At 68.1% G+C, this 55,394-nt stretch carries 54 protein-coding genes and 1 pseudogene (2 of these 55 running past the window's edge); 31 read left to right on the top strand and 24 right to left on the bottom strand.

Translation table 11 applies throughout. The features are described from left to right. On the bottom strand, window positions 1-358 hold the 5' portion of the coding sequence (locus HWX76_RS28920; RefSeq protein ID WP_044847863.1) for a winged helix DNA-binding protein. The gene continues 155 nt to the left of window position 1, outside the view; only the first 358 of its 513 coding nucleotides appear in the window; the start codon lies at window positions 356-358; the stop codon falls past the left edge of the window. Between the two features lie 149 nt (window positions 359-507). Here HWX76_RS28920 and pxpB point away from each other — a divergent pair, with 149 nt between their 5' ends. The 3 genes from pxpB to pxpA are packed head-to-tail and all read left to right on the top strand — an operon-like array spanning window position 508 to window position 3,048. Beyond that, entirely contained in the window at window positions 508-1,164 is a 657-nt protein-coding gene (gene pxpB, locus HWX76_RS28915; protein WP_050014251.1) for a 5-oxoprolinase subunit PxpB, read from the top strand. Beyond that, window positions 1,161-2,228, top strand: a complete 1,068-nt coding sequence (locus HWX76_RS28910; RefSeq protein WP_050014250.1) for a biotin-dependent carboxyltransferase family protein — start codon at window positions 1,161-1,163, stop codon at window positions 2,226-2,228. The genes pxpB and HWX76_RS28910 overlap by 4 nt, the downstream gene beginning before the upstream one ends. A gap of 55 nt (window positions 2,229-2,283) precedes the next feature. Further along, window positions 2,284-3,048, top strand: a complete 765-nt coding sequence (pxpA, locus tag HWX76_RS28905; RefSeq protein ID WP_050014249.1) for a 5-oxoprolinase subunit PxpA — start codon at window positions 2,284-2,286, stop codon at window positions 3,046-3,048. Window positions 3,049-3,625: 577 nt separating this feature from the next. On the opposite strand, the gene HWX76_RS28900 is transcribed toward pxpA, so the two are convergent. From HWX76_RS28900 to HWX76_RS28870, 7 genes are all read right to left on the bottom strand, one after another. Beyond that, entirely contained in the window at window positions 3,626-4,771 is a 1,146-nt protein-coding gene (locus tag HWX76_RS28900) for a TraB/GumN family protein (RefSeq protein ID WP_050014248.1), read from the bottom strand. Further along, window positions 4,764-5,777, bottom strand: coding sequence for a peptide ABC transporter ATP-binding protein (locus HWX76_RS28895; protein ID WP_050014247.1), 1,014 nt, complete (start codon window positions 5,775-5,777; stop codon window positions 4,764-4,766). The genes HWX76_RS28900 and HWX76_RS28895 overlap by 8 nt, the downstream gene beginning before the upstream one ends. Further along, window positions 5,774-6,772 (bottom strand): ABC transporter ATP-binding protein, encoded by a 999-nt coding sequence (locus HWX76_RS28890; RefSeq protein WP_050014246.1) that lies wholly within the window; start codon window positions 6,770-6,772, stop codon window positions 5,774-5,776. Before HWX76_RS28890 ends, HWX76_RS28895 begins: the two co-directional genes overlap by 4 nt. Before the next feature lies 1 nt (window position 6,773). Beyond that, a complete protein-coding gene (locus HWX76_RS28885; protein ID WP_006489141.1) occupies window positions 6,774-7,691 on the bottom strand; it encodes an ABC transporter permease subunit in 918 nt (305 codons plus the stop codon). A 4-nt stretch (window positions 7,692-7,695) separates the two neighbouring features. Then, window positions 7,696-8,706 (bottom strand): ABC transporter permease subunit, encoded by a 1,011-nt coding sequence (locus tag HWX76_RS28880; RefSeq protein WP_050014245.1) that lies wholly within the window; start codon window positions 8,704-8,706, stop codon window positions 7,696-7,698. 118 nt (window positions 8,707-8,824) lie between these two features. Then, window positions 8,825-10,453, bottom strand: coding sequence for an ABC transporter substrate-binding protein (locus tag HWX76_RS28875; RefSeq protein ID WP_050014244.1), 1,629 nt, complete (start codon window positions 10,451-10,453; stop codon window positions 8,825-8,827). Between the two features lie 344 nt (window positions 10,454-10,797). After that, window positions 10,798-12,105 carry an MFS transporter gene (locus HWX76_RS28870; RefSeq protein WP_050014243.1) on the bottom strand — a complete coding sequence of 436 codons (1,308 nt, stop codon included), beginning with the start codon at window positions 12,103-12,105 and terminating at the stop codon, window positions 10,798-10,800. A gap of 601 nt (window positions 12,106-12,706) precedes the next feature. On the opposite strand from HWX76_RS28870, the gene HWX76_RS28865 reads away from it, so the two are divergent. Together HWX76_RS28865 and HWX76_RS28860 are read left to right on the top strand one after the other, a co-directional pair. Then, the gene (locus HWX76_RS28865; RefSeq protein WP_176016710.1) at window positions 12,707-13,717 is read left to right on the top strand and encodes a DUF6402 family protein; all 1,011 of its coding nucleotides are present in this window, start codon (window positions 12,707-12,709) and stop codon (window positions 13,715-13,717) included. After that, complete coding sequence (locus HWX76_RS28860) at window positions 13,714-14,229, top strand: hypothetical protein (RefSeq protein ID WP_176016709.1); 516 nt, start codon at window positions 13,714-13,716, stop codon at window positions 14,227-14,229. The genes HWX76_RS28865 and HWX76_RS28860 overlap by 4 nt, the downstream gene beginning before the upstream one ends. A gap of 215 nt (window positions 14,230-14,444) precedes the next feature. Here HWX76_RS28860 and HWX76_RS28855 read toward each other — a convergent pair whose 3' ends face one another. The 3 genes from HWX76_RS28855 to HWX76_RS28845 all read right to left on the bottom strand — a co-directional run bounded on the left by HWX76_RS28855 (window position 14,445) and on the right by HWX76_RS28845 (window position 17,193). Beyond that, window positions 14,445-14,756, bottom strand: a complete 312-nt coding sequence (locus HWX76_RS28855) for a high-potential iron-sulfur protein (RefSeq protein WP_021163765.1) — start codon at window positions 14,754-14,756, stop codon at window positions 14,445-14,447. A 168-nt stretch (window positions 14,757-14,924) separates the two neighbouring features. After that, entirely contained in the window at window positions 14,925-16,034 is a 1,110-nt protein-coding gene (locus HWX76_RS28850) for an NAD(P)/FAD-dependent oxidoreductase (RefSeq protein ID WP_050014239.1), read from the bottom strand. A gap of 178 nt (window positions 16,035-16,212) precedes the next feature. Beyond that, window positions 16,213-17,193: an AAA family ATPase gene (locus tag HWX76_RS28845; RefSeq protein ID WP_124556267.1), complete on the bottom strand. Its 981-nt coding sequence runs from the start codon at window positions 17,191-17,193 to the stop codon at window positions 16,213-16,215. Between the two features lie 236 nt (window positions 17,194-17,429). Here HWX76_RS28845 and HWX76_RS28840 point away from each other — a divergent pair, with 236 nt between their 5' ends. From HWX76_RS28840 to HWX76_RS28805, 8 genes are all read left to right on the top strand, one after another. Further along, window positions 17,430-18,146 carry a nitroreductase gene (locus HWX76_RS28840; protein ID WP_176016708.1) on the top strand — a complete coding sequence of 239 codons (717 nt, stop codon included), beginning with the start codon at window positions 17,430-17,432 and terminating at the stop codon, window positions 18,144-18,146. A gap of 147 nt (window positions 18,147-18,293) precedes the next feature. Next, window positions 18,294-18,782, top strand: coding sequence for a hypothetical protein (locus HWX76_RS28835; RefSeq protein WP_050014237.1), 489 nt, complete (start codon window positions 18,294-18,296; stop codon window positions 18,780-18,782). A gap of 5 nt (window positions 18,783-18,787) precedes the next feature. Next, on the top strand, window positions 18,788-19,603 hold the full coding sequence (locus HWX76_RS28830) for an endonuclease/exonuclease/phosphatase family protein (protein WP_089488901.1): 816 nt from the start codon (window positions 18,788-18,790) through the stop codon (window positions 19,601-19,603). A 306-nt stretch (window positions 19,604-19,909) separates the two neighbouring features. Continuing rightward, on the top strand, window positions 19,910-20,680 hold the full coding sequence (locus HWX76_RS28825; RefSeq protein WP_050014236.1) for a ferredoxin--NADP reductase: 771 nt from the start codon (window positions 19,910-19,912) through the stop codon (window positions 20,678-20,680). Between the two features lie 450 nt (window positions 20,681-21,130). Then, window positions 21,131-21,946, top strand: coding sequence for a quorum system sensor histidine kinase RqpS (gene rqpS / locus HWX76_RS28820; RefSeq protein WP_124638319.1), 816 nt, complete (start codon window positions 21,131-21,133; stop codon window positions 21,944-21,946). Window positions 21,947-21,953: 7 nt separating this feature from the next. Further along, on the top strand, window positions 21,954-22,610 hold the full coding sequence (rqpR, locus tag HWX76_RS28815; RefSeq protein ID WP_124638320.1) for a response regulator transcription factor RqpR: 657 nt from the start codon (window positions 21,954-21,956) through the stop codon (window positions 22,608-22,610). Window positions 22,611-22,851: 241 nt separating this feature from the next. After that, complete coding sequence (locus tag HWX76_RS28810; protein ID WP_050014233.1) at window positions 22,852-24,258, top strand: amino acid permease; 1,407 nt, start codon at window positions 22,852-22,854, stop codon at window positions 24,256-24,258. Between the two features lie 252 nt (window positions 24,259-24,510). Then, on the top strand, window positions 24,511-25,536 hold the full coding sequence (locus tag HWX76_RS28805; RefSeq protein ID WP_124631162.1) for an XdhC family protein: 1,026 nt from the start codon (window positions 24,511-24,513) through the stop codon (window positions 25,534-25,536). Between the two features lie 64 nt (window positions 25,537-25,600). Here the strand turns inward: HWX76_RS28805 and HWX76_RS28800 are convergent, their stop codons facing one another. The 6 genes from HWX76_RS28800 to fliE all read right to left on the bottom strand — a co-directional run bounded on the left by HWX76_RS28800 (window position 25,601) and on the right by fliE (window position 29,749). Then, window positions 25,601-26,335 carry a PepSY-associated TM helix domain-containing protein gene (locus HWX76_RS28800; RefSeq protein WP_050014231.1) on the bottom strand — a complete coding sequence of 245 codons (735 nt, stop codon included), beginning with the start codon at window positions 26,333-26,335 and terminating at the stop codon, window positions 25,601-25,603. Between the two features lie 269 nt (window positions 26,336-26,604). Next, window positions 26,605-26,922, bottom strand: a complete 318-nt coding sequence (locus HWX76_RS28795; protein WP_047899277.1) for an EscU/YscU/HrcU family type III secretion system export apparatus switch protein — start codon at window positions 26,920-26,922, stop codon at window positions 26,605-26,607. Continuing rightward, window positions 26,919-28,277, bottom strand: a complete 1,359-nt coding sequence (locus tag HWX76_RS28790) for a flagellar hook-length control protein FliK (protein WP_124631161.1) — start codon at window positions 28,275-28,277, stop codon at window positions 26,919-26,921. The genes HWX76_RS28795 and HWX76_RS28790 overlap by 4 nt, the downstream gene beginning before the upstream one ends. A gap of 133 nt (window positions 28,278-28,410) precedes the next feature. Next, window positions 28,411-28,743, bottom strand: a complete 333-nt coding sequence (locus tag HWX76_RS28785) for a flagellar protein FliT (RefSeq protein WP_050014227.1) — start codon at window positions 28,741-28,743, stop codon at window positions 28,411-28,413. After that, window positions 28,740-29,174 (bottom strand): flagellar export chaperone FliS, encoded by a 435-nt coding sequence (gene fliS, locus HWX76_RS28780; protein ID WP_050014226.1) that lies wholly within the window; start codon window positions 29,172-29,174, stop codon window positions 28,740-28,742. The genes HWX76_RS28785 and fliS overlap by 4 nt, the downstream gene beginning before the upstream one ends. 230 nt (window positions 29,175-29,404) lie before the next feature. After that, a complete protein-coding gene (fliE, locus tag HWX76_RS28775) occupies window positions 29,405-29,749 on the bottom strand; it encodes a flagellar hook-basal body complex protein FliE (RefSeq protein WP_050014225.1) in 345 nt (114 codons plus the stop codon). A gap of 248 nt (window positions 29,750-29,997) precedes the next feature. Here fliE and fliF point away from each other — a divergent pair, with 248 nt between their 5' ends. Genes fliF through HWX76_RS28745 form a run of 6 tightly spaced genes read left to right on the top strand, consistent with a single transcriptional unit; the run spans window position 29,998 to window position 36,814 of the window. Beyond that, entirely contained in the window at window positions 29,998-31,761 is a 1,764-nt protein-coding gene (gene fliF / locus HWX76_RS28770) for a flagellar basal-body MS-ring/collar protein FliF (RefSeq protein WP_050014224.1), read from the top strand. Next, entirely contained in the window at window positions 31,751-32,746 is a 996-nt protein-coding gene (gene fliG, locus HWX76_RS28765) for a flagellar motor switch protein FliG (RefSeq protein ID WP_050014223.1), read from the top strand. Before fliF ends, fliG begins: the two co-directional genes overlap by 11 nt. Further along, on the top strand, window positions 32,739-33,422 hold the full coding sequence (gene fliH / locus HWX76_RS28760) for a flagellar assembly protein FliH (protein WP_050014222.1): 684 nt from the start codon (window positions 32,739-32,741) through the stop codon (window positions 33,420-33,422). The genes fliG and fliH overlap by 8 nt, the downstream gene beginning before the upstream one ends. Beyond that, complete coding sequence (gene fliI / locus HWX76_RS28755) at window positions 33,416-34,948, top strand: flagellar protein export ATPase FliI (RefSeq protein ID WP_050014221.1); 1,533 nt, start codon at window positions 33,416-33,418, stop codon at window positions 34,946-34,948. Before fliH ends, fliI begins: the two co-directional genes overlap by 7 nt. A 5-nt stretch (window positions 34,949-34,953) precedes the next feature. Further along, complete coding sequence (fliJ, locus tag HWX76_RS28750; protein ID WP_050014220.1) at window positions 34,954-35,412, top strand: flagellar export protein FliJ; 459 nt, start codon at window positions 34,954-34,956, stop codon at window positions 35,410-35,412. 31 nt (window positions 35,413-35,443) lie between these two features. Continuing rightward, complete coding sequence (locus tag HWX76_RS28745; RefSeq protein ID WP_176016707.1) at window positions 35,444-36,814, top strand: flagellar hook-length control protein FliK; 1,371 nt, start codon at window positions 35,444-35,446, stop codon at window positions 36,812-36,814. A 33-nt stretch (window positions 36,815-36,847) separates the two neighbouring features. Here the strand turns inward: HWX76_RS28745 and HWX76_RS28740 are convergent, their stop codons facing one another. Next, complete coding sequence (locus HWX76_RS28740; protein WP_089488904.1) at window positions 36,848-38,488, bottom strand: GMC family oxidoreductase N-terminal domain-containing protein; 1,641 nt, start codon at window positions 38,486-38,488, stop codon at window positions 36,848-36,850. A 503-nt stretch (window positions 38,489-38,991) separates the two neighbouring features. Here HWX76_RS28740 and HWX76_RS28735 point away from each other — a divergent pair. Continuing rightward, window positions 38,992-39,498: a hypothetical protein gene (locus HWX76_RS28735; RefSeq protein ID WP_176016706.1), complete on the top strand. Its 507-nt coding sequence runs from the start codon at window positions 38,992-38,994 to the stop codon at window positions 39,496-39,498. Continuing rightward, on the top strand, window positions 39,495-40,937 hold the full coding sequence (locus HWX76_RS28730; RefSeq protein ID WP_124631158.1) for a coniferyl aldehyde dehydrogenase: 1,443 nt from the start codon (window positions 39,495-39,497) through the stop codon (window positions 40,935-40,937). Before HWX76_RS28735 ends, HWX76_RS28730 begins: the two co-directional genes overlap by 4 nt. 77 nt (window positions 40,938-41,014) lie before the next feature. Here the strand turns inward: HWX76_RS28730 and HWX76_RS28725 are convergent, their stop codons facing one another. Beyond that, the gene (locus HWX76_RS28725; RefSeq protein ID WP_126363822.1) at window positions 41,015-42,037 is read right to left on the bottom strand and encodes a serine/threonine protein kinase; all 1,023 of its coding nucleotides are present in this window, start codon (window positions 42,035-42,037) and stop codon (window positions 41,015-41,017) included. Window positions 42,038-42,076: 39 nt separating this feature from the next. Further along, on the bottom strand, window positions 42,077-42,289 hold the full coding sequence (locus HWX76_RS28720) for a hypothetical protein (protein WP_006477514.1): 213 nt from the start codon (window positions 42,287-42,289) through the stop codon (window positions 42,077-42,079). An 806-nt stretch (window positions 42,290-43,095) separates the two neighbouring features. Between HWX76_RS28720 and HWX76_RS28715 the strand changes: the two genes are divergently transcribed. Continuing rightward, window positions 43,096-43,983, top strand: coding sequence for a DMT family transporter (locus HWX76_RS28715; RefSeq protein ID WP_089488945.1), 888 nt, complete (start codon window positions 43,096-43,098; stop codon window positions 43,981-43,983). Between the two features lie 353 nt (window positions 43,984-44,336). Beyond that, window positions 44,337-44,522, top strand: coding sequence for a hypothetical protein (locus HWX76_RS28710; protein WP_006482800.1), 186 nt, complete (start codon window positions 44,337-44,339; stop codon window positions 44,520-44,522). Window positions 44,523-44,627: 105 nt separating this feature from the next. Here the strand turns inward: HWX76_RS28710 and mgrA are convergent, their stop codons facing one another. Then, window positions 44,628-45,671, bottom strand: coding sequence for an L-glyceraldehyde 3-phosphate reductase (mgrA, locus tag HWX76_RS28705; RefSeq protein ID WP_050017943.1), 1,044 nt, complete (start codon window positions 45,669-45,671; stop codon window positions 44,628-44,630). Window positions 45,672-45,864: 193 nt separating this feature from the next. Between mgrA and HWX76_RS28700 the strand changes: the two genes are divergently transcribed. Next, complete coding sequence (locus HWX76_RS28700) at window positions 45,865-46,071, top strand: DUF3185 family protein (RefSeq protein WP_006477510.1); 207 nt, start codon at window positions 45,865-45,867, stop codon at window positions 46,069-46,071. 150 nt (window positions 46,072-46,221) lie between these two features. Here HWX76_RS28700 and HWX76_RS28695 read toward each other — a convergent pair whose 3' ends face one another. Then, window positions 46,222-46,995, bottom strand: coding sequence for a phytanoyl-CoA dioxygenase family protein (locus tag HWX76_RS28695; protein ID WP_050017942.1), 774 nt, complete (start codon window positions 46,993-46,995; stop codon window positions 46,222-46,224). Between the two features lie 352 nt (window positions 46,996-47,347). Between HWX76_RS28695 and HWX76_RS28690 the strand changes: the two genes are divergently transcribed. Then, window positions 47,348-47,689 carry a hypothetical protein gene (locus HWX76_RS28690; protein ID WP_050017941.1) on the top strand — a complete coding sequence of 114 codons (342 nt, stop codon included), beginning with the start codon at window positions 47,348-47,350 and terminating at the stop codon, window positions 47,687-47,689. Window positions 47,690-47,798: 109 nt separating this feature from the next. Here HWX76_RS28690 and metK read toward each other — a convergent pair whose 3' ends face one another. Continuing rightward, window positions 47,799-48,986 carry a methionine adenosyltransferase gene (gene metK / locus HWX76_RS28685; protein ID WP_050017940.1) on the bottom strand — a complete coding sequence of 396 codons (1,188 nt, stop codon included), beginning with the start codon at window positions 48,984-48,986 and terminating at the stop codon, window positions 47,799-47,801. A gap of 265 nt (window positions 48,987-49,251) precedes the next feature. Here metK and lpxL point away from each other — a divergent pair, with 265 nt between their 5' ends. Continuing rightward, window positions 49,252-50,136: a lauroyl acyltransferase LpxL gene (lpxL, locus tag HWX76_RS28680; protein WP_089488908.1), complete on the top strand. Its 885-nt coding sequence runs from the start codon at window positions 49,252-49,254 to the stop codon at window positions 50,134-50,136. 34 nt (window positions 50,137-50,170) lie between these two features. On the opposite strand, the pseudogene HWX76_RS28675 reads toward lpxL, so the two are convergent. Beyond that, a pseudogene (locus tag HWX76_RS28675) lies at window positions 50,171-50,311 on the bottom strand (addiction module antidote protein, HigA family); the annotation flags it as partial. 134 nt (window positions 50,312-50,445) lie between these two features. Here HWX76_RS28675 and dapF point away from each other — a divergent pair. The 5 genes from dapF to HWX76_RS28650 form a co-directional block, all read left to right on the top strand. Beyond that, window positions 50,446-51,390, top strand: a complete 945-nt coding sequence (dapF, locus tag HWX76_RS28670; RefSeq protein ID WP_176016705.1) for a diaminopimelate epimerase — start codon at window positions 50,446-50,448, stop codon at window positions 51,388-51,390. Window positions 51,391-51,427: 37 nt separating this feature from the next. Continuing rightward, window positions 51,428-52,153, top strand: a complete 726-nt coding sequence (locus HWX76_RS28665; RefSeq protein ID WP_050017936.1) for a DUF484 family protein — start codon at window positions 51,428-51,430, stop codon at window positions 52,151-52,153. Window positions 52,154-52,166: 13 nt separating this feature from the next. Next, window positions 52,167-53,087 (top strand): tyrosine recombinase XerC, encoded by a 921-nt coding sequence (xerC, locus tag HWX76_RS28660; RefSeq protein WP_089488909.1) that lies wholly within the window; start codon window positions 52,167-52,169, stop codon window positions 53,085-53,087. Window positions 53,088-53,163: 76 nt separating this feature from the next. Further along, on the top strand, window positions 53,164-54,378 hold the full coding sequence (locus tag HWX76_RS28655) for a class I SAM-dependent rRNA methyltransferase (RefSeq protein WP_050017945.1): 1,215 nt from the start codon (window positions 53,164-53,166) through the stop codon (window positions 54,376-54,378). A gap of 188 nt (window positions 54,379-54,566) precedes the next feature. Beyond that, on the top strand, window positions 54,567-55,394 hold the 5' portion of the coding sequence (locus HWX76_RS28650) for a GTP-binding protein (RefSeq protein WP_176016704.1). The gene runs 255 nt beyond the window's last position; only the first 828 of its 1,083 coding nucleotides appear in the window; the start codon lies at window positions 54,567-54,569; its stop codon lies beyond the right edge, outside the window.

The raw sequence follows: 55,394 nt of genomic DNA, 5'->3' as shown, positions 1-55,394 counted from the left end.
GCTCGCGGCCCGCGTCGGTCGCAAAGAAGAACACTTCCTTGCCGCTCTTCTCGCTTTTCACATAGCCGCGGGCGATCAGTTTTTTCAGCGCATAGGTCGCGACGTGCGTATCCTCGATATTGAGCACGAAGCAGATGTCGGCGAGCTTCTTCTTGCGTTCGCGATGGCTGACGTGATGCAGCAGCGAGACCTCGACCGCCGTCATGTCCTTCGCGCCCGCCGCCGACATGCAGCGCACCATCCAGCGGTTGAACGCGTTGCCGGCCATGATGAGCCCGTATTCGAGTTCCGACAGCTCCGCGCTCGAATCGGAAACGAGGTGTTCGGATGACACGATCTTGGTCGCAGGACGCTTCATGGAAAGGCGGCGCAAGCCGGATGACAGGATGTGCCCGAGTGTACGCCAGAAGCCCCGGCCTACGAGCTAGGCGAAAACGCTTATTGAGAAGTTGTCGATATTTTATTGACAATGTGCGCTAACATTGCCGTCCGAACCGTGCCAGTCCGATGACGCCACCCCGCATTTATCCGCTCGGCGATGCCGCCCTCGTCTGCGAGGTGCCGCCGCCCGCCACGCTCGATTGCCAGCGCCGCGTCTGGGCCGTGGCCGCGGCCGCGCGCGCGTGGCCCGACGTGATCGACGTCGTCCCCGGCATGAACAACCTGACCATCGTGTTCGACCCGCTCGCCGCGACGGCCGACTCGCTCACGCCCGCGCTGCGCGACGCGTGGGAGACGGCCGACGTCGAGCACGCGGACGGCCGCGAGGTCGAGATCCCGGTCGAGTACGGCGGGGCCGCCGGCCCCGACCTGGCCGCCGTCGCCGCGCACACGGGGCTGTCGGCCGACGAGGTCGTCGCACGCCACGCGGCCGGCGCCTACGTCGTGTTCTTCGTCGGATTCCAGCCGGGCTTCGCGTATCTGGGCGGCCTCGACGCGTCGCTGCATACGCCGCGCCGCGCGGCGCCGCGCCTCGAGGTGCCGGCCGGCTCGGTCGGCATCGGCGGCGCGCAGACGGGCATCTACCCGGCCACGTCGCCCGGCGGCTGGCAGCTGATCGGCCACACGTCGCAGCGGCTGTTCGATCCGGCGCGGCCGCAGCCGACGCTGCTGCTGCCCGGCGACCGCGTACGCTTCACCATTGCGGGAGTCGACGCACGATGACCCAGAGCAACGCACCGGGCACCGTCGAGGTCGTGCGGGCCGGCCCGCTGTCGACCGTGCAGGATCTCGGGCGCCGCGGCACGCGCCATCTCGGCGTCGCGCAAGGCGGCGCGCTCGACGGCCTCGCGCTCGAAGTCGGCAACCGGCTCGTCGGCAACCGCCCCGACGCGGCGGCCGTCGAAATCACGATCGGCCCCGCCACGTTCCGCTTCACGCGCGCCACGCGCATCGCGATCACCGGCACCGAGTTCGGCGCGACGCTCGACGGCAAGCCCGTGTATTCGTGGTGGAGCCTGCCGGTCGACGCCGGCCAGACGCTCGTGCTGCCGGCCGCGAAACGCGGGATGCGCGGCTACCTGTGCATCGCGGGCGGCATCGACGTGCTGCCGATGCTCGGCTCGCGCAGCACCGATCTCGCGTCGCGCTTCGGCGGCCTCGGCGGTCGCACGCTGCGCGACGGCGACCGGCTGCCGGTCGGCGCGCCGCCGGCCGGCGCCGGCTGCCTCGCGGCCGACGCGCCCGAATTCGGCGTGAAGGCGCCGGCGTGGTGCGCGTTCGTGCGCGTCGACGAGCCGCCGCGCCGTCACCGCCCCGCGCATGCGCCGTGGGCGATGCCCGTGCGCGTGCTGCCGGGCCCGGACTACGCGTCGTTCGCGGCCGATTCGCAGCAGGCGTTCTGGGACGAGGAATGGCTCGTCACCGCGAACAGCAACCGGATGGGCTATCGCCTCGCCGGCGCCGAGCTGGTGCGCGAGCGGCCGGCCGAGCTGCTGTCGCACGCGGTGCTGCCGGGCACGATCCAGGTGCCGCCGAACGGCCAGCCGATCGTGCTGATGCACGACGCGCAGACCACCGGCGGGTACCCGAAGATCGGCACGGTGATCCGCGCCGACCTGTGGAAGCTCGCGCAGGCGCGGCTCAACCTGCCGATCCGCTTCGTGCGCACGACGCCCGACGCCGCGCGCGCCGCCCTCGTCGCGGAACGGGCGTACCTGCGCCAGATCGACGTCGCGATCGAGATGCGCGAGGAAGCGCGCCGCCGCGCGCAATCGCGCGCGGCGTGACAATGGCGGAAGCGGTAACGAAAGACGCGCCACGCAACCAGTGGACGAGGAACATATGGAAATCGATCTGAATGCCGATCTCGGCGAAGGATGCGGATCGGACGAGGCGCTGCTCGACCTCGTCACGTCGGCGAACATCGCATGCGGCTGGCATGCAGGCGGCGCGAATGCGATGCGCGACTGCGTGCGCTGGGCCGTGCAGAAAGGCGTGTCGATCGGCGCGCACCCGAGCTTTCACGATCCGGAGAATTTCGGCCGCAAGGAAATGCAGCTGCCGGCCGGCGACATCTATGCGGGCGTGCTGTACCAGCTCGGCGCGCTGTCGGCGATCGCGCAGGCCGAGGGCGGGCGCATCGCGCACGTGAAACCGCACGGCGCGCTGTACAACCAGGCCGCGCGCGACCCGCTGATCGCCGACGCGGTGGTGTCCGCGATCCACGACTTCGATCCGTCGCTCGCGGTGTTCGGGCTCGCGAACAGCGTATTCGTCGCGGCCGCGCGGCATGCGGGGCTCGCCGCGGTGGAGGAAGTGTTCGCCGATCGGGGCTACCGCGCGGACGGCTCGCTGGTGCCGCGCAGCCAGCCCGGCGCGTTGATCGACGATGAGGATGCGGTGCTCGCGCGCACGCTCGACATGGTGCGCAACCGGCAGGTGCGCGCGCTGAGCGGCGAATGGGTGCCGCTCAATGCGCAGACCGTCTGCCTGCATGGCGACGGGCCGCATGCGCTGGCGTTCGCGAAGCGGATCCGCGCGGCGCTCGAGGCCGCCGGCGTCGACGTGGTGGCGCCCGGAGCGGTGCAGGCCGACGAAGGCGCGTAACTGCCCGTTCGACGCACTCGACGCATTCGCGACGTTGCCCGCTCACCGCACGTTTTCATCGCACCAAAGAAAAAAGCGCCCTCGTGGCGCTTTTACGTTGATGCAATCGCTGCGGCTTCGCCGTCTGTCGATTCATCCCCCGAAACCGTCTTTCGACGGTGACCGGAAAAATATTCCGGATTAAAAAACGTCCGCCGCCGCCCGATCACTGCCTTCCCCGGTCAGACGACGGAACGTCGCTTATGTGCAAGTCGACCTGCATGCCTATGTTGTTCGACGACGATTGGCCCCGCCGTGCATGCAGACTCTCCGCGGCCGGCACGTGCTTCACGTGCCGGCGACGCTCACCCCGCGCTTTATTTCTGCTACCCCGTAGAACTTATCTATTCTTTTCATTTTTTCAACTTGTGGGATGAAGAATAGATATCGGCCGATCGGGATGTCAATCGTTTTAAACGCTATTTTCCGATGATTCGAGGGTTTTCCTTATCGACCGACGCCCCGCGCGCAAGCGCCTCGCGCGGGGCGCGCGACGTCGATCAAACAGGGGAAGATCGGTGCGGACAGCCGGGCGCGATCAGTTCGCGTCGACCCGGTATCCTTGCTGGCGCAACAATTCGAGCACGCCGCGCGAGCCGCCCAGATGCAGCGCGCCGATCGCGACGAACAACGGTCGGTTCGGCGCGGCGATTGCCGTCATCCGTGCAACGAAGCGCCGGTTGCGCTCGTACACGATCTTGTTGTCGAGCGACGCCGACAACGCCTTCGAACGCGCGAGCCGCTCGCTCTTCGCGACGGCCCACGCGGCGATCGCATCGGCGTCGCCAATTCGCCACAGTCGATGCAGCGCCTTGATGTCATCGGCGTTCTGCGCGGGCGTCTGCACCATGTCCTGCGCGAGCATCTCGCGCTGCTCGGCGAGCGTCAGCCCGGTGAATGCGCGCATCTGTTCGGCGAGCGTCTCGAGCCCGATCACGCGGCCGCCCTTGCGCTTCAGGAACACGTTCTGCAGTTGCGCCTCGGTGCCGTATTCGGTCTGCAGGCCGGCCGACAGCGAATCGTAGGTCTCGACGACGAGCGCCGCGAGCCACGGCCGCATCTTGCGGATCTCGGCGAGCGCGGCCGGGTTGCCGCGCAGGCGCGCCGCGAGCCGCTGCCACAGCGGCTCGGGCAGCAGGCGCTGCAGGCATGGGTAGCGGCACACGCCGTACTTCGACACGTCGTCCTGCGATTCGAGCAGATCGTCGGGCGACAGCTCGAGCGCGAGCGTCGGCGACGCGGCGAGCGCCGCGAGGATCTGCGGCCGGAACGGCTGCGCGCTCGGGTAATCGGACGGGTCGCCCGTGTGCAGCGTGCCGAGCACGTAGAGCGTGACCTTGCCGCGGGTCGCGACGTAGAACGGCATGCGCGCCGGCTGCACGCGCACGGTGCCGCGCGACACCGTGCCATCGGACACGGCCGGCGCATGGAAGCCCGGCAGGCTCATGCCGGGCCGCGGCACCTGCGACGGATGAATCGGCGAGGTCGCCGGCGCACGCCCTTCGGCGCGCGCCGGTTCGACGGGGACCATGACGCTGGCCGCCACGCACGCGCCGGCCAGCGCCGCGCCCGTGACGGTACGCACGCTCCAGCGCCGCGCATCGCGGTACGCACGCATCGCGCGCGCGCCGCCTGCTCCCGCACGGCGCACGCCGGACACGCGCGCCGCCAACGCTTCAGGCATTCTCCTCCCCGACCTCCTCGGCGCGATGGCAGGCCACGCGCCGGCCGTCGACTTCGCGCAATGGCGGCTCCTCGACGCGGCACCGCTCGATCGCGTACGGGCAGCGCTGGTGAAACGAGCAACCCGACGGCGGATTGAGCGGCGACGGCAACTCGCCCTGCAGCTTGATCTGCACGCGGCGATCTTCCTCGAAGATCGCCGGCGTCGCCGACATCAGCGCCCGCGTGTACGGATGACGCGGCCGTGCGTAGATCGTCGCCTTGTCGCCGAGCTCGGCGACGCTGCCGAAGTACATCACCATCACGTCGTCCGCGACATGCTCGACCACCGACAGGTTGTGCGAGATGAACACGTAGCTCGTCTTGAACTGCTCTTGCAGATCCATGAACAGGTTCAGGATCTGCGCCTGGATCGACACGTCGAGCGCGGACACCGGCTCGTCGGCGACGACGATGCGCGGATCGAGGATCATCGCGCGCGCGATCGCGACCCGCTGGCGCTGGCCGCCCGAGAACATGTGCGGATAGCGTTTCGCGTGCTCGGGCCGCAGGCCGACCGTGCGCATGATCTGCGCGATGCGCGCGGCGCGCTCGGCGGCCGTCAGGTTCGCGTTGATCTCGAGCGGCTCCGCGAGCGTCTGCTCGACGGTCTTGCGCGGATTCAGCGACGCGAACGGGTTCTGGAACACCATCTGCACGCGGCGGCGCAGGTCGGCGACCGTCTCGCGGTTCGCGCCGGCGACGTTCTTGCCGTCGATCACGAGGCTGCCGGCGGTGGGCGTCTCGATCATCGTCAGCTGGCGCGCGAGCGTCGACTTCCCGCAGCCCGACTCGCCGACGACGGCGAGCGTCTTGCCGCGCTTCAGCGAGAACGACACGCCGTTCAGCGCCTTCACCGTGCCCTGCCCGAACATCCCGCGCTTCACCGTGTAGTGTTTCGCGAGGCCATCGGCCACCAGGACGTCCTCGTCGTGCGACGCGTGGCGCGTATCTTGGACTGCGTTCATCGTGCGCCTCCCGTCACGTCGAGGTTGGAAAGATTGAGCGGCTTGATGCAGCGCGCGCGCATCGCATCGTTGCCCGACACCAGCGCGTCGAGCGCCGGCCGCGCCTTGCGGCAATCGTCGACGACGTACTTGCAGCGCGGCGCGAACAGGCACCCGGACGGGCGATCATCGCGGCCCGGCACCATGCCCGGCAATGCGGCAAGGCGACGCGCCCCCTGATTGTGCTCGGGAATCGCCGCGAGCAGCGCTTCGGTGTACGGATGATGCGGCGCGCGGAAGATGTCGGGCACGCGGTTGGTCTCGATGATCTCGCCCGCGTACATCACCGCGACGCGATGCGCGACCTCCGACACCACGGCCAGATCGTGCGAGATCAGCACGAGCGCCATCCCGCGCTCCTTCTGCAGCTTCACGAGCAGATCCATGATCTGCGCCTGGATCGTCACGTCGAGCGCGGTGGTCGGCTCGTCGGCGATCAGCAGCTTCGGGTTGCACGCGACGGCCATCGCGATCATCACGCGCTGGTTCATCCCGCCCGACATCTGGTGCGGAAACGATGCGATGCGATTCTTCGCATCGGGAATGCCGACCTGGTCGAGCAGCTCCAGCGCGCGCCGGTGCAGCGCGTCGCCGCGCAGCCCTTCGTGCAGCTTCAGCACTTCCTTGATCTGGTAGCCGACCGTGTAGCTCGGGTTCAGGCTCGTCAGCGCGTCCTGGAACACCATCGCGATGTCCTTGCCGACGATCTTGCGGCGCGCCTTCGGCGATGCCTTCAAGAGATCGACGCCGTTGAACGTGACCTCGTCGGCCGTCACCTTGCCGGGCGCGTCGATCAGGCCCATCAGCGCCATCATCGTCACGCTCTTGCCCGAGCCCGATTCGCCGACGACGCCCACCACCTCGCCCGGCGCGACCGACAGGTTGATCCGGTCGACCGCGGGCAGGCCGTTGAAGTTCACCGCGAGATTGCGGATGGTCAGAAGATTGTGGCTCATATCAGGCCATCCGTTTCAGTTTGGGATCGAGTGCGTCGCGCAGCCCGTCGCCGAGCAGGTTGATCGCGAGCACCGAAATCAGGATCGACAGGCCGGGCATCGTCACGATCCACCACGCGTTGTCGATGTAGTCGCGCGCGGAGGCGAGCATCGCGCCCCACTCGGCGGTCGGCGGCTGCACGCCGAGGCCGAGGAAGCCGAGCGCGGCCGCGTCGAGGATGGCCGACGAGAAGCCGAGCGTCGCCTGCACGATCAGCGGCGCCGTGCAGTTCGGCAGCACCTGCGAGAACATCAGGCGCAGCGTGCCGGCACCGGCCACGCGCGACGCGGTCACGTACTCTTTCTGCAGCTCGCCGAGCGCCGACGCGCGCGTGAGGCGCACGTAGGCCGGCAGCGCGACGATCGCGATCGCGAACATCGTGTTGGTGAGGCCCGGGCCGATGATCGCGACGACCGCGACCGCGAGCAGCAGCGACGGCAGCGCGAGCAGCACGTCCATGATGCGCATCACCGGCGTGTCGGCCCACTTCTGGAAGAACGCGGCGACGAGCCCGAGCACGATGCCGGGGATCAGCGCGAGCACGACCGATACGAAGCCGATCCAGAACGACATCCGCGCGCCGAACATCAGCCGCGAAAGGATGTCGCGGCCCGCTTCGTCGGTGCCGAGGATGAATTGCCAGTTGCCGCCGGCGAGCCACGCGGGCGGAATCTTCACGTAGTCGCGGTATTGCTCGACCGGGCTGTGCGGCGCGATCAGCGGCGCGAGCAAGGCGACTGCGATCAGCACGATCACGACGATGCCCGCGCCGACGGCGCCGCGGTTGCGCGAGAAGTTGGCCCAGAACTCGCGCAGCGCGAGCGCACGGCCGCCGGCCGGCGCGGATTCGGTCGGCAGGGTATTTTGCAGATTGCTCATGGAATTACCTCGTGTGGCGGATGCGCGGATTCAGCACGCCGTACAGCAGGTCGACGACCAGGTTCACGACGATCACGAGCGTCGCGATCAACAGGATGCCGCCCTGGACGACCGGATAGTCGCGGCGGCCGATCGCATCGATCAGCCACTTGCCGACGCCGGGCCACGAAAAGAGCGTCTCGGTCAGCACGGCGCCAGCAAGCAGCGTGCCGATCTGCAGGCCGATCACGGTGACGACCGGGATCAGCGCATTGCGCAGCGCATGCACGACGACCACGCGCACGGGCGACAGCCCTTTCGCGCGGGCGGTGCGGATGTAGTCCTCGCGCAGCACTTCGAGCATCGACGAGCGCGTCATCCGCGCGATCACCGCAAGCGGGATCGTGCCGAGCACGATCGCGGGCAGGATCAGGTGGCTGACCGCCGACTTGAACGAACCTTCGTCCGGCGCGAGCAGCGCGTCGATCAGCATGAAGCCGGTCGGGTGCGGGAAATCGTATTCGACCGCGATGCGCCCCGACACGGGCGTCCAGCCGAGATACGACGAGAACACCATGATGAGGATCAGCCCCCACCAGAAGATCGGCATCGAATAGCCGGTGAGCGCGGTGCCCATCACGCCGTGGTCGACGACCGAGCCGCGCCGCAGCGCGGCGATCACGCCGGCCGGCAGCCCGACCGCGAGCGCGAACACGAGCGCGCACAGCGACAGTTCGACGGTCGCCGGGAAGCGCGCGAAGAATTCGCCCGCGACGCTCGTGTTGGTGATGATCGACATGCCGAGGTCGCCATGCAGCGCCCGGCCGATGTAGTGGATGTACTGCAGGGGCAGCGGCTGGTCGAGCCCGAGGCGTTTCATCGCCTCTGCGTGCATCGCGGGATCGACGCCGCGCTCGCCCATCATCACTTCGATGGGGTCGCCCGGTATCAGGTGAATCAGCGCAAACGCCAGGATGGTGATGCCGATGAAAGTCGGGATCACCATCCCCACGCGGCGCAACACGAATCTGAACATGATGCGTCTCGTATTTTCTTGTGGGAAATGTGCGACCGGCGACGAAGGGCTTTTGGCCCCTCGCCGCCGGATGATTTCAAGCCGGTTTTCTCAATGACGACAGCTTACGCCAGCCCGGTTACTTCACGCTGACACCGTCGAAACGCGCATAGCCGAGCGGTTCGATACGCATGTCGACCACGTTCTTGCGCACCGGCTGGTAAACGGTCGAGTTCGCGATCGGCGAGAACGGCAGCTGTTGCGCAAAGATCTGCTGCGCCTGCGTGTAGAGCTTCGTGCGCGCGTCCTGCCCCGTCGTCGTGCGGCCCTTCTGCACCAGTTCGTCGAACGGCTTGTAGCACCAGTGCGAGAAGTTGTTGCCCTTGATCGCCTCGCAGCCGAGCAGCGTGCCGAGCCAGTTGTCGGGGTCGCCGTTGTCGCCCGTCCAGCCGATCAGCATCGTATCCTGCTCGCCCGAGTGCGCGCGCTTGATGTACTCGCCCCATTCATACGTGACGATCTTCGCCTTCACGCCGATCTTCGCCCAGTCGGCCTGGATCATCTCGGCCATCAGGCGGGCGTTCGGGTTGTACGCGCGCTGCACCGGCATCGCCCACAGCGTGATCTCGAAACCGTTCGGGAAGCCTGCCTTCGCGAGCAGCGCCTTCGCCTTCGCGGTGTCATAGGCGGCCATCTTCAGGTTCTTGTCGTACGACCATTGGGTCGGCGGCATCGGCGCGGTCGCGGCCTGGCCGGCGCCCTGGTACACGGACTCGAGGATCGCCTTCTTGTTGATCGCCATGTCGAGCGCCTGACGCACCTCGAGCTTGTCGACCGGCTTGTGCTCGACGTTGTACGCGAGGTAGCCGAGGTTGAAGCCGGCCTGCGACGGCATGTCGACGTTCGAATCGGCCTTCAGCGTCGCGATGTCGGCCGGGCGCGGATAGCTCATCACCTGGCATTCGTTGCGCTTGAGCTTCTGCACGCGCACGCCCGGATCCGGCGTGATCGAGAAGATCAGCTTCGACAGCTTCACTTCGCCCTTCTTCCAGTAATCAGGATTGCCGTCGAAGCGGATCGTCGCATCCTTCGTATAGCTGCGGAAGATGAACGGGCCCGTGCCGACCGGCTTCTGGTTGATGTCGGCGGCCTTGCCGGCCTTCATCAGCTGATCGCCGTATTCGGCCGACAGGATCGACGCGAATTCCATCGCCATGTTCTGGATGAACGGCGCGTTCGGCTCGGCCAGCGTGAACTTCACGGTGTACGGATCGACCTTCTCGATCTTCGTGATCAGCTTGTCGAGGCCCATGTCGGTGAAGTACGGGAACGACACCGGGTACGCCTTGCGGAACGCATTGTTCGGGTCGAGCATGCGCTGGAACGAGAACAGCACGTCGTCCGCGTTGAATTCACGCGTCGGCTTGAAGAAGTCGGTCGTGTGGAACTTCACGCCGTGGCGCAGGTGGAACGTGTACACCTTGCCGTCGGACGACACGTCCCACTTCTCGGCGAGGCCGGGCTCGACCTTCGTGCCGCCGCGCTCGAATTCGACGAGGCGGTTGTAGACGGTGAACGTGGCGGCGGTGAAATCGACGCCGGTCGTAAATTGCGCGGAATCGAAACCCGCCGGGCTGCCTTCTGAGCAGTAGACGAGCGTTTTGTTCGGGATCTGTGCGAATGCAGAGCCCGCGACGCCGAGCGATGCCGCTGCCACGCCTGCCATGGCGGTAACACGCAGGGTGTGCAACAGACGGTTGTATTCCATGTTTCCTCCAGGTCTCCAGATCGGAACCGGTCCCGCCAGGGTCCGGCGTACGCGGATATTACTTGAGCTAACGATGCGGCAACAAGCTGGAGAAAAAACTCTTCTAGATGTCCGGCGGGTTTTTGCCGATTTTTAGTGGGGGTAAAAAATGCGACAACGCGCGCGAGCGACAATTTCGTTCATTTCGCGGCTTGTTTCGTTCGACGACTAAACAATTCGGGTGCGAACACGAAGGGGCGACGCACCGTTTCCCCGCGTTCTGCAGCACATCATTGCGTTTTACGAAACGATGCGATGACCGTCGTCAAATCGTCAAATCGTCATGTCGTCAAATCGTCATGTCGTCACGCCGGCGCGTCGAGGTCGGCGTTGCGCGCGGGCACGAACGCGACCGCGACGATCGACAGCGCGATGCCCGCCATCACGTAATAGGTCGGCGCGAGCGGCGTGCCGGTCACCTTGATCAGCCACGTGACGATGAACTGGCCGAAGCCGCCGAACAGCATCACCGCGACGTTGTACGCGATCGACAGCCCGGTCGAGCGCACGTTGGCCGGGAACAGCTCGGCGATCATCGCGCCGAACGGCCCGTAGTAGCCCGCGAGCGTCACCGACAGCACGGCCTGCACCGCGATCAGCCGCCCGATGCTCGGCGCCGCGTCGAGCCACGCGAACAGCGGATACATCAGCGCGAGCGTCAGCGCCAGCGACCACAGCGACAGCCCCTTGCGGCCGATGCGGTCCGACCACGCGCCGGCGATCGGCGACAGCACCATCAGCAGCAGGTTGCCGACGATCACCGCGTAGAACGATTCCGCATAGGGCAACTTCAGCTGCTTCACCGCGAAGGTCGGCAGATAGCTGATCAGCACGTAGATCGTCACGGTGAGCGCGATCACCGAGCCGAGCCCGCACAGCACCTCGCGCGGGTGGCGCGTGAACACTTCGCCGAGCGTCGCGCGGCGCGCGCTCTGCTGCGCATGCAGGAATGCTTCGGAATCCGCGAGATGACGGCGGATGTAGAAACCGATCGGGCCGATCACGAGCCCGAGGACGAACGGCACGCGCCAGCCCCAGCTGCGCAGCGCGTCGTGCGACAGCCCGCGCGTGACGGCCGCGCCGACGAGCGCGCCGATCAGCAGCGCGCCCGCCTGGCTCGCCATCTGCCAGCTGCCGTAGAAACCGCGTTTCGAGAACGGCGCCGCTTCGATCAGCAGGGCCGTCGCGCTGCCGAATTCGCCGCCCGCGGAAAAGCCCTGCAGCAGGCGGCCGAGCACGATCAGCAGCGGGCCGCCGATGCCGATCGCCGCATAGGGCGGCGCGATCGCGAGCAGGAAAATGCCGGCCGTCATCAGCAGGATCACCAGCGACAGCGCGGCCTTGCGGCCCGCACGGTCCGCGTACAGCCCGAACACGATGCCGCCGATCGGGCGCATGAAGAACGCGACGCCGAACGTCGCGGTGGTGAGCAGCAGCGACGAGTATTCGCTCGAGGTGGGGAAGAACAGCTCGGCGATCACGACCGTCATGAAGCCGAACACCGTGAAGTCGTACCACTCGAGCGCATTGCCGATCACGGCGGCCACGACGGCTCGCCGGTTCAGCGCACGCTCGGGCCGGGTCAATTTCGTTGAATTCGCAATCGTCGCCATGCGTGCCTCGTCCTCATGAATTCGCCGTGTCGGGCGGTTCGGCGCGCGGGATGCCGCGGCGCGCTGGTGTGCAGCGAGTGTAGAAAGTGACGGAACCGTTTTCAAGCAATAAAAAACGCCCGCCACCGAACGACAGCGAGCGTGTTGCGGTTTTCGCCGCATTGCGGCATCGCACGATCGAGCGGACATGCTCCGTCGAGAACACGCCAGCCGTGCAACGGATTCCCACCCATTCGCGTGGTGTCAGTCGTGCGCGGAGACAACGCTTTCGTCCTTGTCTGATTTCCCGCGCCATTCCTTTCCATTAACTTTCGCCCGATGCAATTCCACGCGCCGGATCACACGATGTTCGACATGTATCGGAACGTTGGCCGGTCACAACAATTTTGCTCGGGCACCATCATGGACAACGACAAAATTCCTTATTACAAGGCTAACAGGCTGCTATGGAAATGGGCTCGATGCGAAGGCATCGAAGGCTGTGAAATCGCCCACGACGCCAAGCTATCGATGAACAAGGCGCCACCGCCGTTGCCCGCTGCTCCCAAGCCCCCCCAAACCAGCCCGGCAGCCCGTCAAGCGCCTGACTCGCGCAGATCGCGTGGACAACACACTGAACGCCCTCATGGCCGCTGCCGAGGCCCTGGGGCGATTCAAAAAATGGCTTGATACGCCGCAAGAACCGGCACGCTCCGCGCCTGCGCCACCTGCAGAGCACGAAAAGGACCCGACGATCGCGCCACTGGACATCCAGGAAATCCCCGGGGCAATGCGGAGACTGTTCATGCCGGTATCGGCGAGGTTGATGGAGCGATGGTTTGCCGGAGCGTTGAACTATTCGCCGACCGACAGGGACGAGGCACTATGCATCAATCAGGAGGGCCAACCCTATCCCCCCGACATGTACGACATGAAATCCGTCAAGCTCGAATGGGTTCTCAAATACCCTCGTGCACAGGCGCAATACAACGCGCTACAACAACGTGAACGGCTCACTACGCCACGGGCTGTCGAATCACTTCGCCGGTGCTTGTCCCGTGTCAGAATGACCGATACGACGATCGACGCGCTGGCGCTTTGCAATGGAAACCTGGCGGAATTGCACAAACGCTTCCAGTTTCAGTTCGCCGGCGTTGAAAGTACGTTTGGCCAAAAGCTCGACGAATTCATCCTCCAACGGCTGACCAACAGCGGATTACCGGATGATCTGACGGGGGCGCTGGGGTCGTTCAACATCTATGCGGCCGTCGCCTATGCCGAATTCGACCGCGACGCGCGTCACGCAACGATCACGTCGATCTATCTTTACGTACGCGACAACTATACGTTTTCCGACCGGACCGGCGAACAGTCGCAATATCTCGGACACTGGAACCACAAGCGCGTCGTCCTCGTGCCGGCGACCGGTGCAGCCGGAAGTGCCGGCATTCGCTGGCTGGACTATCCCGTCGTCGCCGAAGGCAAGCGGTCCCGGGGCAACATCTACTATCCGGTCAGAAACAAGTCGTTTCGCGAGTGGCAGCTACGGCACCGGCGCGGCGGTGACTTCGTCATCTTCTCGGACTATCGCTGCGTAACCCTCCCCGAACCCATCGAGATCGAGTTTTCATGAGTGCCGCCGCAGAATCCATTGGTATCGGTACGCTTGTTCTGATATTCGCGAGCGTTTCCATCGTGATTGCATCGATCGCAATGATTCGCGCGCTACGCTTCATCTGGTCGGGTCAAGCCGGCCAAACGCAGCGAGCCAGCCGAATGGTCTTCGCATCGGTCCGGCGCGTCGTCATCACACTCGCGGTCCTCATGGTGCTTGGCATGGCGTGGCGATACTGGCTTGACGCACGATTGCGACGCGCCTGCAGTCCCCGCGATCAAGTGACCGAGTACGCGCCTGACGGCCGCTACGTCGCGCAATACTGCTACTTCCGAGACACGATCATTCTGAGGCTGTACAGCAACGACGTCACGCGGCTGCTTGCCGAGCGAACCTACCGGGATACCTCCGGGACGTTGGTCAGCCTGACCTGGACAAAGGACGCATTGATCTATCCCAAGGGCGACAACCTCGAGACGATCGGGCTTCCGCCTTCCCTTTACGATCGACTCGCCGCACAGCTTCCGTAAGACATGCGTGACACGTCGAAGCGATAGCCGATCCAGCCACATCCCGTATTGCTGGGCAGAACGCCTCCGAAGCAGTATCGAAGTGCCTTGCGCTGCGTAACCGCGTCCCGCACGCGGGAACCGTTTTCAAGCAATAAAAAACGCCCGCCATCGTTGGAAGGCGAGCGTGTTGCGGTGTTCGCCGCATTGCGGCATCGCACGATGCCGCACGGGCCTCAACCCATCTTCGAGAACGCGCTGCACCAGCCCTTCGCCGACACCTGCTTGCCGGGGAACGCGCCGCACGGGCCCGACGCCGAGCCCTTCTTGCCTTGATACAGCATGCAGGCCGCGCAATCCTGGCCCGCCGCGTATTTCGGGTACTTCGTCTTGTCGACCTTCGTGGCATCGGCCTTGTAGCCGAGCGCCACCGCGGTCGGATCGGTTTCCGACAGCATCGGCGCATCGGCCAGCGCTTCGCGCGACAGCGCCAGCGCGGACACGGCGCCGATGCTCGTAATCAGGAAACTCCGACGGGATGTTTTCATGGGGGACTCGCTCCAACGTTATCGGTTTGAAAGCCGTTCTGGCGACGGCGTCCAACAGAATAACCGCCAAGCGAATAAATGTGCGCGCCGAAATGCCGGAGATAAGGGATTTCACACGGGCTTCACACGGGCTTCCCGCGGCCGGCCCGCGCGGAGGCGGGCCGTGCGTCACGCGCGCGACACCATGTCGCCGACGCGCTGCGCGAGCGCGAGCGACGCGGTGAGCCCCGGCGACTCGATGCCGAACAGGTTCACGAGCCCGCGCACGCCGTGTTGAGCGGCGCCCTGCACGATGAAGTCGGCCGGCGGCTCGCCGGGCCCGGCGACCTTCGGCCGGATGCCCGCGTACGCCGGCTGCAGCGCGTCGTCGGGCAGGCCCGGCCAGAATGCGCGGATCGACGCGTAGAACGCACCCGCGCGCGCCGGATCGACTTCGTAGCGCAGCGCATCGCACCACTCGACGTCCGGGCCGAAGCGCGCCTGCCCGCCGAGATCGAACGTCAGGTGCACGCCGAGCCCCGCACGATCGGGCATCGGGTAGATCAGGTGCGAGAACGGCGCACGGCCCGACAGGCTGAAATAATTGCCGCGCGCGAGATAGAGCGGCGGCACCCAGCGCGGATCGAGGCCGCGCGTGCGGTGCGCGAGCGCCTGCGCGCCGAGCCCCGCGCTGTTGATCACGCACGACGCGTCGATCTCGGTCGGCGCGGCGCCGCCGGTACGCACGCTGAAGCGCCCGCCGCGCAGCACGTCGATCGACTCGACCGGAGATTGCAGCGCGCACACGGCGCCGTCGCGCTCCGCATCGCCGAGCAGCGCGAGCATCAGCTGGTGGCTGTCGACAATGCCGGTCGACGGCGAGAACAGCGCCTCCACGCATTCGAGCGCGGGCTCGAGCGTCTGCGCCTCGGCGCGCGTGAGCGGCAGCAGGTCGAGCACGCCGTTTTCGGCCGCGCGCGCGCCGATCGCCTTCAACTGCTTCACCTGCGCGGCGCTCGTCGCGACGATCAGCTTGCCCGTGCGCCGGTGCGGCACGTGATGCGTGTCGCAGAATTCGTACAGCAGGTCGCGCCCGTGCACGCACGACGTCGCCTTCAGCGACCCGCGCGGATAGTAGAGCCCCGCGTGAATCACCTCGCTGTTGCGCGAACTCGTGCCCGTGCCGATCGCGTCGGCCGCCTCGAGCACGATCGTTTCACGCCCGCGCGCGGCCAGCTCGCGCGCAATCGCCAGACCGACGACACCCGCGCCGATCACGACACAATCCGTCTGCTCCATGGCTTTTCGCGCTGCTCGCGCGTCGAAGGGAGAGAAGAGAATTGTACGTCCCGGTTCGCCCGCTTGCCGAACACGTGCGCATCGCGTCGCGACGATACGGATGGTGGTGTGGACAACGATGTGGCCGGGCGCACAACGCACGCCCCGCGCACACCGCAGCCGGGCGCGCGGGACGGCGTCAGAAGCCGATCGGCCGGCGCTTCGCCGCGCCTTCGTCCGCGCGGATGTCGGTCGGCCCGATCGCGTCGCGGCCGTCGAGCCGCGCGGCGCCGAACGCGTGCAGCAGCGCGCGGCGCATCGTGCGCGGCGGCGTCGCGGCCAGCACGTCGAGCGCATCGTCGCCGAGCGTCTCCGGGAAGCGCCGCCCCCACGCATGCGACGTGCGGATCTCGTCGTAGATCGTCTGCGCGATCCGGCGCGCGCCGGCCGCATCGGGCGCCGCGATCTCGTACACGTTCATCCGGTTGAGCAACGGCTCCGGAATCGCCTGCGCGTCGTTCGCGGTCGCGATCCAGATCACGTTGCCCGCGTTGATCGGCACTTCCGCGAATTCGTCGACGAACGCGCGCGCGGTGTCGTGCTCGAGCAACGCATACAGCGCGCCGAGCGGATCGTATTGCGCATCGCTGCCGGCCTTGTCGATCTCGTCGACCGCGATCACCGGGTTCGCGTAGCTGCCGTTCACGAGCGCGTCGAACACCTTGCCCGGCTTCGCGTTCTTCCATTGCGACGACGCGCCCGACAGGATCCAGCCGGCCGTCAGCGAACTCATCGGCACGTAGTGGTACGCGGTGCCGAGCAACTGCGCGAGCGCCTTCGCGAAATGCGTCTTGCCGATCCCGGGCGGCCCGAGCAGCAGGATCGGCATCAGTTCTAGCCGATCCTCCGTTTCGAGACACAGCGCGATCTGCTTGCGCACGTCGTCGAGCGGCTCGCCGAAATTCGGCAGCGCTTCGCCGAGCGCGTCGAACGACGGCATCCGGTTCGGCTTCACGCAGAAGCGCAGATTCCCCGTCTTGAGCATCCGCTCGTAGGTCGAGCGCAGTGCGTCGCTCGCGCTCTCGTTCAGGTCGCTCAGCGCCGTCTCGACCTGCTCGAGGTCGTACACCGTGCTGAAGGACGCCACCGCCAGTTCCTGTTTCACCATCGCCGTCGTCATACCCACCTCGCTGCACTTGCCGTCACACACTCATCAGACCCTTACGATTTTCAGTGTAACGATCCCGCATCGCCGTGCAAGCAAGCAGCCGGGGGAGTCTGCTGCTAACAGCGCGCGCCCGCTGCACGGCCGCGCGCCGCGGCGTATGATCGAACGTTCACGACCCTCGCGGCGGGCGCGCCGCTCGCACACTGCCCCGCACTTCGCCTGACGCCGCGCCGCCCGAAGGTATGCCGATGCCCGTCCCCGCTGCTTCCCCGCGCGTCGATGCCGACGCGATCCGTTCCGTCGATGCCGTCGACGCCGCGCTCAAGTCGCGCCGCGCGGTCCGCGCGTTCCTGCCGACGCCTGTGCCGCGCGACACGATCGAGGCGATCCTCGAAGCCGCGAGCCGCGCGCCGTCGGGCACCAACATCCAGCCGTGGCGCGTGTACGTCGCGACGGGCGCCACGCGCGACGCGCTCACCGCCGCCTACGACGACCCCGCGCGCGACGAGAAATACGTCGCCGAATACGACTACTACCCGCGCGAATGGGTGTCGCCGTATATCGACCGGCGCCGCAAGGTCGGCTGGGACCTGTACGGCCTGTTGAACATCCGCCGCGACGAGAAGGCGCGCATGCATGCGCAGCACGCGCGCAATTTCCGTTTCTTCGATGCGCCGGTCGCGCTGTTCTTCACGCTGGACCGGGTCATGACGCACGGCGCATGGCTGGACTGCGGGATGTTCCTGCAAGGCGTGATGACGGCCGCGCGTGCCCGCGGCCTCGATACGTGCCCGCAGGCGGCGTTCGTGCCGTTTCACCGGATCGTCGCCGAACACCTCGACATTCCTGCGAACGAGCAGTTCGTCTGCGGGATGTCGCTCGGCCATGCGGACCCGGACGCGATCGAGAACCGGCTCGTCACCGAGCGCGCGAGCGTCGCCGAGTTCACGCGCTTTTTCGCTTGAAAATGCATGACGCGGCCCTACCTGCCGAGCAGGACCGCATCGTGCTGCGAACCTGGCGCGGCACGTCCCGTCACATCGCGACCGAAATCGATCGGGCGTAAGATGTGCGTCCGTTCCCCGCTTTTCCCGAGTTTCCGGAGACGTTTCATGCTGAAACACGGCCTGGCCGTCCTGCTTGCGAGCGTCGTGCTCGCCGCCCATGCGCAGAGCCCCGCGCCGGCCGTCGTCGCATGGGAAATCCAGGTGGTGCGCGACGGTCAGACGATCGACACGTTCCAGCAAAACACCACCGTGGGCCAGTCCCGCACCGATACCCATCGCTATCCGTCGTCCGTGCCGGTCGGCTGCGGCAATGCCGCGCGCGTCGTGCCGACCGAGCGCGCGCGCTCGGTGACGGTCGCGCCGCTCGCCGTCGACGTCAGCGCGAATACCGTGTCGCTCGGGCTCGACGTGCAGGAAACGCTCGACGACGAAAACGCGACGCGTAGCGATCCGTGCGTGCCGGCGTCGCCGCGGCAAATCGTCGCGAGCCACCCCGGCCTGGCGGTCGGCGGCGACGCCTGGACCGACTGGACGCTCGTCGAGCAGCATCCGCATCTCGTGTACCGCGTGCGCGCGCACGTCGCGAAGGACTGAACGTCATGTCCGCCGACGCCCTCTCCTTGCCGTTCGCCGAGCCCCACGCCGCGCCCGACGAAATCACCGCCGTCAGCTGGAACCTGCACAAAGGGCGCTCGCCGCTCGGCTTCACCGCGTGGAACGCGATGCGCGACTGGATGCAGTCGACCCACGCCGACGTGTATTTCCTGCAGGAAGCGATGGCGCGCCGCATGCCGCGCCCGATGCTCGCACCGGGCTTCGGCGCGCCGATGGACGACACGGTCGACGACGTGTGGCATTGCCAGGCCACCGAGATCGCGCAAGCGCTCGACTGGCAGATCGCGCTCGGGCCGAACGTGTTCAAGCCGTCGTGGCGGCACGGCAACGCGATCCTGTCGCCGCATCCGCTCGACCTCGGCGGCCGCTGGGACATCTCCGCGCACCGCTTCGAGCGGCGCGGGCTGCTGGTCGCGCGCGCGACGCTCGCGGGCGCGCGGCCGGTGACGCTGCTGTGCGCGCACCTCGCGCTCACGCGCGCCGCGCGGCTGCGCCAGATGCACTGGATCGCGCACTGGATCGAGCGCAACGCGGGCGACGGCCCGCTGATGCTCGCCGGCGACTTCAACGACTGGCGCAACGATTCGGTCGCGCTGTTCGGCGAGATCGGGCTGTCCGAGGTCGCGACGCTGCTCGGCGAATCGGGCCGCACGTTCCCCGCGTTCTCGCCGGCGCTCGCGCTCGACAAGATGTTCGTGCGCGGCCTGACGCCGCTCGAATGGCGCGCGCCGTCCGGCGAGGCCGCGTGGCTGTCGGACCACCTGCCGTACATTGCGCGCCTGCGCCTCGATCCGCAGTAACGCGCGCGGCCGGCGGCGCCCCGGTCACGGCGCCGCCGGCGCGCGCCGCATGCGCCGCGAATCACGCGGCCGACCAGCGAAAGCATGTTGAAAGGATATGTTGCGCCAAATCCGCGCAGCCGCGGGGGTCAAGCCCGCGATCCGCGTCGACAGGGTAAAATAACCAGTTCCTCAAACGTCTGTCATCGAGAAGGCGCGTGTCCGACGCGCCAGCCGGCCGATCCGCGATCGGGCCGTCGCACTCGGTTTTTGCCCATTTTTTGGGCCCGTTACACGCGTTCGCCACGCGCGTCCGTTTTCAAAGCCATGAGCAAATACGACACCGCCACCGTCCAATCCGTCCATCACTGGACCGACACGCTTTTCAGCTTCACCTGCACCCGTGAGGCGAGCCTGCGCTTCAACAACGGCGAATTCACGATGGTCGGCCTCGAAGTCGACGGCAAGCCGCTCGCGCGCGCCTACTCGATCGTCAGCCCGAACTACGAAGAGCATCTCGAATTCTTCAGCATCAAGGTGCAGGACGGCCCGCTGACGTCGCGCCTGCAACACCTGAAGGTGGGCGACACGGTGCTGATCGGCAAGAAGCCCACGGGCACGCTGGTCGCCGACAACCTGCTGCCGGGCAAGACGCTGTGGATGCTGTCGACGGGCACGGGCCTCGCGCCGTTCATGTCGATCATCCGCGATCCGGACATCTACGACCGCTTCGACAAGGTGATCCTGACCCACACGTGCCGCCTGAAGGGCGAGCTCGCGTACATGGACTACATCAAGCACGACCTGCCGGGCCACGAGTACCTGGGCGACATCATCAAGGAAAAGCTCGTCTACTACCCGACGGTCACGCGCGAAGCGTTCGACAACGAGGGCCGGATCACCGACCTGATCGCGACGGGCAAGCTGTTCACGGATCTCGGCGTGCCGGCGTTCTCGCCGGAAAACGACCGCGTGATGCTGTGCGGCAGCACCGCGATGCTGAAGGACACGACCGAGCTGCTGAAGCAGGCCGGCCTCGTCGAAGGCAAGAACAGCGCACCGGGTCATTACGTGATCGAGCGCGCGTTCGTGGACTGATCGATCCCCTTCGGGCCTGTTCCCGCCAATAACGGGAACAGGCCCTCATTGCGCGTCATCAAGAACCGGAGCGAAAGCGCCGGTTTTTTTTCGTCCGCACTTGGCGAATTCGTAACAAACTGGGACCATTCCATCTCAAATAGTTACATTTGGATACGTCATCCCCGGGTGCTCGGGTGTCAGTGTTTTTCCTACAACACCTTCATTCCGATTATTCACATTTACCCTTAAATGTCCGCCTGACATGACCTTTTCAGAAATTTTGAGATATTATTCGGCGCGCGTGGTTGCCGTTTGGATGAGCTTGAAAGGGTCGGATGCAAGTGTTACAAGACGTAACTTTTGTTACTTCGGCATGGGGCGATTCTCCGGCGGCGACCGTCATCGAAACGGCAGCCAGCCCACGCAGCCAGCCGGTGTCTGAACCGCTTTCTGACAGCAGGGAGAGTCATGGATACGTCGCTTAACGCGCCCTCGGGCGCCCACGCCCCGTTCCCGTCGCGGCAGCGCATGCCTGGCCGCGCTGCTGCTCCGTCGACGGCCGACGCCGCGTCGAAACGCGACGCGTCCGCCGCACGGATCGCGGCACTTTCCGCCCAGCTTCTCGCCGCCGACGAAGCGGCCCGCCGCCATCTGGCCGGCGAGCTGCACGACGGGCTCGGCGCCGAATTGACCGCCGCCCGCTTCGCGCTCGCAAACGTTCAAACGTGGCTGCCGGCCGATGCGCCGGAAGGCTGCTTGCGCGCGCTGGCGCTGGCGCAGCAGGCGCTCGACGCCGCGACCGACGCGAATCGCCGGCTCATCGACGAGCGCGACACGCCGGCGCTGGACGCCGGCATGGTCGGCGCGCTGGCGTCGTGGATCGACACCCATGCGGCCCGCACGGGCCTGCGCACGAGCTTCGTGTGCGCGGCCGACGCCCGCCTGACGCAGCTCGCCGGCGCAAGCGCGCTCGCGGTGTTCCGCGTCGCGCAGGAAGCGTTGTCGAACGTCGCGAAACATGCCCGCGCGACGTCGGTCGACGTCCGGATCGCCACCGACGGCACGCACCTGTCGCTCAGTGTCGCCGACGATGGGACCGGTTTCGCCCAGCGCCGCCGCAGCGGCTACGGCCTGGCCGGCATGCGCGCCCGGTGCGAGGCGTTCGGCGGCAGCTTCGAGGCGGCCACGCCGGCCACCGGCCGCGGCACGCGCGTCACCGCACGCTTCGCGTGGGATTCGCTGCTCGCGGTGCCGGTCGCGGCACGCCGCACGTCGCTTTCGTGAGGTCGCGATGAGCCTGAACATCCTGCTCGTGGACGATCACGCGATCGTCCGGCAAGGGATCCGCCAGTTGCTGATCGACCGCGGCATCGCGCGCGACGTGACCGAGGCCGAGACCGGCGGCGACGCGATGGCCGCCGTCGACAAGCAGGAATTCGACGTGATCCTGCTCGACATCTCGCTGCCCGACGCGAACGGCATCGAGGTGCTCAAGCGCCTCAAGCGCAAGCTCACGCGTGCACCGGTGCTGATGTTCTCGATGTACCGCGAGGACCAGTACGCGGTACGCGCGCTGAAGGCCGGCGCGGCTGGCTACCTGTCGAAGACGGTCAACGCCGCGCAGATGATCGGCGCGATCCAGCAGGTCGCGGCCGGCCGCAAGTACGTGAGCCCCGCGATGGCCGAGGCGCTCGCCGAATACGTGTCGTTCGAGAACGAACCGCTGCCGCACGAGAAGCTGTCCGATCGCGAATACCAGACGCTCTGCATGCTCGCGTCCGGCAAGCGGCTCACCGATATCGCGAACACGCTGTCGCTGTCGGTGAAGACGGTCAGCGTGTACCGGTCGCGGCTGCTCGAGAAGATGCGGCTGTCGAACAACGCGGAACTCACGTTCTACGTGATGAGCAATCGGCTCGTCGACATGGCGCCCACGGCCGGCGCCTGATCGCCCGGCCAGCCCCGCATTCGTCCGATCCGGCGACGCGGCGAACGCCGCGCCGCGCCGCGCTCGATCGCGCCCGCTTCGCCTCCGTTTCACCCCGTGTCGCGCGCAAACGCTTGTTTTTTCGGACGATTCCGCGACGCGCCGCTGCACCGCAACGGGGCTTGCACGCCAAATCGGCTAAAATTATCGGTTTTCACTCAGTCGGCGCGCCGTGCCCGCGCGTGCTGGCGATTCATCCGCAATGTCTCTCTTCCGCAAGAAAAACGTCGATCGCATGATCGCCGGCGCGCAAGCCGCCGGGCTCAAGAAAGCGCTCGGCGCGATCGACCTCACGTTCCTCGGCATCGGCGCGATCATCGGCACCGGTATTTTCGTGCTGACCGGCACCGGCGCCGTTCAGGCCGGCCCCGCGCTGATGCTGTCGTTCGTGATCGCCGCGATCGCGTGCGGCCTGGCCGCGTTGTCGTATGCGGAGTTCGCGTCGTCGATCCCCGTCGCCGGCTCGATCTACACGTATTCGTACGCGACGCTCGGCGAGCTCGTCGCGTGGATCATCGGCTGGGATCTGATGCTCGAGTACGGCCTCGCGTCGTCGGCCGTGTCGGTCGGCTGGTCGGGCTATCTGCAATCGCTGCTGCAGGGCTTCGGGCTGTCGCTGCCGACCGTGCTGACGGCCGCGCCCGGCGCGGTGCCCGGCGTCACCACGTGGTTCAACCTGCCCGCGTTCCTCGTGATGATCGTGATCACGACGCTGCTGTCGATCGGCATCCGCGAATCGACCCGCATCAACAACATCATGGTGTTCATCAAGGTGTCGGTCGTGCTGCTCGTGATCGCGGTCGGCCTGTTCCACGTGACGCCCGCGAACTGGAAGCCGTTCATGCCGCACGGCTGGAACGGCGTGTTCGGCGCGGCCGCCGTGATGTTCTTCGCGTTCATCGGCTTCGACGCGGTGTCGTCGGCGGCCGAGGAAGTGAAGAACCCGAAGCGCGATCTGCCGATCGGCATCATCGCGTCGCTCGCGGTGTGCGCGGTGCTGTACGTGACGGTCGCCGCGGTCGCGACCGGCATCGTGCCGTCGGCCCAGTACGCGAACATCTCGCACCCGATCTCGTATGCGCTGCAGGTTGCCGGCGAGAAGTGGGTCGCGGGCTTCATCGATCTCGGCGCGGTGCTCGGCATGCTGACCGTGATCCTCGTGATGAGCTACGGCCAGACGCGCGTGATCTTCGCGATGTCGCGCGACGGGCTGCTGCCGGCCGCGTTGTCGCGCGTGCATCCGCGTTTCGCGACGCCGTTCCTGACCACCTGGCTGGTCGGCCTGTTCTTCGGGCTGATCGCCGCGCTCGTGCCGCTCAACGTGCTCGCCGAGCTGATCAACATCGGCACGCTCGCGGCGTTCTCGATGGTGTCGATCGCCGTGCTCGTGCTGCGCCGCACGCACCCCGAGCTGCCGCGCGCGTTCCGCTGCCCGGGCGTGCCCGTGGTGCCGATCCTCGCGGTCGCGGCGTGCCTGTTCCTGATGCTGAACCTGCAGCCGGTCACGTGGGCCGCGTTCGGCATCTGGCTCGTGATCGGCCTCGTGATCTACTTCCTGTACTCGCGGCACCATTCGAAGCTCGCGCACGGTCACCCCGACGCGCACTGAGCGCCGTCATGGCGGCGCCTCCGCGGCGCGCCATGACGAACCCACGCGGGCCCGTCGCGGCCCCGCACACCTTCTTTCCCCGAACCCTCCGCCAGCGCGCGATCACTGTCCGATCGTCGCGATCTCTTGCCCGATCGTCCGGATTTGCCGGCACGGCCCGCGCGCCGCCTGCACACGCGCGCCGAGCGGTTCATAATCGCGCCATCGAACGACGGCGCCGCGCGGCGGCCCGTCCTGCAACAGGAAAACACGATGGAAAGCGTCGATCTCGATGTACTGAAATCCAGCGCGCGCTGGCTCGAAGAAGGGCGCCGCGTGCTGCTCGTGACGGTCGTGAAGACATGGGGCTCGTCGCCGCGCCCCGAAGGCGCGATGCTCGCGGTGCGCGAGGACGGCCTGGTGGTCGGCTCCGTGTCCGGCGGATGCATCGAGGACGACCTGATCGCCCGCGTGCATGCGAGCGGCATCGCGGCCGATGCGCGCCCGGAAGCGCTCAAGTACGGCGTGACGGCCGAGGAAGCGCACCGCTTCGGGCTGCCGTGCGGCGGCACGATCCAGCTCGTGCTCGAACCGCTCACGCGCGACAGCGGGATCGCGGCGCTGTGCGCGGAAGTCGAGGCCGGCCGCCTTGTCACGCGCACGATGACGCTCGCGACCGGTCGCGCGTCGCTGTCGCCCGCGCAGGCGGCTGACGGGCTCGCGTTCGACGGCGAACGGCTCGTGACGATCCATGGGCCGCGCTACCGGATGCTCGTGATCGGCGCCGGCCAGTTGTCGCGCTATCTGTGCCAGATCTCGGTCGGGCTCGACTATCAGGTGACGGTCTGCGATCCGCGCGACGAATACACGGATGCGTGGGACGTGCCGGGCACGCGCGTCGTCCACACGATGCCCGACGATACGGTGCTCGACATGAAGCTCGATGCGCGTTCGGCCGTGATCGCGCTCACGCACGACCCGAAGCTCGACGATCTCGCGCTGATGGAGGCGCTGAAGACGCCCGCGTTCTACGTGGGCGCGCTCGGCTCGCGGCGCAACAACGCGGCGCGGCGGGAGCGGCTGCGCGAATTCGACCTGAGCGAAGGGGAACTGGCCCGGCTGCACGGGCCGGCCGGCATCTACATCGGCAGCCGGACGCCGCCGGAAATCGCGATCTCGATCCTCGCGGAAATCACCGCCGCGAAGAACAACGTGTCGCTGCCGACGATCCTGCAGGTCGAAGGCGCGAAGGCCGCGCGCGAAATCGCGGCGAACAGCGGCGCGGCCTGCAGGCTCTGATCCGCGCCGGCGGGCGGCCGCGCGCGCCGGGCGCTGGCCCCGGCCAGCGCGGCGGTCGGCAAGATCAGGTCAGGCCGGCGGCCAGCGCGGCGGCGACCGAACCGACCACCAGCACGACGCCGACCGTGCGGCGCTTGTTCAGCTCGGTCCACAGCAGCACGCCCGTCAACGACAGCAGGATCAACGAGCCCGCGATCGTATCCATCAGCAGCACCCAGCCGAGATTCATCCCGACGCCGCGATGCAGGTTGTTCAGCGTCGTCAGGAACGTGTTGCCCGTGCGCTTCACCGACACGTAGCCGTTGCCCACCCAGTATTCGCCCTGCAGGTTCTGGTGCGGCCCGAACACGCCGAATTGCCAGTGCTCGGGCTGCATCACGCGCTTGTCGCCCCACGCGACGGCCTGCGCGGGCTCCTTGCGCATGCGGCCCGGCTTGCCGTCGAAATGCAGCTCCTGCTGGAGCCACTTCATCATCGCGGCGGGCGTCTTCGGCACCGGATCCGGCAGCGCGATCTGCATCTCCTCGACCTGCGGCTCGCCGGTCGAGATCTTCAGCGGCGGCGCGCGGTGGTTCAGCACCACGCCCGTCACGCCGAACAGCAGCCCGAGCACCGCGCCCCACAGCCCGACCCAGCCGTGCACCTTGCGCAGCCACTTGATGAAGGTCGCGCGGCGCGAGCGCCGGCGGCGCGCGGCCAGCTCGTCGTCGTTCAGCGGGCGGCCCGCCGGGTGCAGCACGGTGACGCCGGCGCGCGGCAGGCCCGTCTTGGGCGGGTCGATCGTTTCGGGCGCGTTCACGCGAAGGTATCCATTCGTTCAAAACGACGGGCGGCGCGCAGGGAATGCGCGCCGCCCGGGCAACATGAAAATGAGAATGGATATCATTACATAAATCGGAAGGCGGCTCAATCGGGTGCGCGTACGGAGCGGCAGGTTCGATGCGCGCGCGAATGCGCAAGAAGGCATGCGTCGCGACACGATGGCGATCGATAGACGCAAAATGTCGGCGGAACCATCCCGCTGACCACGGACTGCCATCCGCAAGAAGCCGCCCGACGGCAGGCCGTTCAGCGCAACGGCGGCAACGGAAAACGCGGCGCGGCGCCATCCGGCGCAGGCTCGGTGCGATCGAGCGCGTACAGCCACGCGAGCAGGTCGGCGACCGCCTGATAGAGCTGCGGCGGAATCCGGTCGTCGAGATCGACCTGCATCAGCAGCGACACCATCTCCGGCGCCGTGTGCACGTACAGCCCCGCATCGTGCGCGCGCGCGACGATCATCTCGGCGAGCACGCCATAGCCCTTCGCGACCACGCGCGGCGCCGCATCGCCGCCTTTCGGGTCGTAGACGAGCGCGGCCGCGCGCTTGCGGGACGTCATACTCATCGCAGCGCCTCGTCATCGTCGCCCGGCACCCGCACATCGGGGCCGCCGGCCGCACCGCGCGCATACGCGGCGGCGGCGGCCTGGGCGGCGAACAGGTCGAAGCCGTCCGGCCCGTCGTCGACCGCGCGGATCGACAGCCCGCCCACCTTGAGCCCCGAGCCTTCGAGCCGCTGCCGCAGCGCGGCTTCGTGGCGCGTGAGACGGTCGGCGCCCGTCTGGTTCGCGCGCAGCCGGGCGACGAGCTGCGCGCCGTTCAGCACCAGTTCGGCATCGACCGTGCCGAGCGACGGCAGCGTCAACGTGAGGCGCGTGCGCCACGCGATGCCGTCGCCCGTGTCGTCGCCGCCGCCGCGCGGCGCGCGGTGGCCCGGCTCGTCGGGTTCGATCGTCCAGTCGAGCCGCGCACCGGGCCACGCCTCGCCGGTCCAGCGAAACTGGTCGGTCGCGAGCGCATCGAGCTGCTGCCGAACGAGCGGCACGGCGGCCGGATGCACGGTCGCGAGCGGCTGCGCCTGCGGATCGGACGATGCGGCGGCCAGCTCGGCGCGCGCGGGCGTCCAGCGCGTATCGGCGTGCGCAGCCAGCGGATCGGCGGTATCGGGCGGCAACGACGTGCCCGGCCGGGCTGCTGCCGGTGCGGCCTGCGCGGGGTCGCGCGCCGATGCGCCGCCCTGGGCCGACGGTGGCGCGCTGGCCCGCGCGGCGGCCGGCAGCGGCGGGCGCTGCGCGAGCAGTTCGTCGAGCACGTCGGTCGAGTCGTGCGGGACGACTGTCGGGTCGGCCGGCGCGAGCGCGGTCGCGAGGCGTGCCTGCGGCTCGCGCATCAGCGCCGCGAGCGGACGCTGGCCGGCCAGCCACTGCGCGAGATGGGATTCGTAGAAGAGGCCGCTTTCGCTCACGGTCTGCGCCAACGCCGCACGCAACGCCGCGACCGGCGGCGGCGCGGCCGCTTCGCGCGTCGCCGCGGCGGACGACGCTTGAGCGGAAGCCGGCGTGGAAGCCCCGGTGGGTGCGGACGCAGCCGGCGCGGGCGTCGGCGCGGGCACCGGCGTATCGATGAGCAGCACGGCCGGATCGGCGAGCAGCGGCAGCCGGCCGACGATCGCCGGCGTCGCATCGCCGCCCGAGCGCGAGATCGCGTCGAGCACGCGTCCGACATCGGACAGCGCGGTCTGCGTGGAAGCCGGCGGCGCGGCGGGCGGGCTGCCGGCCGGCGGCGGGGACGACGCGCCGGCGCCCGGCGTGCCGACCTGCGCGGTCGCGCCGCCGCCGGCGGACGCCGCGACGGTGCCGGTCAGCAGGCTGTCGAGGCGGCTCGCCAGCAGCGCGGCCGCAACGGAGTCGATACCGGTCATGATCGGGGCCTGCTCAGCTCAGCCAACGGGTTGCGAATCCGCGCGCGGCACGCCGGCGCCGCCCACGGGAACAGCGCGCGCCGCGTGCGGCGCCGGGTCCGGGCGCCTCGCGCCGGTCGCCCGGCGCACGGCCCTACCCGCGCGCGCGATAAAGATCGGTCAATACCTGGGTCGAGCGCCGCGCCTCGAACAGCGCGGACAGCCGCGCGACGTCCGGGCTCGCGAGATCGCGGATCGCGGCGTCGTCGGCCAGGATGCGGCGGATCAGGTCGAGCTTGCGGCCGAGATCCGATTCGTCGAGCACGACGGCCGGATCGGCCTGCTTCAACCCGTCGACGAGTTGCATGAATTCGGCCTGCAACTCCGGCAACGCGTTCCAGTCGGCGCCGCGCGCGGCGCACAGCATCCGGCCCGACACGGCGGCGAGCGCCTCGTAACGCGCGAAGTATTCGGCCTTGTGATTCATCGTGATGCTTCCGCTACCTGTTGCGCGGCCATCCGCGCGACTTCCGGGGCGATGCCCGTCCATGCTTCCTCGAGCGTCGCGAGCAAGCCGTCGACCTCGATCAGCATCGCGTCGCTCGCCTGCGCGTTCGCTTCCAGCAGGCGCCGGCCGATATAGGTGTACAGCGCATTGAGCCGTTCGGCGATCTCGCCGCCCGCGTCGCGGTTCAGCGACGCCTGCAGGCCGCTCTCGACGATCCGGATCGCCTTGCCGATCGCTTCGCCGCGCCCGGCGACGTTGTCCTGCTGCAAATGCATGCGCGCCAGCGCGATCGCCTGCCGCGCGCCCTGGTACAGCATCGCGATCAGCCGGTGCGGGGAAGCGCCCATCACCCCGGTCTCGACGCCGACACGCGCGTACGCACTGGCTCCAGCGTGTCCTGGGGAAAACATGCGCTTCTCCTTGTTATTTGCGTTGGCTGGTCGGGAGCCGCCGCCGTGCGTCGCACGGTGCGGCCTTCACCGCAGTTATCGGAAGGGATTTGAAAAGCTTTAGGTGCGCGGGGGCCGCCGATGCCGGCTCGCCGGCCCCGTTCCGCAAGCCTGGAGCCATTCCTGGATGCCCGCCGCCGGTTAGCCGTCCCCGAATGCCCGCCCGCGGATGCCCATCGCCTGATGGCCCCTCACACCGCCATCTGCATGATGTCGTTGTAAGCGCTCACTAGCTTGTTGCGGACCTGGAGCCCGAACTGGAAGCCGATGTTGGCTTTCTGCATGTCGACCATCACGTCGTTCAGCGAGATGTTCGGCGCGCCGACCTCGAACGCCTTCGCCTCGCCGAGCGCGTGCTGCTGGTCGCCGCTGATCTTGTCGAGCGACGCCTTCATCGCGCTCGCGAACGTGCCGGCCGTCGCCGCGCCCGAGCCGGCCAGCGCCGCCGTCGGGCTCGCGACGCCGCCGGACGCCTGCGCGGCCATCGACTGCATCTGTTGCAACACCGAACCGATTCCGCTGACGTTCGCAGTCATGCTGCCCCCAAACCTAGAGAAGAGACCCGGACGCACCGGGCGACCCGCCGGCGCCGCACGACGCGCACCATGCCGGATCGCGAAAAAGGATAGCAGCGCGGCGCGCGTCAAAGCCGCGAAAGTACGGGGGAAACCCCGCTCTTTTCGGTCGATCGGAGTGCGCCGCGGGTCACGATAATCGCATCGTGTCATTGTCCGCCCGCTCGTCCGAGCGAGCTCAGTCGTCCCGCTCCGGAGAAACTCGACGCATGGATTCGCAGGCCAACTCGCTGATCAACCCAGACGCCCGCGCGGGCCTCAGCCCGGCGCCAGGCGCCGCCGCGGCCGCCGCGTTGCCGGGCGCGGGCGGCGCAGGCGCGGACTTCGGGCTGGGCGGCTTCGCCGAACGCATCCCCGGCATCTCGCGGATGAAGGGCAACCCGAAGCTGCCGTTCGTGATCGCCGTCGCGTTCGCGATCGCCGCGATCACCGCGCTCGTGCTGTGGAGCCGCGCGCCCGACTACCGCGTGCTGTACAGCAACCTGTCGGACCGCGACGGCGGCGCGATCATCGCCGCGCTCCAGCAGGCAAACGTTCCCTACAAGTTCGCCGATGCCGGCGGCGCGATCCTCGTGCCGTCGGGCCAGGTGCACGAAACGCGCCTGAAGCTCGCCGCGATGGGGCTGCCGAAGGGCGGCTCGGTCGGCTTCGAGCTGATGGACAACCAGAAATTCGGCATCAGCCAGTTCGCCGAGCAGATCAACTACCAGCGCGCGCTCGAAGGCGAGCTGCAGCGCACCATCGAATCGATCAACGCCGTGCGCGGCGCGCGCGTGCACCTCGCGATCCCGAAGCCGTCGGTGTTCGTGCGCGACAAGGAAGCGCCGAGCGCGTCGGTGTTCGTCGACCTCTACCCGGGCCGCGTGCTCGACGAGGGCCAGGTGCAGGCGATCACGCGGATGGTGTCGTCCGGCGTGCCCGACATGCCGGCCAAGAACGTGACGATCGTCGACCAGGACGGCAACCTGCTGACCCAGACCGCGTCCGCGTCCGGCCTCGACGCGAGCCAGCTCAAGTACGTGCAGCAGGTCGAGCACAACACGCAGAAGCGCATCGACGCGATCCTCGCGCCGATCTTCGGCGCCGGCAACGCGCGCTCGCAGGTCAGCGCCGATCTCGATTTCTCGAAGATCGAGCAGACGTCGGAAAGCTACGGCCCGAACGGCAATCCGCAGCAATCCGCGATCCGCAGCCAGCAGACCAGCAGCGCGACCGAACTCGCGCAGGGCGGCGCGTCGGGCGTGCCGGGCGCGCTGTCGAACACGCCGCCGCAGCCGGCCTCCGCGCCGATCGTCGCGGGCAACGGCCAGAACGGGCCGCAGACCACGCCGGTCAGCGACCGCAAGGACCAGACGACCAACTACGAGCTCGACAAGACGATCCGCCATACCGAACAGCCGATGGGCAGCGTGAAGCGGCTGTCGGTCGCGGTCGTCGTCAACTACCAGCCGGTCGCCGACGCGAAGGGCCACGTGACGATGCAGCCGCTGCCGCCCGCGAAGCTCGCGCAGGTCGAACAGCTCGTGAAGGATGCGATGGGCTACGACGCGAAGCGCGGCGACTCGGTCAACGTCGTGAACAGCGCGTTCTCGACCGTGAGCGACCCGTACGCCGACCTGCCGTGGTGGCGCCAACCCGACGTGATCGCGATGGCGAAGGAAGCCGCGAAGTGGCTCGGCATCGCAGCGGCCGCGGCGGCGCTCTACTTCATGTTCGTGCGCCCGGCGATGCGCCGCGCGTTCCCGCCGCCCGAGCCGGCCGCGCCGGCGCTCGCCGCGCCGGAAGACACGGTCGCGCTCGACGGCCTGCCCGCGCTGGAGAAGCCAGCCGACGAAGCCGATCCGCTGCTGCTCGGCTTCGAAAACGAGAAGAACCGCTACGAACGCAACCTCGACTACGCGCGCACGATCGCCCGCCAGGATCCGAAGATCGTCGCCACCGTCGTGAAGAACTGGGTGTCCGATGAACGCTGAAGGCTTGACCAAGAGCGCGCTGCTGCTGATGTCGATCGGCGAGGAAGAGGCGGCGCAGGTATTCAAGTTCCTCGCGCCGCGCGAGGTCCAGAAGATCGGCGTGGCGATGGCCGCGCTGAAGAACGTCACGCGCGAGCAGGTCGAGGACGTGCTGCAGGAATTCGTGAAGGAAGCCGAGCAGCACACCGCGCTGTCGCTCGATTCCAACGAGTACATCCGCTCGGTGCTGACGAAGGCGCTCGGCGAGGACAAGGCCGGCGTGCTGATCGACCGCATCCTGCAGGGCAGCGACACGAGCGGCATCGAGGGCCTCAAATGGATGGATTCGGCCGCGGTGGCCGAACTGATCAAGAACGAGCATCCGCAGATCATCGCGACGATCCTCGTGCACCTCGACCGCGACCAGGCGTCCGAAATCGCCTCGTGCTTCACCGAACGGCTGCGTAACGACGTGCTGCTGCGGATCGCGACGCTCGACGGCATCCAGCCGGCCGCGCTGCGCGAGCTCGACGACGTGCTGACGGGCCTGCTGTCCGGCAGCGACAACCTGAAGCGCAGCCCGATGGGCGGCATCCGCACCGCGGCCGAGATCCTGAACTTCATGACCAGCGTGCACGAGGAAGGCGTGCTCGAAAGCGTGCGCCAGTACGACGCCGATCTCGCGCAGAAGATCATCGACCAGATGTTCGTGTTCGAGAACCTGCTCGACCTCGAGGATCGCGCGATCCAGATGATCCTGAAGGAAGTCGAGTCGGAAACGCTGATCATCGCGCTGAAGGGCGCACCGCCCGCGCTGCGTCAGAAGTTCCTCGCGAACATGTCGCAGCGCGCGGCCGAACTGCTCGCCGAGGATCTCGACGCACGCGGCCCGGTACGCGTGTCCGACGTCGAGACGCAGCAGCGCCGCATCCTGCAGATCGTGCGCAACCTGGCCGAGAGCGGCGCGATCGCGATCGGCGGCAAGGCGGAAGACGCGTATGTCTGATTCGGCGAGCGATCGCGTGGGCACCCTCACCGCATACCAGCGGTGGGAGATGGCGTCGTTCGACCCGCCGCCGCCCCCGCCGCCGCCCGACGACGCGGCGGCCGCTGCGGCCGCGCTCGCCGAGGAATTGCAGCGCGTGCGCGACGCCGCGCACGCCGAAGGCCATGCGGCCGGCCACGTCGAAGGCCAGGCGCGCGGCTATCAGGCCGGTTTCGAGCAGGGCCGCGAACAGGGCTTCGAGGCCGGCCAGGCCGACGCACGCGAACAGGCCGCGCAGCTCGCGGCGCTCGCCGCGTCGTTCCGCGAAGCCGTGGCGACCGTCGAACACGATCTCGCGTCCGACCTCGCGCAGCTCGCGCTCGACATCGCGCAGCAGGTCGTGCGCCAGCACGTGAAGCACGACCCGGCCGCACTGGTCGCCGCCGTGCGCGACGTGCTCGCGGCCGAACCCGCCCTGTCCGGCGCGCCGCATCTCGCGGTCAATCCGGCCGACCTGCCCGTCGTCGAAGCGTATCTGCAGGACGATCTCGACACGCTCGGCTGGAACGTGCGCACCGACGCGTCGATCGAGCGCGGCGGCTGCCGCGCGCACGCCGCGACCGGCGAGGTCGACGCGACGCTGCCCACGCGCTGGCAGCGCGTCGCCGCCGCAATCGGCAAGGTGAGCACGTGGTGACGCGCTCACCCGACGCGCTCGCGCACGACGGCATGACGCCGCTCGAACGCGAGCTCGCGCTCGCGTCGTTCGGGCCGGCGGCCGCGCACGATGCCACGCCGCACCCCGCGTCCGCCAGCGTCGCCGCCGCCCCGCGCGCGCCGCACAACCCGCATCTCGCGCACTGGCGCACGCACCTGAACGGGCTCGCCGCGCGCAGCCACCACGCGCTGCCGCTGCGCCCGTGCGGACGCCTCACGCGCGCGGCCGGCCTCGTGCTCGAGGCGATCGGGCTGCGCCTGTCGGTCGGCGCCGAATGCACGATCGAACTGCCGCCCGGCAGCACGCTGCCGCACGCGGAAGCCGAAGTCGTCGGCTTCGCCGGCGACCGCCTGTTCCTGATGCCGACCACCGACGTCGCAGGCGTCTTGCCCGGCGCACGCGTGTGGCCGCGCGAAAGCGCGCCCGTCGCCGATCCGCTCGCGGGCGCGAAGCGGCTGCCGGTCGGCTGGGAGATGCTCGGGCGCGTCGTCGACGCGTCGGGCCGCCCGCTCGACGGCCTCGGCCCGCTCGCGTCGAAAGTCGATGCGCCGCTGTCGGCGCCGTCGATCAACCCGCTCGATCGCGAACCGATCCACCACGTGCTCGACGTCGGCGTGCGCGCGATCAATGCGCTGCTCACCGTCGGCCGCGGCCAGCGGATGGGCCTGTTCGCGGGCTCCGGCGTCGGCAAGTCGGTGCTGCTCGGCACGATGGCGCGCTACACGAGCGCGGAAGTGATCGTGATCGGGCTGATCGGCGAACGCGGCCGCGAAGTGAAGGAATTCATCGAACAGATCCTCGGCGAGGACGGGCTCGCGCGCTCGGTCGTCGTCGCGGCGCCGGCCGACGTGTCGCCGCTGCTGCGGATGCAGGGCGCCGCGTACGCGACGTCGCTCGCCGAGTATTTCCGCGACCAGGGCAAGCACGTGCTGCTGCTGATGGATTCGCTGACGCGCTACGCGATGGCGCAGCGCGAGATCGCGCTGGCGATCGGCGAGCCGCCCGCGACCAAGGGGTATCCGCCGTCGGTGTTCGCGAAGCTGCCCGCGCTCGTCGAGCGCACCGGCAACGGGCCCGAAGGCGGCGGCTCGATCACCGCGTTCTACACGGTGCTGACCGAAGGCGACGACCAGCAGGACCCGATCGCCGATTCGGCGCGCGCGATCCTCGACGGCCACATCGTGCTGTCGCGCGCGCTCGCCGAGGCCGGCCACTATCCCGCGATCGACATCGAAGCGTCGATCAGCCGCGCGATGACCGCGCTGATCGACGAAACGCATCTCGACCACGTGCGGCAGTTCAAGCAGATGCTGTCGCGCTACCAGCGCAACCGCGACCTGATCGCGGTCGGCGCGTACGCCCCCGGCCGCGACGCGCAGCTCGACCGCGCGATCGCGCTCTACCCGCGCATCGAGGCGTTCCTGCAGCAAGGCTTTCGCGAATGCGCGCCGTTCGCATCGAGCCTCACTGCGCTCGATGCGCTGTTCGACGCTTACGGAGGCTGATCCCGATGGCCCACGGCTTTCCCCTTCAGTTGCTGCTCGACCGTGCGCAGGACGACCTCGACTCGGCCGCGAAGCAGCTCGGCACCGCGCAGCGCGACCGCACCGCGGCGGCCGAACAGCTCGACGCGCTGCTGCGCTATCGCGACGAATATCACGCGCGCTTCGCGCAATCCGCGCAAAGCGGGATGCCGGCCGGCAACTGGCGCAATTTCCAGGCGTTCATCGACACGCTCGATGCCGCGATCGCGCAGCAGCGCAGCGTGCTCGCCGCGGCCGACGTCCGCATCGACGAGGCGCGCCCGAACTGGCAGCAGAAGAAACGTACCGTCGGCTCGTATGAAATCCTGCAGGCGCGCGGCGTCGCGCAGGAAGCACAGCGCGACGCCCGGCGCGAACAGCGCGACGCCGACGAACACGCCGCGAAGATCCTGCGCATGCGGGCCGACGCGGCCCGTTCGTCGTAACCGACCACCGCATTCGAACGAGAGAACCGTCATGCCTCCCCTGCCCCTGCTCGGCGCGCTGCTCGACACCGCCGGCGCCGCACTCAAGGCCGCCCGCGGCTCGGGTTCGTCCGCCGCCAACGATGCGTCGGCCGCCACGAGCGCCGCGCCGTTCGCGCAGACGCTCAAGCAAAGCGTCGCCACGCGCGGCGATACGGCCAACGCCGGCACGCCGGACGCGTCGACCCAACAGGCTGCGTCGAAGCCGGCCGCCGGCGCGAAACCGTCCGGCACGGATGACGACAAGGCGACCGACGACACGACCGCGAACGCCGCCGTCAACCCCGACGCCGCCGCGCTTGCGGCCGCCGCGGCCGTGCAGGCGCAATTGCAGGCGCGCCCGGACACCGCGACGCCGGCCGACGCGGCGACCGCCGCGGCCGTTGCCGCCGCGGCCACGACGCAAAAGACGGCCGTGTCCGGCCAGCCGGACGCCACGGCGACGCTCGCCGATCATGCAGCCCAGGACGCGGCCACCCAACCGACCGACCCGGCATCGAGCCGCGACGCGCTGCAAGCGGCGCTCGCCAAGCTGACGGGCGGCGCGGGCGCGATCGCGATGCCGGCGACCGGCGCGACCGCCGCCGCCACGCCGACGACGCCGGCCGCAACCGCATCGAACGCCGCCGCACCGCTGACGCCGAAAGTGCCGACCTTCGACCGCACGCTCGCCGACGCGAAAGGCGCGCTCGCCACGCAACCGACGCCGACCCAGATCACCGCGCAGACACTGCAGGCCGACGCGAACGCGCAGTCCGGCGTCCAGCACGCGCTCGCGGCGGCCAGCAACGCGACGGACCCGGCCGCCAGCGCGACGCTCGCGGCCGGCGCAACGGCTGCCGCAGCCGCGCAGGCGAACCTGCAACTGTCGCCGGCAGCCGGCGCGATCGCCGCCGCCAACGCGCACGTGCTCGCGCCGCACGTCGGCACGGCCGACTGGACGGATGCGCTGAGCCAGAAGGTGGTGTTCCTGTCGAATGCGCACCAGCAGAGCGCCGAGCTGACGCTCAACCCGCCCGATCTCGGGCCGCTGCAGGTCGTGCTGCGCGTCGCGGACAACCATGCGCACGCACTGTTCGTGTCGCAGCACGCGCAGGTGCGCGACGCGGTCGAAGCCGCGCTGCCGAAGCTGCGCGAAGCGATGGAAGCGGGCGGGCTCGGGCTCGGCAGCGCGACCGTCAGCGACGGCGGTTTCGCTTCGCAGCAACAGCAGCAAAACCCGCAGCAGACCTTCGCCGGCGGCCAGTCGCCGCGACGCGGGAACGGCGGACCGTCAGCCGTCGATGCACCCGTCGACGCCGCGCAATCCGCACCGGTCGCCGCGCGCGCGAGCCGCGCCGGCCTCGTCGATACGTTTGCCTGAGCATGGGCCGCTGCTGCCGTGCGCGCGCCGCGTTCAGCGGCCGTGCACCGCGGCAGCCGCCTCGCCGCGCGGGACGCCGCCCTTGCGCGCGGCGACGATGAAGTCCGCCGCGCGTTCGCCGATCATCACCGACGGCGCATTCGTGTTCCCGCCGACCAGCGTCGGCATCACCGACGCATCCACTACCCGCAGCCCGTCGACGCCGCGCACGCGCAGTTGCGGATCGACGACCGCGCGCACATCCGAGCCCATCCGGCAGGTGCCGACCGGGTGATAGATCGTGTCCGCATGCGCGACGATCGTCGCGCGCAGCTCCGCTTCGCTCTGGTCCGGCCGCGTGTACAGCTCGCGCCCGCCGTGCGACGCGAGCGGCGCCTGCGACAGGATGCGGCGCATCGCGTGCGTACCGCGCACCAGCAGGTCGAGGTCGCGTGAATCGCTGAAGAAGCGCGGATCGATCAGCGGCGCGTCGCGCGCATCGCCGCTCGCGAGCGCGACCGTGCCGCGGCTGAACGGCCGCAGCGCGCACACGTGCAGCGAATAGCCGAAACCCCAGTGCATCTTGCGGTTGTGATCGTCGACGAGCGCCGTGCAGAAATGCAGTTGCAGGTCGGGCCGCGCGAGCGACGGATCGCTCTTGATGAAGCCGCCGGCCTCCGCGACGTTGCTCGTCATCATCCCGGTGCGGCTCGAGAAATAGCGCACGAGCGCGGGCGTCATCTTCGCGATCCCGCGCACGCACACGCCGACCAGTTCCGACGAATTCACGCGGGTGTTGATGATGAAGTCGATGTGGTCGATCAGGTTCGCGCCGACGTCCGGCGCATCCTGCACGACCGCGATCCCGTGCCGACGCAACTGATCGGCCGGGCCGATCCCCGAACACATCAGCAGTTGCGGCGAATTGAACGCGCCGGCCGACAGGACCACTTCCGCGCGCGCGCCGAGCGTCTCGACCCGCCCGTTGCGCGACACGACGACGCCGACCGCGCGCTTGCCGTCGAAGCCGACGCGCAGCACCGTCGCATCGGGGACCACGTGCAGGTTCGGCCGGTTGCGGCCGTAAATGTACGCACGCGCCACGCTGCAGCGCGAGCCGTCGCGATGCGTGACCTGATAGAAGCCGACGCCTTCCTGCGTCGCCCCGTTGAAGTCGTCGTTCAGCGGATAGCCGGCCGCGTGCGCGGCCTGGATGAATCGTTCGGAGAACGGATTGCGAAAGCGCAGATCCGATACCGACAGCGGCCCGTCCGCGCCGTGCCATGCGTCCGCGCCGCGTTCGTTGCCTTCCGCGCGGCGGAAATACGGCAGCACGTCCTGCCAACCCCAGCCCGTCGCGCCGAGCTGCGCCCACTCGTCGTAGTCGGTCGGGTGGCCGCGCGTGTAGATCATCGCGTTGATCGCGCTCGAGCCGCCCATCCCGCGCCCGCGCGGCTGATAACCGCGCCGCCCGCCGAGGCCCGGCTGCGGCACCGTTTCGTAGCCGTAGTTGGTGCCGAGCTTGAACGGCACCAGCGCCGCGATGCCGACCGGCATGTTGACGAGCAGGTTGCGCTCCGTATGCGAGCCGGCCTCGATCAGCGCGATCGTCGCATCGGGGCAGGCATCGGCGAGACGGCCGGCGAGGCTCGCGCCGCCCGAGCCGCCGCCGACGATGATGTAGTCGTATTGCATGTCACGTCTCCGTCGTGTCATGGAAGGCGCCCGGCACCGCCGCGCGACCGCGTCTCCTCTGGAGGGTCTGTTTGCAGATGGAACACGCATGCGAATGCCCGAAATCGCCCGTAGGGCAAGGAGCGAGGAGCGCCGTTTGGCCGAGCCAAACAAGCGACGAGCGACGCCGCCATACGGGCGATTTCGGGCATTCCCGTTACATGATTTTTTAATTTGGGGTTGCCATGAGAACGGCCGCTCGCCGCGTTGCACTCCTTGCGAATACGTCAGTATTCGCGGCGTCGCGCGCCTCGCGAGCGGCCGTTCTCATGGCAACGCATGCGTGTTCCATCTGCAAACAGACCCTCGGGGCATTGTAGGAATGGCCGTCCCGTGCGCGGCGCGCCGATTCAAGAGCGATTCCTCTAAACGCCCGCGTGAACTAAATTTAAGATGTATCGAGTCGCGTCGCGCGATGCACCGGCCACGAGAAGCCGATTCGTCGCGAAACGGGAGGAACGACGATGCAGCGCCAACGCCTGCCGGCCGCGTGCCGACCGGGTGATCCGGCGGTCACGCGCGCGGTCCGCATTTCATTTCAAACGGCGGCCCGCGCGACGATGCACGGCGCCATGCGCGCAGTCGGTCGAAATCGAACGGCACGTGTCGTCGCCGACCGTTTGGACGGTGTGTCGCCGCCGCCGAACGATCCGCGGCGAGCCACCGCCGCGGATCTGTCGCGCTGCGCCGCCGCGGTACACCGGCAGACGATCGCGAGACGGCATCGCGTGCCCGCGCGTCACCGTATCGGCTCGTATGCGCATGCCGTGCGGCACGACGTTCGGACGCGGACACCGTCGCGCGGATACGACGCTTGCCGCGTGCTGAAACCGGTTTTCGAGCACCCGTCGCATCCGGCCCCGCGCCGGGCGACACGCATCACCCGATCCGCGTCGCCGCGCGCGCCGAGCGTGCGCGTGCGGCGTGACGGCCGGCCGATCAGCCAGGCCCAACTGGAGGAGACGACATGAAGAACGACCTGCCCGAACTGGCCCCGCAAGCACTGCCGTCGGTCGATGCGCTGACGTCGCTGCTGCACGACCAGCGCGCGGCGTACCTGCGCGCACCGTACCCGGCATGGGACACGCGCGCGCAGCACCTGCGCGCGCTGCGCACGATGCTGATCGATCACGCGGATGCGCTCGCCGACGCAATCAGCGCCGATTTCGGCCATCGCGCGAAGCAGGAAGTGCTGCTGTCGGAAATCTGGATGGCGAAGGAAGAGATCGACGATGCGCTGACGCACGGCAAGCGCTGGATGAAGCCGATCCGCAAGCCGATGAACAAGTGGCTGCGCCCGGCGCGCGCGAAGGTGATTCCGCAACCGCTCGGCGTGGTCGGCATCGTCGTGCCGTGGAACTACCCGGTGCTGCTCGCCGCGGGCCCGCTGATCTGCGCGCTCGCCGCCGGCAACCGCGCGATCATCAAGATGTCCGAACTGACGCCGCGCACGTCGGCGCTGTTCGAGCAACTGATCGGCAAGACCTTCACGCGCGACCACGTCGCGGTCGTGAACGGCGACGCGGAAGTCGGCGCCGCGTTCAGCGCACTGCCGTTCGACCATCTGCTGTTCACCGGCTCGACGCAGGTCGGCCGCCACGTGATGCGCGCGGCCGCCGACAACCTCACGCCCGTCACGCTGGAACTCGGCGGCAAGTCGCCGGCGATCGTCGGCCCGAATGCGCGCTTCGACGCGGCCGTCGACGCGATCGTCGCCGGCAAGACGCTGAACGCCGGCCAGACCTGCATCGCGCCCGACTACGTGCTGCTGCCGCGCGGCATGGAAGGCGCGTTCATCGAACGCGCGCGGGCCCGCTTCGCGAAGCTGTATCCGGACCTGTCGACCAACGGCGACTACACGACGATCGTGTCGCCGCGTCACTACGCACGCCTGCAGCAACTGGCAAGCGATGCGCAGGCCGCCGGCGCGCAGCTGCATCCGCTGTCCGACGCGCAGTCCGATCCGGTGTCGCGCCGCTTCGTGCCGTGCGCGGTCACGCAGGTGCCGGCCGCGTCGCCACTGATGCAGGAGGAAATCTTCGGGCCGCTGCTGCCGCTCGTGCCGTACGAACGGCTCGACGAAGCGATTGCGTACGTCAATGCGCGCCCGCGTCCGCTCGCGCTATACCTGTTCGACGAGGATGGCGGCACGATCGACCGCGTGATGCGCGAAACGGTCTCGGGCGGCGTGTCGATCAACGAAACGCTGATGCACATCGCGTGCGGCAGCTTGCCGTTCGGCGGCGTCGGCGCGAGCGGCATGGGCGCATATCACGGCTACGACGGCTTCGTGACGTTCTCGAAGATGAAGCCGGTGCTCACGCAGGCGCGGCTGAACGCGCGCAACCTGCTCGCACCGCCGTACGGCAAGCGCTTCGCCGCGCTGATCAAGCTGATGCTGAAGTTCTGAGAGGGCGGGCCGCGTCGCGCCGCGGCCCCGGCGAAGCTGCCGCGCGGCATGGATGCCGCGCATGCAGCCGCCACACGTCACACGGGCCAGAGCGGCCCTTCCTGCATCGCGCCGATCTGCTCGCGCAGTTCGAGCACGCGCGCTTCCCAGTAACGATGCGTGTTGAACCACGGGAAGGCGGCCGGAAACGCGGGATCGTCCCAGCGCCGCGCGAGCCACGCCGCATAGTGGATCAGCCGCAGCGTGCGCAGCGCTTCGACCAGATGCAGCTCGCGCGGCTCGAATTCGCAGAAATCCTCGTAGCCGGCGAGCAGGTCGGCCAGCGCGCGCGATGCGCCTTCGCGATCGCCCGGCAGCAGCAGCCACAGATCCTGCACGGCCGGCGCCATCCGGCTGTCGTCGAAGTCGACGAAATGCGGGCCGGCATCGGTCCACAGTACGTTGCTCGGATGACAGTCGCCGTGCGTGCGCAGCAGGCGGATCTCTCCGGCGCGCTCGAACGCGGCCTCGACGCCTTCGAGCGCGAGCTTGACCGCGGTCTCGTACGCCGGTCTTACATCATCCGGAATGAAATCGTGCGCGAGCAGGTAGTCGCGCGGCTCGTAGCCGAACGTGGCGATGTCGAGCACGGGACGCGCGACATACGGCTGCGTCGCGCCGACCGCATGAATGCGGCCGATGAAGCGGCCGAGCCATTCGAGCGTGTCGCTGCGGTCGAGATCGGGTGCGCGGCCGCCGCGCCGCTCGAAGATCGAGAATCGGAAGCCGTCGAACGCGTGCAGCGTGCGGCCGTCGAAGGCACGCGCGGGCACCGCCGGAATCTCGCGCGCGGCGAGTTCGGCGACGAACGCATGCTCTTCGAGGATCGCGTCGTCGGACCAGCGCGCCGGGCGATAGAACTTCGCGACGACCGGCGGGCCGTCTTCGATGCCGACCTGGTAGACGCGGTTTTCGTAGCTGTTGAGGGCGAGCAGGCGCCCGTCGGTGCGCAGGCCGGCCGGCATCAACACGCTGTCGAGCGCGTCGAGCACGCACTCGGGCGTGAGGCCGGCGAACGGCGGGCTGGCGGGGGAAGCGGGAGCGGAAGTGGCGTCTGTCATGCCCCGCATTGTGCCGCCAGCCGGACCGAAAGACGAGCCTTAGTGAAGCGCCGCGCCGGCCGGCAGAACGGATTCGCCGGTGTCGATCAGGTCCTCGAGAAAGAAAGGCTCGGTGTTGAGTTCTTTCGACTCACCCGGCACGCCCGCGTACCAGGTCACCATGGCCATGTCGCCCAGGATGCGCTGGACGATGCCGCGCGCGCCCTTCGGCACCGCGATATGGGTAGTGCAGACGATCGACCCGATATGCATGATGGTTCCCCACTCTTGAATCTTGAAACCCGGCCCGCTGGCGAGCCGGCAAATGCACGATCCGCGCCGCTCTCGGCGGAGCGTTGCGCGTGATCCCATTGTTCACGGTTTATCGAAGCGCGAAAAGAAGAAGAAGCAGGCGAAGTGCCGCGAATTCGTCGAATGTCTCCAATCAACCACTGCGTCGGGCACGTACTTGCCCGCCCGGTTACCCCCATCATACCCTGTCGAATGTGACTGCCCACCGAAACCGCCCGGCGCCGCCGCGCGCGCATGTTGACGCAACGCGCGTGCCGCTTCGCTTCGCCGCTGCGGAATCATCGGAACACTTCGCGCGGCCGACCGGAATCACGTCGCGCGCATCGCATGCCGATCGCTATCCACCGTTCGTCGAACGCTTGCGCGCGCACCGGCATCGGCCTGCATCGGCGCGACATGTCGCTCGCGATATGCAGCCGCCGACAGCAGTTGCGTTCGATGGCTGCCTTGCGGTACCTTAACCTTTCATTCGCGTTCAACCGCACTCCGACACGATGTATCCGCTCACGTCCGCCCTCGCAAAATCCCGGCCGCAGTTCGACTCGCGGCCGCGGGCGTGCGCGCATCCGTCGGTCCTTCCTCCCCCTGTCGCACCGCCGCTCGTCTGCGCCGCGCCGCCCCCTTCGGCGGCACGCGCCGGCTGACTCGCCGGCATCCGTTTTCGTCTTCCATTCGCCCCGTTGGTCACAGGTACGTGCGTCATGACGCACGACGTGTTGCCGCGCGCGCGAATGGAACGTTTCGATCCGTTCGACAGGTGGATTCACATGGTTTCGTTCAAACGCGCGCTCGCCGCGCATGGCGCGACGTCGCTCTTCGTACTGCTGTGGAGCAGCGGCGCGATCTTCGCCGAACTCGGTCTGCGTCACGCGTCCGCGTTCGCCTTTCTCACCGCCCGCTTCGCGCTCGCATCGCTCGTGCTGCTCGCGCTGGCGTTCATGCGCAAACGCTGGCTGCCGCCGCGCGGCGAGCGGCGCATGGCCGCGCTGACCGGCTTGCTGATGATGGGCGGCTATTCGATCTTCTACCTGCTCGCGCTCGAGCGCGGCATCGCGCCCGGCGTGCTCGCGACGATCCTCGGCGTGCAGCCGATCCTCACGCTCGCGATCGTCGAGCGTCGCTGGCAACCGGTGCGCATCGCGGGACTCGCGCTATCGCTCGCCGGCCTCGCGCTCGTCGTCGGCCGCGGCGTGAGCGGCGGGACGGGCGGCCTGTCGGCTGCCGGCGTCGCGTGCGCGCTCACGGCGCTCGTCGCGCTGACCGTCGGCTCGCTGCTGCAAAAGCGCGTCCGCGCGGCGCCCGCCGACGTGCTGCCGCTGCAGAATGCGATCGGCCTCGCGCTGTGCGTCGCGATCGTGCCGTTCCGGCCGGTGTCGTTCGATATGAGCTGGGCGTTCGTCGTGCCGCTGCTGTGGCTCGGCATCGTGATTTCGGTGATCGCGCAACTGCTGTTCTACCGGTTGATGCAGCGCGGCGATCTCGTCAACGTGACGAGCCTGTTCTATCTCGTGCCCGTCGTCACCACGCTGATGGACGCCGCGTGGCTCGGCAACCGGCCCGAGCCGCTCGCGCTTGCCGGCATGGGCGCGATCATCGCGGGGCTCGCGCTCGTGTTCCGCGCGCCGGCCGGCCGCCCGCAACCCGACCGCGCGTGAGCGGGCGGGCCGCCGCGCCCGCGGGTGCGGCGGCCCGCATCGGACACATACGACGATTCCGCGAAAATCGAAAGGAACGGGAAAGATACGCGCAAGGCGTTCGTCTTGTTTGCGCGAAAACCGCGGGATTCCCGCGGCTTTCCGCTGATTTTTAATGGTTCGGATAGCGAAAAACGCCGCCGGTTGCCTATACTCGAATTGACCGGCCTGCGTACGACGGGCCGGACCCACTAGAAACACCCGGCATGGGACCGGGGTGAGCGCACGCGTGCCGTTTCGGGCCGATATCCCGCAGGGATGGAGCCGCCAGGCAAGCACTGAAGCGCCCACTTCGGCCGACACTGGAGACACGCATGACGACCTATTTCACGATCGGCGACTTCATTCTGTTGATTCCGATGGCGCTGGCCGGAGCGCTATTTCTCGGCGCGGTGCCATGCGCCACGCAATTCCGTCACAACCTGCTGCGCGTACTCGGCGTCATTCTCGGCGTCGGCGTCGCTGTGTTGCTCGTTGAAGGCCTGCCTGCGCTGATCTAGCGCCATCGGCGCGTGACGTGCGTCGCTGCCCCGCAGCGACGCGACGGACTGCCTGCGCGTGACCGATACGGCACGCGATGTTTCGCATCCCGTATCGACTTTCGATCAGATCGCCTGATCCGTGGAGGGCTTTTCCCACAGATTGATGCCGCCTTCCGTCGCGTAACGATCGATCTCCGTGAGTTCCTCAGCGGAGAATTCGAGGTTCTTCAACGCACCGACGTTCTCGCGCACCTGCTCGGCCCGGCTCGCACCGATCAGCGCGGACGTCACGCGGCCGTTACGCAGCACCCACGCCAGCGCCATCTGTGCAAGGCTCTGGCCGCGCCGTTCGGCGATCGCGTTGAGCTTGCGCACATGCTCGAGGTTGTCCGCGCTCAGGTGATCCTGCTTCAGCGAGCCGCCGCCCGGCTTGTTCACGCGCGCGTCGGCCGGCACGCCGTTCAGGTACTTCGACGTGAGCAGGCCCTGCGCGAGCGGCGTGAACGCGATGCTGCCCGCGCCGACGTCGTCGAGCGTACCGAGCAGATCCTCTTCGATCCAGCGGTTCAGCAGGTTGTACGACGGCTGGTGAATCAGCAGCGGCACCTTGTATTGCGCGAGCAGCGCGGCCATCTCGCGCGTCTTCGCGGCCGAGTACGACGAAATGCCGATATACAGCGCCTTGCCCTGCTGCACCGCCGATGCGAGCGCGCCGGCGGTTTCCTCGAGCGGCGTATGCGCGTCGAAACGGTGCGAGTAGAAGATGTCGACGTAGTCGAGCCCCATCCGCTGCAGGCTCTGGTCGAGGCTCGCCAGCACGTACTTGCGCGATCCGCCGCCGCTGCCGTACGGCCCCGGCCACATGTCCCAGCCGGCCTTCGTCGAGATCAGCAGCTCGTCGCGATACGGCCGGAAATCCTCCTTCAGCAGTCGGCCAAAGTTGGTTTCGGCGCTCCCGTACGGCGGCCCGTAGTTGTTCGCGAGGTCGAAGTGGTTGATGCCGAGGTCGAACGCGGTGCGCAGGATCTCGCGCTGCGTCGAGATCGGCGTCGAATCGCCGAAGTTGTGCCACAGACCGAGCGACAGGGCGGGCAGTTGGAGCCCGGATTTGCCGCAGGTGCGGTATTGCATGCCGGCATAACGTTCGGAAGCTGCTTCGTAGGCCATGAGTCTGTTCCGTCAGGACATCGGGGGAAGGGACGCGCGCCGGCCGCGCCCATGGCGCGACGGCGGCGAAGAAGTCATACGACGACTATGGTAGCGAAAGCGGCCGGATCGTGCACGGCGGCACGACGATGGACGCGACCGCGGCGCTCGCCTACACTGCGGCGTCTCGAATCACCGTTTCAGCGAGGTTGGTATGTCCCGGGTCATCTCGGTTGCACTGCTCGTCGGCGGCGTCGTGCTGCTGTATTTCGGCGGCCAGTCGTTCCATTCGATCAACGACAACGTGTCGCGCTTCTTCACCGGCTCGCCGGCGACGAAGACGATCCTGCTGATCGTCGGCGGCGCCGTCGCGTCGTTCGTCGGCCTGATCGGCCTCGCGATGCCGGGCGGCAAGCGCTGAGCGCGCCGCCGCGCGACATACGAACGGCCCGCGTCGCACGGCTCGGGCCGCGTCAAACGAAACGGGCGGCCAGGCCGCCCGTTGCTTCAAACGCCCGCGATGCGCCGCATCGCGTGACCGCCGCGGTGTCGCCGCCCGTCCGATCCGAACCTAGAACGGCACTTCCGGCTTCGACGCCGAGCGTGTGCCGGGCAGCGGCCGGTTGCTCGCGCCGTGATACGTGTACACGAGCGAGAACTTCACCTGGTCGGAACGGTTCTGCCCGGCCGAATGCAGCGTGTTGCTGTGGAAGAACACGACGTCGCCCGTCTGCAGCGACGGGCACGTGGCCGCGTCGATCATCCTGCGGTTTTCCGGCAGATCGCTGCGGAAGAACTTCGCGTCGTCGAACGCTTCCGGCCCGAATTCGGCCGTATGCGAACCCGGCACCAGCCACAGCGCGCCGTTCTCGTTGGTTTCCGGCCCGAGCGCAAGCCACACCGAGACCATGTCCGGGCGCTCGAACGCCCAGTAGCGGAAATCGCGATGCCAGCCGGTCAGGCTGCCGTACGCCGGGTGCTTCGTCATCATGCAGTTGTGATGCGCGCGCGACAGCACCGGCTCTTCACCGAAATACTCGCGCATCCATGCGCCGATCTCGGGCGCGATCGCGCGCGCGGCGAACGCCGGATCGCGCGAATACGCATCGAGCAGCCGTCGCACCGTATGCCCGCCCGGCGCATGCTTCGACTCGGGCGCGCCCGGATAGCGCAGGTCGGCCTCGAACTCGATCGGCTCGGCGGCCTCCCGCAACTGGCGCTCCGCGATCTGCCTGAGCGCCGCGCACTGCGCTTCGCCGACGAGGCCGCGCGCGACGACGAAGCCGCGCTCGCGCAATTCCGCGACTTGCGCGCGGATCGATTCCGACTGCAATGGAGACGACATGGGATGCCAGACGTTTATTGTGTGAATGTGACGATTGTAAATCGGCGCCGGATACCACGAACAGCGCCATTGTCGTGCGCAGGGGCATGCCAATCGCGGATTTGATCCAGCGCAAGGGAACTGTGCGACGCGGCGCCTGCCTCAGCGACAGGCGGTATGCGGCACACGCGTTGCGGCACAAGGGTTTATCGCGACTTTTGCGCGTCATGAATCCCCTGTAGCCTGACGCGGCCTGTCAATTCTGGCGGGCGCGGCGCGCAACGGGTTTCGATAAGATCCGTTGCGTCATCCGAGGCCGTTCATACCAGTGTGCTCTGCAGGGCGCCACCCATACAAGCGAAGCATCGTTCACATGCCATTCCGTCTGACTTCCCGTTTCAACCGCACTGCCAAGCGCGTCGTGTCGCCCGCTCCTGTCCGCTCGCTGCGCCATCATCGCGCACGCACGCAGGCGCTGGCCGAACGTACGCACCCGCACAGCCGGCTGGACGGCATCCGTGCGTGGTTCCACGCGTTTTTCTCGATGATGAGCGCGCAGGCGTTCGCTCGCCGCGCCGGCCTGCGCTCGCTGCTGCAGAAGCCGTCGTCGCTGCGCGCGCTCGCGCTGCGCCGCAAGCTCGGCCCGCAGCGCCGCATCAACCGCCCGCGCCGCCTCGCGGCCAGCAACGGCTGGTTCGGGTTCGGCGCGCGTTGAGCGGGCGCCCGGCGGGCGTTGTCCGCCCGATCGCCACCGTTGCCCCGGCGATCGAACCCATAAAAAAACCCCGGCCTGGCCGGGGTTTTTCATTTCAGGCGGACGACGCTTACGCGACGCGTGCCGTCGGCTCCACGCCGGCCGCTTCGGCCAGCACGAGCGCCTTGTCGGTCGCTTCCCACGAGAATTCCGGCTCTTCGCGGCCGAAATGGCCGTAAGCTGCCGTCTTCTCGTAGATCGGGCGCAGCAGGTCGAGCATCTTGATGATGCCCTTCGGACGCAGATCGAAATGCTCGCGCACGAGCTTCGTGATCACCGCATCCGACACGCGGCCCGTGCCGAACGTGTTGACCATCACCGAGGTCGGCTCGGCCACGCCGATCGCGTACGACACCTGGATCAGCGCGCGCGACGCGAGGCCGGCCGCGACGATGTTCTTCGCGACGTAGCGGCCCGCATACGCAGCCGAACGGTCGACCTTCGACGGATCCTTGCCCGAGAACGCGCCGCCGCCGTGCGGTGCGGCACCGCCGTAGGTATCGACGATGATCTTGCGGCCGGTCAGGCCGCAATCGCCTTGCGGGCCGCCGATCACGAACCGGCCGGTCGGGTTCACGAGGAACTTGATGTCGCCCTTGATCAGGTCGGCCGGCAGCGTCGGCTTGATGATTTCCTCGATCACCGCTTCGCGCAGCGCCGGCAGCTCGATGTCCGGCGCATGCTGCGTCGACAGCACGACGGTGTCGATCGAATCGGGCTTGCCGTCGACGTAGCGGACGGTGACCTGCGACTTCGCGTCCGGACGCAGCCATTGCAGGCGACCGTCGCGGCGCAGGCTGGCCTGGCGCTCGACGAGCCGGTGCGACAGGTAGATCGGCAGCGGCATCAGTTCCGGCGTTTCGTCGCACGCATAGCCGAACATCAGGCCCTGGTCGCCCGCGCCTTGGTCGAGGTTGTCGTCGTGCGCGCGATCGACGCCCTGCGCGATGTCCGGCGACTGCTTGTCGTACGCGACGAGCACCGCGCAACCCTTGTAGTCGATGCCGTAGTCGGTGTTGTCGTAGCCGATGCGCTTGATCGTATCGCGCGCGATCTGGATGTAATCGATGTTGGCCGTCGTGGTGATTTCACCAGCCAGCACGACGAGACCCGTGTTGCACAGCGTTTCGGCCGCAACGCGGGAGTATTTGTCCTGCTCGAGGATGGCGTCGAGAATCGCGTCCGAGATTTGGTCCGCGACCTTGTCCGGATGGCCTTCGGAGACGGATTCGGACGTGAAGAGATAATCGTTTGCCACTTTTTCAGGCTCCTGTGTGGTTACGGTTGGTTTCACGTAGCCAGCTTCGTTGGGCCTGAAGCGGCGACGCTTTAGCGGATTACCAGGACCGGGCAGCGTGTGTCGCGCCAGCCGGCTTCGCCCCGCAAGTTGTCAGTTAACTCGGCGAAGCCCGTATTATAGCGGCTTTCCTGAATTGTCACAGAGCGCCGCCCGTGCTGCATCTTCCGCTGTCTTACCACCCTGTTCGCAACGTGCCGGCCAGCCGGCCCCACGGAGATTCCGCATGCTAGGCCGCCTCGGCACGCACCTCGCCATCGGCTTGCTGAAGCTGCTCGCCCTGCTGCCGTACGGTCTGACCGCACGGTTCGGCGATGGCCTCGGCTGGCTGCTGTATCAGATCCCCAGCCGGCGAAAGCGCATCGTACATACGAATCTGAAACTCTGCTTCCCCGACTGGAGCGACGAACGGCGCGAGGAAGTGGCCGGCCAGCATTTCCGTCATGCGATCCGCAGCTACGTCGAGCGCAGCGTCCAGTGGTTCGGCTCGGAGAAGAAGCTCGCGAAGCTGATCCAGGTCGACAGCGCGGTCGATCTCGACGATCCCGACCTGCCGCCGACGCTGTTCCTCGGCCTGCACTTCGTCGGCATCGAGGCCGGTTCGATCTGGCTGAACCGGTCGCTGCACCGCCGCTGCGGATCGCTTTACCAGCCGTTCTCGAACGCGGTGCTCGAGGAAGAGGCGAAGAAGGCGCGCGGGCGCTTCGACGCCGAGATGGTCGGCCGCGCGGACAGCGCGCGCGTCGTGCTGCGCTGGCTGCGCGACCGCAAGCCGGTGATGCTCGGCGCGGACATGGACTACGGGCTGCGCAACTCGACGTTCGTCCCGTTCTTCGGCGTGCCGGCCTGCACGCTGACGGCCGTCGGCCGGCTCGCGAAGACGGGCCGCGCGCAGGTCGTGCCGTTCATCGGCGAGGTGCTGCCGAACTACAAGGGCTACCGTCTGAAGGTATTCAAGCCGTGGGATCACTACCCGACCGGCGACGACGATCTCGACGCGCGGCGGATGAACGCATTCCTCGAGGAACAGATTCCGCTGATGCCCGAGCAGTACTACTGGGTGCACAAGCGCTTCAAGACGCGCCCGCCCGGCGAGCCGAGCCTGTACTGACCCTGCCGCGACGTTCGCGGGTGCGCCGCCATGCGCGCGCCTGCGCCCTCGCCACCTTCGGCGCGCCCTTCGCGCGCGCCTGCCCGAGATCGTAGGCCGACTGCTGCGCGAGCCACAGATCGGCCTTTCCCCCGTTTTCCTCGCCGAGCCACGCCTCGAGCCGCAACGCCATGTCCAGTCGGCCGATCGGCAAATAGCGCCCCTTCCCATCTGCACGACAGACGCGCGGCCCCGCCCGCGCGGGACGCCCCTGTCGGCTGCATGTATCATTTGCGGTTGAGATCAGCACGACGAACGAGGCCGCCCGGCATGGCCGGCGGCCGTCCGTGTCGTGCCGACCGCCTTGTTCGCCATGGAATTCCGGACCCAGTGAAACTCTCGTTCACCAAGATGCACGGCGCGGGCAACGACTTCGTCGTGCTCGACGGCTATTCGCGCGCGCTGCCGCCGCTCACCGACGCGCAGGTGCGCGCGCTCGCCAACCGCCACTTCGGCATCGGCGCCGACCAGTTGCTGCTGGTCGAGAAGCCGACCGTCGACGGCGCGGATTTCAAGTACCGGATCTTCAATTGCGACGGCGGCGAGGTCGAACACTGCGGCAACGGCGCGCGCTGTTTCGTGAAGTTCGTCAGCGACCGCGGCCTGACCGACAAGCGCAGCGTGCGCGTGCAGGTCATGAAGGGCCTGATTACGCTGACGCTGCAGGACAACGGCGAAGTCGTCGTCGACATGGGCGCGCCCGTGTTCGCGCCGGCACAGGTGCCGTTCGATACGGCCGGTCCAGGCGCGACGGGCCTCGACGGCCGCAAGGAAGGCAACGACACGCTGTGGCCGCTCGACGTCGGCGGCGCGACGCGCTGGATCTCGACGGTGTCGATGGGCAACCCGCACGCGGTGCAGGTCGTCGACGATGTCGAGGCGTATCCGGTGCTGGAAGAAGGCCCGCTGATCGAGCGCCATGCGCGCTTCCCGCAGCGCGTGAACGCCGGCTTCATGCAGATCGTGTCGCGCCACGAGGTGAAGCTGCGCGTGTACGAACGCGGCGCGGGCGAGACGCTCGCGTGCGGCACCGGCGCATGCGCGGCGGTCGCGGCCGGCATCCGGCGCGGCGTGCTCGATTCGCCCGTGACCGTGCACACCCACGGCGGCACGCTGACGATCGGCTGGGACGGCGCGCGCGACGAAGCCGCCGCGCTGATGATGGCCGGCCCCGCCACGACCGTGTTCGAAGGCGAGATCGACCTGAACGCCTGACCCTGCAACGTCCTTGATAACTGAACGCGCCAGCCACATGAACGATCGCGAAGTCGCCGACTACCTGCTCGCCAATCCCGAATTCTTCGCGCAGCACGCCGAGCTGCTCGCGACGATCCGTCTCGCGAACCCGCACGGCAAGGCCGCGATCTCGCTGCAGGAGCGGCAGATGGAGATGCTGCGCGACAAGAACAAGCATCTCGAGCGCCGGCTCGCCGAACTCGTGCGCTACGGCCACGAGAACGACAGCCTGTCCGCGAAGTTCAGCCGCTGGACCGCGCGCGTGATCGCGGAACGCGATCCGTACGCGCTGCCGCGCACGATCGCCGACGGCATCGCCGACGTGTTCGACGTGCCGCAGACGGCGCTGCGCGTGTGGGACGTCGCCGACACCTACGCGCAAGCCGATTTCGCCCGCCAGGTCGGCGAGGAAGTGCGCCTGTTCGCGAACGGCCTGTCGACGCCGTACTGCGGCGCGAACACGGGCTTCGAGGCCGCCCAGTGGCTCGCCCCCGCGCTCGCCGCCCCGGCCGCGAGCGCGGCGGAAGGCGCCGAAGCCGCGCCGGCCGGCGACGGTGCGGCCGCATCGGTCGCGCTGCTCGCGCTGCGCGCGCCGCTCGCCGGCAACGACGCGCCCGCGTTCGGCCTGCTCGTGCTCGGCTCGCCCGATCCGCGCCGCTTCCACGACGGGATGGCGACCGACTTCCTCGCGCAGATCGCGACGCTCGCGAGCGCCGCGCTCACGCGCCTGCTGCCGCACTGATCCGCCGCACGCGATGACCGACGATCCGATCGCCGCCTACCTGTCGAACCTGAAGCATGTCAGGCAGTTGTCGGAACACACGCTGCGCGCGTACACGCACGAACTGGACGAACTGAAGAAGCTCGCGGCCGGCCGGCCGCTCGACGCATTGACCGCCGCCGACATGCGCGGCGCGGTCGTGCGCGGGCACGCGGCCGGGCTGTCCGCGCGCTCGATCTCGCACCGGCTTTCCGCATGGCGTGCGTTCTATCGTTGGTTCGCGCAGCGCGTCGAGATGCCCGCGAATCCCGTCGCCGGGGTCCGCGCGCCCAAACGCGAGAAATCGCTGCCCAAAGCGCTGTCGGTCGACGATGCGGTCACGCTCATGGATACGCCGCTGCCCGACACGACCGAAGGCATCCGCGATCACGCGATCCTCGAGCTGTTCTATTCGTCGGGGCTGCGCCTCGCCGAGCTGGTCGGGCTCGACGTCCGGTACACGCAGGCCGACGGCTACCGCTCGGCCGGCTGGCTCGACCTCGCCGAAGCCGAGGTCACCGTGCGCGGCAAGGGCAACAAGGAGCGCAAGGTGCCGGTCGGCCGCAAGGCGATCGACGCGCTGAACGCGTGGCTCGCGGTGCGCGACGAATTCGTGAAGCACGATCCGCATCCGCTGTTCGTGTCGGTGCGCGGCAACCGGATGTCGCCGGGCGTCGTGCGCGAGCGCGTGAAGCGCGCGGCGCTCGCCGCCGGCATTCCCGCCAACGTCCACCCGCACGTGCTGCGCCACTCGTTCGCGACGCACGTGCTGCAGTCGAGCGGCGACCTGCGCGCGGTGCAGGAACTGCTCGGCCACGCGAGCGTCGCCGCGACGCAGATCTATACGTCGCTCGACTTCCAGCATCTCGCGAAGATTTACGACAGCGCGCATCCGCGCGCGAAGAAGCGCGACTGACGCGCGCCCCGTGTTACCCGCCGCGCGCGGCGGCCGGCACCGGCCGGCGTCGCGCGCGGCCCATTTCGATCTCATCATGCAAACCGTCACCCTCAAGCCGTCCAAGGAAAAATCGCTGCTGCGCCGCCATCCGTGGATCTACGCCAATGCGATCGACCGCGTCGACGGCAAGCCCGCGCCCGGCGCGACCGTGCTCGTGCGCGCGCACGACGGCCGCTTCCTCGCGCGCGGCGCGTACAGCCCGCAGTCGCAGATCCGCGTGCGGGTGTGGAGCTTCGACGAGCACGAGCCGATCGATCACGCGTTCTTCAAGCGCCGCGTGCAGCGCGCGGTCGCGCACCGCACGACGATGGTGTCGGGCACGGGCGCGGTGCGGCTCGTGTTCGGCGAAGCCGACGGGCTGCCGGGGCTGGTCGTCGACTACTACGTCGCGGATACCGCCGAAGCCGGCGCCGCGCCGCGCGGCCAGCTCGTCTGCCAGTTCATGGCCGCGGGCGTCGAAGCGTGGAAGGACGCGATCGTCGCGGCGCTCACCGGCGCGACCGGCTGCCCGAACGTGTACGAGCGCTCGGACGTGTCGATCCGCGACAAGGAAGGGCTGGAACAGACGACCGGCGTGCTGGCCGGCGACGCGCCGCCCGCGACGCTGATCGCGAACGAAAACGGCGTGCGCTATCACGTCGACGTGCCGAACGGCCACAAGACGGGCTTCTACGTCGACCAGCGCGACAACCGCGCGCTCGTCGCGCAGTACGCGGCCGACCGCGACGTGCTGAACTGCTTCTGCTACACCGGCGGCTTCTCGCTCGCGGCGCTCAAGGGCGGCGCGAAACGCGTCGTATCGATCGATTCGTCGGGCGATGCGCTCGCGCTCGCGCAGCAGAACGTCGTCGCCAACGGCTTCGACGCCGAACGCGCGACCTGGCTCGACGCCGATGCGTTCAAGACGCTGCGCCGCCTCGTCGACGAAGGCGAGCGTTTCGACCTGATCGTGCTCGATCCGCCGAAGTTCGCGCCGACGCGCGACAGCGTCGATCGTGCGGCGCGCGCGTACAAGGACATCAACCTGAGCGGCTTCAAGCTGCTGCGTCCGGGCGGCCTGCTGTTCACGTACTCGTGCTCGGGCGCGATCGACATGGACCTGTTCCAGAAGATCGTCGCGGGCGCGGCCGCCGACGCGAAGGTCGACGCGCGCATCCTGAAACGGCTCGGCGCGGGCGTCGATCATCCGCTGCTCGCCGCGTTCCCGGAAGGCGAATATCTGAAGGGCCTGCTGTTGCAAATCGTCTGATCGCCCCGATCTAGCGCGGACAACCGCGCCCGTCCCATTGGCGGCGCTGCGTTGCCGCCTGTCGTCCGGACGACGGGCGGGAACTTGACAGGTATGTTTCAATTGTTGGTTGTGCGCCCCGGCTCGCAGCGCGAGGGCGCGACGCACATCCTGTTTTGACCCCGATTCACGAACCACAGGCGATTGACATGGCCACTCCCGTCACCATCCTCACCGGCTTCCTCGGCAGCGGCAAGACGACGCTGCTCAAGCGCATCCTGAACGAACAGCACGGCATGAAGATCGCCGTGATCGAGAACGAGTTCGGTGAAGAGAACATCGACAACGAAATCCTCATCCAGGATTCGAACGAGCAGATCATCCAGATGAGCAACGGCTGCATCTGCTGCACGATCCGCGGCGACCTCGCGCGCACGCTCGGCGATCTCGCCGCGAAGAAGCGCGAAGGCAAGCTCGACTTCGACCGCATCGTGATCGAGACGACCGGCCTCGCGAACCCGGGCCCCGTCGCCCAGACGTTCTTCATCGACAGCGAAATCGCCGACGATTTCCTGCTCGACGCGGTCATCACGCTGGTCGACGCGAAGCACGCGAACGCGCAGCTCGACGAACACGAGGTCGTGCAGCGCCAGGTCGGTTTCGCCGATCGCCTGTTCATCACGAAGTCGGACCTCGTCGACGACCAGACTGTCGCGGGCCTCAAGCACCGCCTGATGCACATGAACCCGAAGGCCGCGATCAAGGTCGTGAATTTCGGCGAAGCGGACATCAAGGAAATCTTCGACCTGCGCGGCTTCAACCTGAACGCGAAGCTCGAGATCGATCCCGATTTCCTCGCCGAGGACGATCACGCGCACGCTCACCACGATCACGGTCATGATCACGATCACGCGAATTGCGACCACGATCACGGTCAATGCGCGCACGATCACGACCATGGCCACCATCATCACCACCACCACGCGCACCACGACGACAAGATCAAGTCGTTCGTGTACCGCAACGACCGCCCGTTC

The sequence above is a fragment of the Burkholderia sp. BCC0398 genome (assembly GCF_902833245.1).
In the GTDB taxonomy this organism is placed as follows: Bacteria; Pseudomonadota; Gammaproteobacteria; order Burkholderiales; family Burkholderiaceae; genus Burkholderia; species Burkholderia sola.
The sequence above is the reverse complement of the archived record's forward strand: the minus strand, read 5'-3'. Positions and strand labels throughout refer to the sequence as shown.

Bases quoted from the DNA above. Each gene is read 5' to 3' on its own strand.
- HWX76_RS28795 (WP_047899277.1), bottom strand. From the start codon at position 26,922: ATGAGTATGACGTCCCGCAAGCGCGCGGCCGCGCTCGTCTACGACCCG.
- HWX76_RS28910 (WP_050014250.1), top strand. From the start codon at position 1,161: ATGACCCAGAGCAACGCACCGGGCACCGTCGAGGTCGTGCGGGCCGGC.
- HWX76_RS28790 (WP_124631161.1), bottom strand. From the start codon at position 28,277: ATGACCGGTATCGACTCCGTTGCGGCCGCGCTGCTGGCGAGCCGCCTC.
- HWX76_RS28825 (WP_050014236.1), top strand. From the start codon at position 19,910: ATGAGCAAATACGACACCGCCACCGTCCAATCCGTCCATCACTGGACC.
- HWX76_RS28830 (WP_089488901.1), top strand. From the start codon at position 18,788: ATGTCCGCCGACGCCCTCTCCTTGCCGTTCGCCGAGCCCCACGCCGCG.
- HWX76_RS28740 (WP_089488904.1), bottom strand. From the start codon at position 38,488: ATGCAATACGACTACATCATCGTCGGCGGCGGCTCGGGCGGCGCGAGC.
- mgrA (WP_050017943.1), bottom strand. From the start codon at position 45,671: ATGGCCTACGAAGCAGCTTCCGAACGTTATGCCGGCATGCAATACCGC.
- pxpB (WP_050014251.1), top strand. From the start codon at position 508: ATGACGCCACCCCGCATTTATCCGCTCGGCGATGCCGCCCTCGTCTGC.
- HWX76_RS28805 (WP_124631162.1), top strand. From the start codon at position 24,511: ATGGAAAGCGTCGATCTCGATGTACTGAAATCCAGCGCGCGCTGGCTC.
- fliF (WP_050014224.1), top strand. From the start codon at position 29,998: ATGGATTCGCAGGCCAACTCGCTGATCAACCCAGACGCCCGCGCGGGC.
- HWX76_RS28730 (WP_124631158.1), top strand. From the start codon at position 39,495: ATGAAGAACGACCTGCCCGAACTGGCCCCGCAAGCACTGCCGTCGGTC.
- HWX76_RS28710 (WP_006482800.1), top strand. From the start codon at position 44,337: ATGACGACCTATTTCACGATCGGCGACTTCATTCTGTTGATTCCGATG.
- HWX76_RS28885 (WP_006489141.1), bottom strand. From the start codon at position 7,691: ATGAGCAATCTGCAAAATACCCTGCCGACCGAATCCGCGCCGGCCGGC.
- HWX76_RS28715 (WP_089488945.1), top strand. From the start codon at position 43,096: ATGGTTTCGTTCAAACGCGCGCTCGCCGCGCATGGCGCGACGTCGCTC.
- rqpR (WP_124638320.1), top strand. From the start codon at position 21,954: ATGAGCCTGAACATCCTGCTCGTGGACGATCACGCGATCGTCCGGCAA.
- xerC (WP_089488909.1), top strand. From the start codon at position 52,167: ATGACCGACGATCCGATCGCCGCCTACCTGTCGAACCTGAAGCATGTC.
- HWX76_RS28880 (WP_050014245.1), bottom strand. From the start codon at position 8,706: ATGTTCAGATTCGTGTTGCGCCGCGTGGGGATGGTGATCCCGACTTTC.
- fliS (WP_050014226.1), bottom strand. From the start codon at position 29,174: ATGTTTTCCCCAGGACACGCTGGAGCCAGTGCGTACGCGCGTGTCGGC.
- HWX76_RS28850 (WP_050014239.1), bottom strand. From the start codon at position 16,034: ATGGAGCAGACGGATTGTGTCGTGATCGGCGCGGGTGTCGTCGGTCTG.
- HWX76_RS28745 (WP_176016707.1), top strand. From the start codon at position 35,444: ATGCCTCCCCTGCCCCTGCTCGGCGCGCTGCTCGACACCGCCGGCGCC.
- HWX76_RS28720 (WP_006477514.1), bottom strand. From the start codon at position 42,289: ATGCATATCGGGTCGATCGTCTGCACTACCCATATCGCGGTGCCGAAG.
- HWX76_RS28895 (WP_050014247.1), bottom strand. From the start codon at position 5,777: ATGAACGCAGTCCAAGATACGCGCCACGCGTCGCACGACGAGGACGTC.
- fliG (WP_050014223.1), top strand. From the start codon at position 31,751: ATGAACGCTGAAGGCTTGACCAAGAGCGCGCTGCTGCTGATGTCGATC.
- HWX76_RS28695 (WP_050017942.1), bottom strand. From the start codon at position 46,995: ATGTCGTCTCCATTGCAGTCGGAATCGATCCGCGCGCAAGTCGCGGAA.
- HWX76_RS28860 (WP_176016709.1), top strand. From the start codon at position 13,714: ATGAGTGCCGCCGCAGAATCCATTGGTATCGGTACGCTTGTTCTGATA.
- HWX76_RS28835 (WP_050014237.1), top strand. From the start codon at position 18,294: ATGCTGAAACACGGCCTGGCCGTCCTGCTTGCGAGCGTCGTGCTCGCC.
- HWX76_RS28855 (WP_021163765.1), bottom strand. From the start codon at position 14,756: ATGAAAACATCCCGTCGGAGTTTCCTGATTACGAGCATCGGCGCCGTG.
- HWX76_RS28785 (WP_050014227.1), bottom strand. From the start codon at position 28,743: ATGAATCACAAGGCCGAATACTTCGCGCGTTACGAGGCGCTCGCCGCC.
- HWX76_RS28725 (WP_126363822.1), bottom strand. From the start codon at position 42,037: ATGACAGACGCCACTTCCGCTCCCGCTTCCCCCGCCAGCCCGCCGTTC.
- HWX76_RS28810 (WP_050014233.1), top strand. From the start codon at position 22,852: ATGTCTCTCTTCCGCAAGAAAAACGTCGATCGCATGATCGCCGGCGCG.
- pxpA (WP_050014249.1), top strand. From the start codon at position 2,284: ATGGAAATCGATCTGAATGCCGATCTCGGCGAAGGATGCGGATCGGAC.
- dapF (WP_176016705.1), top strand. From the start codon at position 50,446: ATGGCCGGCGGCCGTCCGTGTCGTGCCGACCGCCTTGTTCGCCATGGA.
- HWX76_RS28665 (WP_050017936.1), top strand. From the start codon at position 51,428: ATGAACGATCGCGAAGTCGCCGACTACCTGCTCGCCAATCCCGAATTC.
- fliH (WP_050014222.1), top strand. From the start codon at position 32,739: ATGTCTGATTCGGCGAGCGATCGCGTGGGCACCCTCACCGCATACCAG.
- HWX76_RS28655 (WP_050017945.1), top strand. From the start codon at position 53,164: ATGCAAACCGTCACCCTCAAGCCGTCCAAGGAAAAATCGCTGCTGCGC.
- HWX76_RS28870 (WP_050014243.1), bottom strand. From the start codon at position 12,105: ATGGCGACGATTGCGAATTCAACGAAATTGACCCGGCCCGAGCGTGCG.
- fliE (WP_050014225.1), bottom strand. From the start codon at position 29,749: ATGACTGCGAACGTCAGCGGAATCGGTTCGGTGTTGCAACAGATGCAG.
- HWX76_RS28845 (WP_124556267.1), bottom strand. From the start codon at position 17,193: ATGACGACGGCGATGGTGAAACAGGAACTGGCGGTGGCGTCCTTCAGC.
- HWX76_RS28875 (WP_050014244.1), bottom strand. From the start codon at position 10,453: ATGGAATACAACCGTCTGTTGCACACCCTGCGTGTTACCGCCATGGCA.
- HWX76_RS28840 (WP_176016708.1), top strand. From the start codon at position 17,430: ATGCCCGTCCCCGCTGCTTCCCCGCGCGTCGATGCCGACGCGATCCGT.
- HWX76_RS28735 (WP_176016706.1), top strand. From the start codon at position 38,992: ATGCAGCGCCAACGCCTGCCGGCCGCGTGCCGACCGGGTGATCCGGCG.
- lpxL (WP_089488908.1), top strand. From the start codon at position 49,252: ATGCTAGGCCGCCTCGGCACGCACCTCGCCATCGGCTTGCTGAAGCTG.
- HWX76_RS28900 (WP_050014248.1), bottom strand. From the start codon at position 4,771: ATGCCTGAAGCGTTGGCGGCGCGCGTGTCCGGCGTGCGCCGTGCGGGA.
- fliJ (WP_050014220.1), top strand. From the start codon at position 34,954: ATGGCCCACGGCTTTCCCCTTCAGTTGCTGCTCGACCGTGCGCAGGAC.
- HWX76_RS28690 (WP_050017941.1), top strand. From the start codon at position 47,348: ATGCCATTCCGTCTGACTTCCCGTTTCAACCGCACTGCCAAGCGCGTC.
- HWX76_RS28700 (WP_006477510.1), top strand. From the start codon at position 45,865: ATGTCCCGGGTCATCTCGGTTGCACTGCTCGTCGGCGGCGTCGTGCTG.
- rqpS (WP_124638319.1), top strand. From the start codon at position 21,131: ATGGATACGTCGCTTAACGCGCCCTCGGGCGCCCACGCCCCGTTCCCG.
- HWX76_RS28890 (WP_050014246.1), bottom strand. From the start codon at position 6,772: ATGAGCCACAATCTTCTGACCATCCGCAATCTCGCGGTGAACTTCAAC.